Raw genomic sequence first — 57671 nt, 5'->3', positions numbered from 1 at the left:
CTCAAGTGGCTTGAGTGCAAAAGCAGATGCCAGTAATGAGATATAAAAAGTGAATAAGATACCAGCCGCTGCTGCAACGTAAAAAAGAACGCCAGAAAGCTGACTGAAAATAAAATCATTGAGATAGAAGGTGATCACGGTGCCAAAAAATGAGGTCGCCGTAAATAAAACAGGGAATGGTAATTGTGCCACAATCGGAGGCAGCAATAATTTTCCTGACCAGGAAATATCCGAATCCACGTCGACATCGACGTCAGCATCCGTAGAAAAGCTGTCTGAAAAACTAAAAATCAGATCCAATAACATCAGTCCAAAAAAGACGATGAATGGCACTGAAAATACAGCCACAGGAAAGGAAAAAATTGCATTGATAAAACTGTCCATCGTCGCTACATACTCCCCATTCTTTGCAAAACAACTTGATCTAAGATTAGAGATCTCAAACCAATCTAACCAGTTTCCAGAATAATTCAGGAATCAGGATACTAGCATAGCAATATGTGTAGATCGAGTAAAAACAACTTAAAAACACTACGTTTTTAGTGTGAGTGAATGCTTACTATGTATTGCAGGGAAAGGAATGAAAGGGCTGGAAAATGTCATACTATGACATGTTTCAACCCTTTTTTAGATATAAAACGGGTATATTTTGGGCTTTAAATCGGTACTTTTATGACGTCGATTAATGCAGCTTTATTTTTGGTCGGCTCAATTTTCCGATCCGATCAGCCAGAATATAAACCCAGCCACGTTTAGCACCATGAATAGCCATTAAATGAGCACGGTAGAGCAGGCGATACATCGCAAGCGCCATTTGTCCTTCAATAAACCAGCTTTTCTTTGACAGGCCGCCCATCAAGCTACCTATAGCTGAGTATTTCGCCAGAGAAACCAAAGAGCCATGATCCTTATATTCAAATGCGACCAGCGCCTTGCCTTCTAATATTGCCTGGATGTTTTTGAAAGCCGTATCTGCCATCTGATGGGCACTTTGGGCACGAGGAGGAACCCACTGATTTTCTCCAAGCTCTAGGCCAGCGCAATCCCCAATGGCAAAGATATTTTCGTCTTCTGTGGTCATGAGCGTATCTGTAATGAGGAGCTGGTTTCTCCCATTGCTTTGCAGACCATCCAGTGTCGTGAGGAAGTCCGGCGCTTTTACGCCCGCAGCCCAGACGACTAAATCACTCTCTAATAACTCGCCTGCACTGGTTTGGATGCCTTGCTCGGTGACTTCAGTCACCCGGGTATTGGTGAGGATCTCCACACCGAGCCTTTCTAGCTCGGACGCTGCTTTCTTGGCGACTTTTTCAGGCACAGCAGGCAAGATTTGGGGGCCTGCTTCGACAACGCGCGTTTTGAGTTTTTCTGCACACACATGCTTGAAGCCATATTCTGACAGGGTATCCGCAACATGATGTAACTCTGCAGCAAGCTCCACACCCGTTGCACCCGCACCAATCATGGTGATCCGGAGTGGAGAGTCGGCTTCATTGAGTTTGATGAACTGTTCGAGGAGTTTTTTCTGGAATTTTTCAGCAGATTGAATATTGTCGAGGAAGAAACAGTGCGCTTTTGCGCCTGGGGTATTGAAGTCGTGGGTCAGACTACCAATTGCAAGGACGAGAATATCGTATTGAAATTGCCGCTGATCAAGAAGGACTTCGCCGTCATCATTGGCGACTGGGTCGAGGGTGATGGTCTTTTCTTGACGATTGAGGCCACTTAACTCACCCCGTTCATAATGGTAGCCGTTTTTACGGGCGTGTTCTCGATATAAAATACCATCAATATCTGAGTTGAGGACGCCAACAGCCAACTCATGGAGCCGAGGTTTCCAGATATGAATCGGGCTTTTATCAATGAGCGTGACGTTTGCCTTTCCTGTTTTACCGTATTTTCTTCCTAATCGGGCAACCAGCTCCAATCCACCTGCACCACCACCAATCACGAGGATATTCGGTTTCGCTGTGTTCATATTTCCTCCAAATTTTTGAATTTAATACCGAACTAGACAGCAACATGAGCACAGTTTGGTATTAATATCTTTTCGGAAATATGGTCTCTCATAAAGAATGGGGATATTGTTCTTCATTTCAATACAAATAGGTGAAGAAATTTCTCCCATAACTTGCATATCCGGCCCCTTCATGTGAGAGTACTAGTATATCGATTCACAGGCTTAAAGACATGAAGAAAAGTCAGCTTATTTTTATTCTCAGTGCAATGGCGCTTGCAGCACTGAGCAGACTGCTCCCACACCCCCCAAACTTTACGGCCGTTGGTGCGATGGCACTTTTTGCAGGTGCTGTTTTAGAACGAAAAAGCCTAGCCCTTCTGGTCCCACTATTGGCCTATTGGTTCAGCGATCTTATCCTCAATAATGCTGTTTATGGTGCTTATTATGATGGATTCGTTTGGTTCTCCAGCAACCTGCTTTGGGTCACGATGGCGTTGGTTGGGAGTATTTTCTTAGGCCGCTTGCTCAAAAAACAAGTGAACTTCATCAATATCAGCGCCGTGTCGCTCTCAAGTGCAACTGTGTTTTATCTTGTCACTAATTTTGGTGTATGGACAAGTGGACAGATGTACCCGATGACATTTGAAGGGCTGCTGAGCTGTTACATTGCAGGTATCCCATTCTATGGGAATCAACTGGCAAGCACTTTATTATATACGGGTGTCGTATTTACTCTCTATCACTACGTTCGCCAAAAGCAGCCAATTCAGTCGGTCTGATGCATCATCTATTTGGCACAGGTAGTCCCCCACAAATTTGAAGCTGGCCAAAAATCAAAAGCATCTGAAGTAAAAGAAAAACAATGGGATGATGCAAGCTGGGACGATATGGTCTGGCAATAAGCATTGAACATCTCCCAGCTTACTTGAGTCGATCAAGTAAGCTGGACTTCTCTCGTTTACTTCCCTTGCTTAGAGATTTATCCATCTTCGTTTGATCTACCTGGACGCTTGTCTTAGGCTCTTTGAGCTTTTCTTCCGATAAGGCACGATGAAGGTTTGACAGATCGTCTGCGATTTGTGTCAGTAATGTGCTTAGATTTTGTTTTTTAAGCTCTTTTGGTGGTATTCCTGAATGTTGCGATTGCTTCTTTAGCTGTGCGGTAAGTCGAACTATAGATGATTGAATATTATCGACTTGATTGTGAAATAGGGAGGTGTCCCAAGTTTGTGTTGTATTCATTGAGACAGACTTTTCTTCTTGTTTGAGCTGGCCGATTGTTTTTTGAAATCGTTCTAAGAGCTGATTAATATCTTGTGTACTTTGTTGTGCACGTTTGGCGAGTTCTCTCACCTCATCAGCGACGACAGCAAATCCTCGTCCTTCATCACCGGCTCTTGCAGCTTCAATCGCTGCGTTTAACGCAAGTAGATTAGTCTGGTCAGAGATAGAATCAATGACGCCTAGTGCACTGGTGATCTCCTTCACAATTTCTTTTAATGCCATGAAGTTTTCTTTTGAATCGTCGGTTGTTGCTTTTTCGTTTTGCGAAGGTGATTCGGATTGCTTTGTAAAATTAGTCTGCTGATGGTCTGAGAGCTGCATGGCAAGCGATTCTACATCCTGCAATATAGCTTCCCAGTTATTTTGCTGGTTTGAGATTTGATTGGTGGTGTTTTGTTGTTGTGTATAGGCGTTTTGTGTTGTTGCCATTTTATTTAAGTTGGAGACACAGCGCTGTAGCGTGGATAAATGTTGCGGCTGCACTTTTGTTTGTTTGATAACTGGTGGAGACGCTATTTTTGTTGGTGTGATCACTGTGGATTTTGGTTGTTCAATGGGGGGATTCACAAAGTGTTTTGTTTCTTTTTGAAGCAAGCGCTGAGGTAGAAAGAAGATGCACGTGAAGAACAAAAGACACCAAGCCCCCAGAGCGAATAATACAGGTTGCAAAAGTGTCTGGAGCAGCTCTTTTATTTTAAACTCAGGTTGATCAAAAGCGAGATAGAGATTGTCTCCTTCAACTGGAAAAACAGGCGTGCTGATCTGATTGGTGTTTGGCTGATTCGAAATAAATAAATGAGCACCTTTTGACGCTGTAAGCTCTGCTAACCAGGACTCTGATAGTTGAAAAACAAGAAAACCAATCAATTTTCCTCGTGATTGGATAGTGCTTGTGAGGTAAAAAATGGGGGACTGGTTTGCAGTAAGCTTACTTTTTTCGCTGAACCAAATCGGGTGTGTTTCTGTTTGTATTTTTGACCAATGATCGTTTGAGAACAAATACGAAGGAAGGGATGCTGCGAGTTGAATATCTAAATTTGCTTTATAAACGAGGCGTTTATCCTGAGCCTCTATCAATAAAATATCATCCACTTTGAACTGCTGCTTCATCAATAAAATGAGGGATGCAAAACTCTGATGAAGATACTCGAATCGAGTCCCTTGAGGCTTCTTGGACGGTTGGACGACATAATCGAACTGGAGTAATTGTTGTGACTCTGTGAGCTGCTCAATTGTGTTGATCGATATGTTGTGCTGCTGATAAAACTGCTTGAGTTGCTGCTTCTCTTCTGGTGTGATGTTTCCTCGTTCATACAAGTAAGAAGCACTCGCATTACCAAAAGCTTGCAGCATACGTTTCGTGGAAGGTTGCTGTGCAATCACTTGGATTGCCGATTCAAGTGTCAGGCGCTTTGTTTCTAGTAGGGAATGGAGCTGTGTTTTATTATGTGCGTATCGCGCTTCATTAAAATTGGCATATTGTTGCGCTTGCATGTGATAAACAACCCATCCACAAGCTACAAGAAGCAAGGCACAAAAGCATAGCGTGAGCGCAAATATTCTTATTTTTATCATTTAGTTATTGATGTATTGAGTCGTCAACTCATTGAGTATAGTTGGTATTTTTGAGAGTATGGTTTTGTGAATTGGGGCAAAACAGCCTATTGACCTTTAAAATGCAGCAGCACTCATCAGAGACTTTCGTTCGTCTCGTTTTTTCTTAGCTTCATAAAAGACGATACTACCGACAGAAGCAATAAATAAACCGATGGCATATTTTTCTTGATATGCTGCAAAACTACCAATCGTTAAAAAAGAAAAAGAAATCATTTGCTGCATAGGCGCTCCTGTTGTTCAATAATTAAACGGTTGGTGCATTTTAACAAATCATGATAGAAAATCTCGGTACAAAAGGGAATTTTTTCAAGATATTTTATAATTCTCAAAAAAACAATGGATTATGACTTATTGCTTCATTTACAGATGATAACTTTCAATTAAAAATATGAAGGATGTCGCAGTGAATAAATTGGAACTGGATCAGCTCGAACTGAGATTGATCCAGGAAGTGATCTATCATGGAGAAAGGGAGCATCCATTGGAGCGTGCTCTCACAGCTTTTGAATCTAGCCATTTAGGCTATACAAGTCTTGATATTGAGGTAAATCTGTATTTTAAAGATCAGGATGACGTGATATATGCAGGTGTGCAATTCATGAAGCAGTGGCAGGTTGCAAAGCTTCAGTCTCTTTGGGTGACAGAAGTTTTACGAAAAAAAGGGATTGGAACAATCCTTCTCAAACACGCGGAGGATATTGCCAAGGAGCTGGGCTGTGACAGAGTGATGCTTGAAATGACCAGTATGACCAATGTGTCGTTTTACCTGAGTCAGGGTTACGCTGTATTATCCCACCTACAAGAGTACCTGCCTGGGTATGATTATTATCAGTTGACCAAAAAAATACCAGGGAAAATTGATGAACAATGATCCCACAAGACACTTCAACTAGAATAAATGAAGTGTTACCGAATTCGGTCTAAACCTCCAGGATGACTTGGCAGAATGTGAGCATTTCACGAATAAACGCACGACCTATGTCTTTCAGTGCGCGGGTATATTGTGCCTTGTTGATCTGTTTTGCAGTGCCTTGTTATAGCCATAATATCAATATGACAACTTATTATCTGCATTACCAAAAAGGAAGTTGGCACTTTGAATTAAACCTTTCCCAAAAAGCAATTTTGAAAAAATTCAATCAAGCAGGGCAATTAGCTGAGGGAGAAAATGGGTCACCTGAACTAGAAAAATCACTCATTTCCTATTTACTCAATTCAATGCATATTCAAATGGATGGAGAGAAGACAAAGCTGGAACTTTCGAGTTTGCGCTTTGGCAATCATCAAACAACAGTCTCATTTATTTTACCTGATTACTCGAAACCTTACCCTCATGAAGTAAATGTGCATTTACTCTCTTTTGCAGAAAATAAATACCAGGCGAACATTTTGTATGTGCGAGATAAGAAGAAACGGCATCGATTTGTATTAACAAGAAAAGCAAAATTTAAAGTGCATCTCACTTACAATTCATTAGGTCAGATTAAAAAAGCTAGATAAAAGCTAGTGAAAGAAAAGAGCTTGTTTATTGAAAGATAAGAGGAAAGCAAAGGCCGAAGCCTTTGCTTGAAAAGAAGATATTACTGCATGCGCTTCATCTTGAGCTGACGATTGCAGACATAGACCTTGTTGAGGTGTGTCAAAACGTCAGATGGCATGCCTTCAGGTAATTCAACAGTACTATGGTTGTCGAATAACTTGATTTGACCGATAAACTTACTAGAGATATCAGCTTCGTTCGCGATTGCACCAACGATGTTCTTTGCTTGAACGCCATGCTCCAAGCCAACTTCGATACGGAAACATTCCATCTTTTCGTTGCTTGAACGACGCGGTTTACGATCTCGGCGATCACCTCTGTCACCACGCTCGCCTCTTTCACCGCGGTCACGACCATTTCTGTCATTACGGTCACGACGTCGACGATCTCCACGTTCACCACGATCGTTGTACTCACCACGTTTTGGTTTCGGGAAGTCCTTGATGAATAGTGGCTCTTCAGCTTGTGCGAGTGCTAAAAGTGCTGTTAATAGATCAGCATCTTGAACATTTTCAAGCTCAGACTGGATCTCACGCACAATATTTGCAAATCGCTCCATGTTTGGCTTCGCGATTTCTGCAAGTACTTTTTCTTTAAGCTGTTCTTTACGTAGTTTCAATACGTCATCAACGCTCGGAAGGCCCATTGGCTCAAGACGAGTGGATGTGTCGCGCTCGATTTGACGAAGCAAACGTTTTTGGTTTTGCTTCACAAAAGTGATTGCTTTACCGCTACGTCCTGCACGACCTGTACGCCCAATACGGTGAACATAAGCTTCACTGTCGAAAGGCAGGTCGTAGTTGACGACCAATGCAATACGCTCAACGTCAATACCACGTGCTGCAACGTCAGTTGCAACAACAACATCGGTTTTACCTGATTTTAACTGCTGGATCGTCTGCTCACGATGTGCTTGGTTCATATCACCGTTCAGCGGTAACGCAGCAACTTTGTTGTCTTGTAACCATGTCGCGATATCAATCGTGTCTTGCTTTGTTCTTGCAAAAACAATCGCAGCATCTTCTAAATCAGCTTGAAGTAAACGAAGAAGTGCGTCTTTCTTGTGTACGTGGTTACAGAACCAAACAGATTGCGCGATGCTACCCTTGGTGCTATTTCTTGGAGACACCTGAACTGTTTGCGGGTCATTCAAATAACGCTTTGTAATGCGCTGAATTTCTTTAGGCATTGTTGCAGAGAACAACGCCATCTGCTTTGTCTCAGGGGTGTGTTGCAGGATCGTTTCAACATCATCAATAAAGCCCATACGCAGCATTTCGTCAGCTTCATCAAGAACAAGAGCCTTTAGTCCGTCGAGTTTTAATGTACCGCGGTTCAAATGGTCAATAACACGACCAGGTGTTCCAACAACAACCTTCGGGTGACGCTTTAAGCCGTCTAATTGGACTTTAAAACTTTGACCACCGTAGACAGGAAGAACGCTTAAACCAGAGATATGCTTTGAGAAGTCATTAAATGCGTCGGTGACCTGTAGTGCAAGCTCACGCGTAGGCGCAAGAACGATGACCTGAGTACATCTTTGTGAGAGGTCGATTTTATCTAATAGAGGAAGAGCAAAGGCAGCTGTTTTACCAGTACCTGTTTGCGCAAGTCCAAGTACATCGCGTCCCTCGAGCAACATTGGAATGCAAGCTTCCTGAATTTCGGTAGGCGAAACATACCCCAATTCTTCAATCGCTTGGAGTAAGGGAGCTGACAAATTTAGCTCTGAGAAAACGGTACTACTTGACATAGAAAAACGACCTCTGATTAATAAAAAGCGGTGAATTATACACCGTTCTTATTCAAATCACCTAAGGAATTTGAAAAAAAATCACTCAGAGGTTGAATCTTGAGGTTAAAAACAACTGTAAAATCTAATTTATTCTCATTTAACCTTATGAATATTCAGCGTTTTTCTATTTCCTTTTGGTGTAAAAATAAAATGGCATCAGTGATGGAGTAACGTCAGCTTTTATTCCAATGGTGTATTAAAATCTGCTGGTTTTTCAAAATCACCTTTAAAATCTTTGAGTTGATCGTTCTCAAAATAGACAGTCAGATTTTTCTCAACCAACTTATCATCCCCACGAGAAAGATGGTAAGTGTAGTACCAGACGTCTTCACGAAAAGCGTTTTCTGCAACAGGACTGCCAAGAACAAATTTTACCTGTTCTTTACTCATAGAAATACGAAGTTTATCAACCTGCTTTTGTTCAATGAAGTTACCTTGAGGGACAGAAATGCGATAAATAGAGCAGCCTGATAAAACAAGGGCGAGTAAACAAATAATGCTATAGGTGAACTTTGTTCTCATTTGAATGTGATTCTCCAATTAACGTCGCCTTTATGTTTTAGACCACAGTTGTGTTTTGGATTGCAATGGTTGGAAATAATAACTTAGCCATTGCGAATAAAAAAGACTTATTTTGAGTGCCAAATAAATGACATGATTTTCAAGGTTTTTCTATAGACCATATCCATCAAAGGAAGTTGCAATGCGCATTTTCCAAATGAAGGAAGAGCCGTATAAATTCAAGATCAACGCCTTAGATGGTCAGAAGCTCTTTTGCATTTTCGATCGCCTTGAGTGAAGTTTGGCTGCCACTCAACAGGCGTGCTAACTCTGCAATGCGCCCAGCTTTATCCAGATACAGCATGGTTGATGTTGTTGCATCTCCATCCGTTGTCTTTTTTACAAGATATTGTGCATGCCCTTGGCACGCGACTTGTGGCAAGTGGGTGACACAAATCACCTGAGTTGAACCACCAAGTTGCTGGAGTTTTTGACCGACAGCACTTGCCGTTGGGCCACTGATCCCCACATCGACTTCATCAAAGATAATGGTTGGGCAAGCAATTCTTCCTGCAAGGATCACTTGGATTGCAAGGCTGATACGTGATAGCTCACCTCCAGAAGCAACTTTGCCCATTGGCTGCGCAGGTTGTCCCGGGTTGGTTGAGACCCAAAACTCAATTTGGTCCAGACCATTTGGGCTAGGAGACTGGAACTCATCACAAACGACTCTGATTTCGAACTGACAATCTGGCATACAGAGTTCAGCAAGGCTTTGTTGTATTCGGGCACTGAGGAGGCCAGCAGCTTCCTGCCTCGCTTGGCTGAGTGTTTGAGCGGCATGTAGATAATCTTGCTGAGTGTTTTGGATCGCTTGCTCAAGTGATTGCATCTGTTCATCATCTTGATGAAGTGCGGTGAGTGTTTGATGTAATTGTTGCTGCCTGATTGACAGATCTTCGGGTTTGACTTGATGCTTTCGAGCCAGTGCAATCCCTTGCGATAGGCGCTGCTCAAGATGATAGAGTTTATCTGGATCGACCGGAATATCATTCATATAGTGACGTAAATCACCAGATGCTTCCTCGATATTCACCATGGCTTCATGGAGTAGCGTTGAAATCTTTTCTAATTGTTCATCCACCTCGCTCATTTCGGCGATTGCAGCACAGACATGTTGAATTTGACCAAAAATAGCATGTTGATCCGCATCGTAGAGTCGATTAAGAAGTTGGTGTGTTTGCGTCCGTAATTCCTGTCCATGACTTAAAATTTTGTGTTCTTGTTCAATCGACGCAAATTCGCCTTCTATAGGCGCATATTCATCCAGTTCTGAGACTTGGTACTGTGCAAGTTGGCGTTTATTTTCCCGTTGTTCCCTGGCTTGTTGCAGTGCATCATGTTTTTTATGCAGCGTTTGTAAGCAATGGTAAACATCATGGGTTTTTTGGCGAGGCAACTCACTCTCAAAGGAAGCATCGAGCAGATCGCGTTGGTATTCTGGCTTGAGTAATGCTTGATGCGCATGTTGTCCGTGGACACTTACTAGATACTGAGCCAGTTGCTTGAGTTGCTGAACCGGGACTTTTGTACCATTGATGTACGCTCTGGAAGTCCCTTGCTTTAGAATCACACGGCGCAGGGTACATTCATTTTCTATATCCAAATCATGTGCTTGCAACCAAGTTTTTGCAATGGGATGATGTTGAATGTCAAAACTTGCGGTGACTTCTGCGCGTGCATGTCCTGCGCGGATGGATTGGCTGTCTGCACGTTCTCCTAGACAGAGCAACAACGCATCAATGGCAATGGATTTTCCTGCACCAGTTTCACCGGTAATGGTGCTAAGCCCTTGATGCCAGGAGAGATCGAGATGCTCAACAATTGCAAAATTTGAAATTTGTAAATGGGTTAACATAACCGCTTGCACCGTCATTCACTAGTTTACTGTTAAAATATACAGTATTTTGTTCAGGTGCAAGCATTTCGTGTCAATATAGTTGACTTCCCCAGCCTAATTTATTCCTCAGTACCTCAAAATAATCGTAGCTGTTCGGGTGAACTAGCTTGAGTGGGTGTTTGTCTTTATTAATGATGATCTCATCACCAGGCATAACAGAAAGAATGACGTGACTATCGCAACTGACTTGTAGGTTTTCCAAATTGTCCGGAGAAAGTTTTAAACGAATTTGAGAATTTGCATTCACAACGATTGGACGATTACTCAGTGTATGTGGATACATTGGGACGAGTGTAAATGCATCGAGTTTCGGTGTGACAATTGGCCCGCCACCTGAAAGGGAGTAAGCCGTTGACCCAGTCGGTGTGGAAATAATCAAGCCATCAGAGCGCTGATTAAATACAAAATGATCATCAATAAAGCATTCGAAGCCAATCATGTGTGCGACTTTGTCAGCATGGAGTACGGCTTCATTCACGGCGGTATTACTGCTTTTCATTACTTCATGGCGATGGACTTCAACGTTGAGTAAAAAGCGTTTTTCCTCAATATATTTGCCATCGAGTACTTCTTTCAAGAGTTCTTGAAAGTTATCAGGATCGAGGTCCGTCAGGAATCCGAGATTACCACGATTGACACCAATCACTGCAACGTTAAAGCGTGAAAGAACACGTGCAGCCCCGAGCATATTACCATCACCACCAACGACAATTGCTAAATCACACTTTTTGCCGAGTGGAACGAGATCAAGTTCCTGGACATGATTATTGACCAATTGATCGGCAACACGGGACTCAACGATGACATCAGCCCCAATTTCGCACAAAAAGTCATACAATGCATTGAGGGTCTTCGCCGCGCCTTCATGTTTTGGCTTGCCAATGAGCCCAATCGTCTTAAACTTCATGGTCAACTTTACTCAAAATTCAGTTGCACGCAGTATACGATTGATCATAGATACTGGGCCAGTAAATTCAATATCTTACTGGTTTGTGTGATTTTCCCACTTGAATCGTGAATTTCCATCCCCATAATAACCGCAGCGAATTTTTTAAGGAGTCATTGTGCATGAATTCAGAACAGCAAGACGTTCAGGTTGAAGAATCTGAAGTAGCAACTGAAGAGAAAATGACGGCTGAAACTGAGCAGCCGCAAGAAAACCAAGAGCAAACAACAGTATCTGACGACCTACTTGATGCAAAAGTAGCTGAGCTTGAAATTGAATTATCGAAAGCATATGCCCAGATTGCAGATCAAAAAGACTCAGTTGTGCGTGCAGCTGCTGAGGTCGACAATATTCGTCGCCGTGCGGCCATTGATGTCGATAAAGCCAAGAAGTTTGCCTTGGAGAAGTTCGTTTCCGAGTTGCTACCTGTTTTGGATAACATGGAGCGCGCTTTGGAGTTTGCGGATAAAGAGAACGAATCTTTAAAGCCAGTTCTTGAAGGGATTGAACTCACACAAAAAACGTTGCTTTCTGTCATGGAAAAGTTTGATGTGAAAATGATCGACCCACAAGGTGAAACATTTAATCCTGAGTTTCATCAGGCAATGTCCATGCAGCCAAGTGCAGATGTTGCACCAAACACAGTCATGGCTGTAATGCAAAAAGGTTATGAACTCAATGGCCGTCTCGTTCGTCCAGCAATGGTGATGGTTTCTAAAGCAGCAGAATAGCTTAACTCGTTGGAAAACCAGGGGTGTACTGGTTTTCTAACGCATCTCAACTTGACGGTGGGGTGCAAAAAATTCAAAAAAATTTGAACTTTTCGCTTGAATTCCAAAAGTAAAAACCCCACTAAAAAGTCAACTTAAGAATATTGAATTGTATAGAAAGAATTTTGGAGTGCATCCATGGGCAAAATTATCGGTATTGATTTAGGTACTACCAATTCCTGTGTTGCCATTTTAGACGGTGAAAACACGAAAGTTATCGAAAACGCAGAAGGTGAGCGTACAACACCTTCTATCATCGCTTATACAGATGACGGCGAAACGCTTGTTGGTCAGCCAGCAAAACGCCAGGCGGTCACAAACCCGAAAAACACACTTTTTGCAATCAAGCGTTTAATTGGTCGTCGTTTCGAAGATAAAGAAGTGCAGCGTGATATCGATATCATGCCTTTCAACATCGTTCGTGCAGACAATGGTGATGCATGGGTTGAAGTGAAAGATAAGAAAATGGCAGCGCCTCAGGTTTCTGCAGAAGTCTTGAAGAAAATGAAAAAGACAGCTGAAGATTACTTAGGTGAAGCCGTCACAGAAGCCGTGATCACTGTTCCTGCATACTTCAATGACGCACAGCGTCAAGCGACGAAAGACGCTGGCCGTATCGCTGGTCTAGATGTCAAACGTATCATCAACGAGCCAACTGCTGCGGCACTTGCTTATGGTGTTGATAAGGCGACAGGCGACCGTGTTGTTGCTGTCTATGACTTAGGTGGTGGTACATTCGATATCTCAATTATTGAAATCGACGATGTGGAAGGCGAGCAAACATTCGAAGTATTGGCAACCAATGGTGATACACACCTCGGTGGTGAAGATTTCGATAACCGCGTTATCAACTACCTTGTTGAAGAGTTCAAGAAAGAGCAAGGCTTTGACCTTCGCAACGATCCGCTTGCAATGCAGCGCTTAAAAGAAGCCGCAGAAAAAGCGAAAATCGAGCTTTCTTCTGCACAGCAAACAGAAGTGAACTTGCCGTACATCACTGCGGATGCATCAGGTCCGAAACACTTAACCATCAAGATCACGCGTGCGAAGCTTGAGTCTTTGGTTGAAGATATGGTGAAGCAATCTCTTGAGCCAGTGAAGCAAGCACTTGCAGATGCAGACCTCAGCGTGAGCGATGTTCAAGATATCATCCTTGTTGGTGGTCAGACGCGTATGCCAATGGTTCAGTCTGCGGTTGCTGAATTCTTCGGTAAAGAGCCACGTAAAGATGTGAATCCTGATGAAGCGGTTGCACTTGGTGCTGCGATTCAGGCAGGTGTTCTTGCAGGTGACGTGACGGACGTTCTCCTTCTTGACGTGACACCACTATCTCTTGGTATCGAAACCATGGGTGGTGTGATGACAGCGCTGATTGAGAAAAACACGACGATCCCAACGAAGAAGTCACAGACGTTCTCAACAGCGGAAGACAACCAGTCTGCAGTAACGATTCACGTCCTTCAAGGTGAGCGTAAGCAAGCGACGGGTAACAAATCGCTTGGTCAATTCAACCTTGAAGGTATTCGTCCAGCGCAACGTGGTCTCCCGCAAATCGAAGTCACATTTGATATTGATGCGGATGGTATCTTACACGTTTCTGCAAAAGACAAAGATACAGGTAAAGAGCAGAAGATCACAATCCAGGCTTCTTCTGGTCTGAGTGATGATGAAGTCGAGCAAATGGTACGTGACGCAGAAGCAAATGCTGCGGAAGATCAGAAGTTCGAAGAGCTTGTTCAAACACGTAACCAAGCCGATGGCCTTGTTCACGCAACGCGGAAGCAGATAGAAGAAGCTGGCGCTGATCTACCTGCAGATGAGAAAGAAAAAATCGAATCTGTCATCAGTGCAGTTGAAGAAGCAATCAAAGGCGACGACAAAGAAGCGATTGATACGAAAACACAAGAGCTGATCCAAGCATCTCAAAAACTTGTTGAAATTGCACAAGCAAAAGCGCAAACACAACAAGCACAACCAGGTGCACAAGAGCAAACAGCTGAGTCAGCAGCAGATGATGTTGTGGATGCTGAGTTCGAAGAAGTGAAAGACAACAAGTAACTTCATTTTATCTTAATGAGCAGGTGTATTCGCACCTGCTCATTTCTTATTAGGAATCAGTTGTAAATTATGTCAAAACGCGATTATTACGAGGTGCTTGGAGTCGCCAAAGATGCCTCTGAGCGAGAAATCAAAAAGGCGTATAAGCGCTTAGCAATGAAATATCATCCAGACCGTACGGATGGTGATGAAGCGTTGGCTGAAAAATTCAAGGAAATCTCTGAAGCGTACGAGATCCTAACGGATTCACAAAAACGTGCTGCTTACGATCAGTATGGTCATGCAGGTGTTGATCCAAATCAGGGTGGTGCAGGTTTTGGTGGCGGTGCAGACTTCGGCGATATTTTTGGTGACATGTTCGGGGATATTTTCGGTGGTGGTGGCCGTCGTCAATCCAGAGCACAGCGTGGTGCCGACCTTCGATATAATTTAGAACTGACGCTTGAAGAGGCCGTTCGCGGTAAAAATGTTGAAATTAAAGTCCCGACTTGGGTCAGCTGTGAGCCGTGTGGCGGCAGTGGCGCAAAGAAAGGCACTTCTCCAAAATCTTGTCCAACCTGTCATGGGTCTGGTCAAGTGCAAATGCGCCAAGGTTTCTTTGCCGTTCAACAAACCTGTCCGACCTGTTCAGGCCGTGGCCAAGTGATATCTGATCCATGTAATAGCTGTCATGGTCAAGGACGTGTTGAAAAATCGAAGACCTTATCCGTGAAGGTTCCAGCTGGTGTTGATACGGGTGACCGTATTCGTTTAGCTGGTGAAGGCGAAGCAGGCCAGTTTGGTGCACCAGCAGGTGACTTGTATGTACAAGTCAATGTCCGTGAACATCCGATTTTTGTTCGTGATGGCAACAATCTTTATTGTGAAGTGCCCATTGGCTTCACGAGTGCAGCACTTGGTGGTGAAATCGAAGTACCAACACTGGATGGGCGTGCAAAACTAAAAATTCCGAATGAAACGCAAACAGGCAAAATGTTCCGGATGCGTGGAAAAGGAGTTCAGTCTGTACGAAGCGGCTCAGTCGGAGACCTCATTTGTAAAGTGATTGTGGAAACACCAGTCAAACTGACAGAACATCAAAAAGAGCTATTAAGAGAGCTTGAAGAATCGATGGGAGATTCAAATGCCAAGCATAAGCCGAAAGAAAAAGGTTTTTTTGATGGTGTGAAGAATTTCTTCGATGACCTGAGAGGCTAATCGATTTTTACTTGAAAAAAGTCACCAAAAGGTGACTTTTTTTATGGTATTCTTTTTTTCATCAGTCCATATTCTTAGCAAAGTGATATCGATGCAAGTATTCAAAAAGCCACTTATCACAATTTCAATCGTGATCTCCCTCTGTCTCCTGGCAGCTTGCCAACGTTCCCCAACGGGGCGAAGCCAACTTCTGCTTTTTTCCAAAGAAAAAATGGCAAAGATGGGTGAGCAATCTTTTACACAGCTGAAAGATGCTGAAAAAAAAGAAGGGAAAATTTCAACCGATAAGAAATTGAATGCACGTGTTCAATGTATTTCATCAAATATCATTCGCCAATTAGAGACTGACAATAATCCAAAAGATTGGGAAGTCGTTGTATTTGATAGCGATCAACTCAATGCTTTTGCGCTGCCAGGCGGCAAAATTGGTGTTTACACCGGGATATTAAAGGCAGCGAAAAATAATGATCAACTTGCTGCGGTGATTGGCCACGAGGTTGGACACGTTTTGGCTCAGCACGGGAACGCACGCGTTTCCAATAATGTTGCAATCCAGCTTGGTTTGAGTGCTGCAGATGTGCTGATTAGCAGTAGTGAAGCATCAAGTTATCGTGGCGAGTTGATGGCTGCATTGGGATTAGGCGCCCAATATGGCGTGGCATTACCCTACAGTCGCAGTCACGAATCAGAAGCGGATATTATCGGTTTAGAGTTGATGCACAAAGCGGGCTTTAATGTGGAAGATGCGCCAAAACTTTGGCAAAACATGGCAGCTTTATCCAAAGGCTCACCACCTGAGTTTTTATCTACACATCCAAATCCCAAAACTCGCCAGCGCGACTTGGCGAAGCATGGTGAATATATTCAAGATACGGTCGTCAAAGGCCGCCGTCCAAACTGCTAGATTTTTTTACAAATTACACTGACATAATGACCTTGAGGGGATGGCTTATCCCCTCCCACAGATTAGAAACCTTATGAACAAACAACTTCGAGTCGGAATTTTTGGTGCGAATGGCCGTATGGGTCGTTCTTTGATTTCAATGATTGCAGAAGCCGATCAACTTCAGCTTGCAGGCGCTTATGTGCGACCAGGGAATAACTTTATTGGGATGGATGCAGGCGAGATGGCTGGTGTTGGCGCACTCAATTGTGGTGTCACCGACCAGCTGGATCCTGAGGCTGTCGATATCGTGATTGATTTCACGCTACCCGAAGGGATGGTGAAACACTTAGCTTGGTGTCGCCAGTATAAAATCCCAATGGTTGTTGGCACAACAGGTGTTAATGTAGAAACACTCGCAGCACTTGAGCAAGCAGGGGAGGATATCCCGTTGTTGTTCTCAGCCAATATGTCTAAGGGCGTCAACTTGCTCTTTAAACTGGTCGACATTGCTGCTAAGGCAATTGGTCAGCAATCTGATATCGAAGTCATTGAAGCTCATCACCGCTTTAAGAAAGATTCGCCATCTGGAACAGCTGTGAAAATAGGTGAAGTCATTGCAAAAGCCCTTGACCGGGACTTAAATAAACATGCGATTTATGGTCGAGAAGGGATCACCGAAGAGCGTGATAGAGAAACCATCGGCTTTGCGACGGTGAGAGCCGGAGATATCACGGGCGATCATACGGTGATGTTTGGTGATATCGGTGAGCGATTGGAACTGACACACCGTGCACACAGCCGCGATACCTTTGCACGAGGAGCGCTGGATGCAGCATTATGGCTGGTGCAGCAGCCAAAGGGATTTTACAAAATGGAAGATATCTTCGAATTATAGCTACTTTGCTTAGAATCTGGTTAAAATGGGTGTTTTTATTTAAAAAAGAGCAATTTGCATAAAAAATAAAGAAAAAAGTAGCCACAATGTTCGATCTTAGGTAGAATCCTTGCAATTTGCCAAATGGTAATGCGCATGTTTTTAGTATTGTAAGCGGGAGTAAAACTTCGAGTTTTTCCCGTTTTTTTCTGTCTAGGAGGAGAACTTGAGTAAATCGGCTATTTTAGTCCTTGAAGACGGAACAGTGTTCCGGGGTACTTCAATTGGCGCAACGGGCGTCACTGTCGGGGAAGTCGTCTTTAACACCTCGATGACGGGGTATCAGGAAATTTTAACCGATCCCTCGTATGCAGAACAGATCGTGACCTTAACCTATCCTCATATTGGAAATACGGGAACGAATCCAGAAGATGAAGAGTCCGGAAAAATATGGTCCAAAGGCCTCATTATCCGTGATCTTCCCCTCATTTCTTCTAACTTCCGTAGTCAAGCATCTCTTTCAGAATACCTTCAACGAAATCAAATCATCGGCATTGCAGATATCGATACACGTAAATTGACTCGTTTGCTCCGTGAAAAAGGCGCCATGAATGGCTGCATTATTGCAAAAGAAAGCTCGATTGATGCATCTGCAAGTGAAGACTTTGAAGCAAAGGCACTTGAAAGCGCGAAAGGTTTCCCAGGACTTAAAGGGATGGATTTGGCGAAAGTGGTTTCAACACAAGAAACCTACGATTGGCTGGAAGGTTCTTGGCGTTTAGGTGAAGGATTTTCAATCCTTGCGAAAGAAGACGCACAGTTTCATGTTGTCGCATATGACTTCGGCGTAAAACGCAACATCTTAAGAATGCTGGTTGATCGCGGTTGTCGATTGACAGTTGTTCCTGCGCAAACATCTGCTGAAGAAGTCTTAAAAATGAATCCAGATGGTGTGTTCCTATCCAATGGTCCTGGTGATCCTGAGCCGTGTGACTATGCCATCAATGCAATTCGCAAATTCTTAGAAGTGGGGCTCCCAACCTTTGGTATCTGCCTTGGCCACCAGTTATTGGCTTTGGCAAGTGGTGCGACGACGATGAAAATGAAATTCGGTCACCATGGTGCGAACCATCCAGTGAAAGACTTGGAAAACAACTGTGTCATGATCACCAGCCAAAACCATGGCTTTGCAGCGGACGAAACATCCCTGCCGTCACACTTAAAAGCGACCCATGTCTCATTATTTGATGGTTCACTCCAAGGGATCCACCATACTGAGAAGCCAGCATTTAGCTTCCAGGGACACCCTGAGGCAAGCCCAGGCCCACATGATGCGGCACCACTTTTCGATCACTTTATTGAACTGATGCAACAAAAGCGATAAGCCAGAGGATTAAATCACACCATGCCAAAGCGTCAAGATATACAAAGCATTCTCATCTTAGGTGCAGGTCCAATCGTGATTGGACAAGCCTGTGAATTTGATTACTCCGGTGCGCAAGCTTGTAAAGCACTTCGTGAAGAAGGTTACAGAGTGATCCTGGTCAACTCGAACCCAGCAACAATCATGACTGATCCGGAAATGGCTGATGCAACTTATATCGAGCCGATTCACTGGGAAGTAGTCTCGAAAATCATCGAAAAAGAACAGCCTGATGCCGTCCTACCAACAATGGGTGGCCAGACCGCCTTGAACTGCGCACTTGATCTGGAAAAACACGGCGTGCTTGAAAAGTTCGGCGTCGAAATGATTGGTGCAACAGCAGACGCAATCGATAAAGCAGAAGATCGTGAGCGCTTCGATAAGGCAATGAAATCCATTGGCCTTGAAACGCCACGCGCAGAAACCGCGCACTCCATGGATGAAGCCTTGGACGTGCTCACGCGCATCGGTTTCCCATGTATTATCCGCCCTTCATTTACCATGGGTGGATCCGGCGGTGGTATTGCTTACAACAAAGAAGAATTTGAAGAAATCTGTCTGCGAGGTCTTGATTTATCACCAACAAACGAGCTGTTGATTGATGAATCCCTGATCGGCTGGAAAGAATATGAAATGGAAGTCGTTCGTGATAAGAGCGACAACTGTATCATTGTTTGTGCGATTGAAAACATTGATCCAATGGGTGTTCATACGGGTGACTCAATCACTGTTGCACCAGCACAAACACTCACAGATAAAGAATACCAATTGATGCGAAATGCATCGATGGCTGTCCTCCGTGAGATCGGGGTAGAAACCGGTGGCTCGAATGTTCAGTTTGGTGTTTGTCCTGAGACAGGTCGTATGGTCATCATCGAGATGAACCCTCGTGTTTCACGCTCATCGGCTCTTGCATCGAAAGCAACAGGTTTTCCAATTGCCAAGATAGCTGCAAAATTAGCGGTTGGTTATACGCTTGATGAACTTTCCAATGATATTACTGGTGGTCATACTCCGGCTTCTTTCGAGCCAAGTATCGACTACGTAGTGACTAAGATCCCAAGGTTTAATTTTGAAAAGTTCTCAGGATGTAATGATCGCCTAACGACACAGATGAAGTCAGTTGGTGAAGTCATGGCGATTGGCCGCAACCAGCAAGAGTCTCTGCAAAAAGCATTGCGTGGCTTGGAAGTTGGTGCAACAGGTTTTGATCCACTCCTTGATTTGGAAGATGCAGAAGCAAAAGAAAAACTGATCCATGAGTTAAAAGAGCCTGGTTCACAACGGATTTGGTATGTTGCAGATGCCTTTCGCCTGGGTATGACGGTTGAGGAAGTTTTCGAGTTTACAAAGATCGATCCTTGGTTCCTTGTACAAATTGAAGATTTAGTACTCACTGAAAAGCAAATCGTGCAGTCTGGAATGGCTGGGTTGACAGATGAACTGTTACGTCAATTGAAACGAAAAGGATTTTCGGACGCGCGACTGGCGACTGTTCTTGGTGTAAGCGAATCCGAAGTACGCCGCAAACGTCACCAGATGGAAATTTTCCCAGTCTACAAACGGGTTGATACGTGTGCGGCTGAGTTCTCTTCTGACACAGCGTATATGTACTCCACATATGATGAAGAGTGTGAAGCCCAACCTTCTGATAAAAAGAAAATCATTGTTTTAGGTGGTGGACCAAACCGTATCGGTCAAGGGATTGAGTTCGATTATTGCTGTGTTCATGCGGCATTAGCATTGCGTGATGACGGTTACGAAACCATTATGGTGAATTGTAACCCAGAGACTGTTTCTACGGATTATGATACGTCAGATCGTCTCTATTTCGAACCGATCACATTAGAAGACGTTCTAGAGATAGTTCGACTAGAAAACCCAGAAGGTGTCATCGTTCAATATGGTGGTCAAACACCATTGAAGCTTGCAAGAGCGCTGGAGGCAAATGGAGTGCCAATTATTGGTACTTCTCCGGATGCGATTGACCGTGCAGAAGACCGTGAGCGTTTCCAGCAGTTAGTGAAACTGCTTGGTATCAAACAGCCACCCAATGCAACAGTGACTTCCGTTGAAGAGGCGGTGATCAAAGCGAAAGAGATCACCTACCCAATGGTCGTTCGTCCATCTTATGTTCTCGGTGGTCGAGCAATGGAAATTGTCTATGATGAGAACGATTTACGTCGTTACATGAACGAAGCAGTTTCTGTATCGAACGAAGCACCAGTGCTTCTGGACAAGTTCCTCGATAACGCGATTGAAGTTGATATTGATGCGATTTGTGATGGTACGAATGTCGTGATTGGCGGCATTATGGAACATATTGAGCAAGCGGGTATTCACTCAGGTGATTCAGCATGTTCATTACCACCATATACGCTTGGCCAGGAAGTTCAGGATAGGATGAGAGAACAAGTTCGCAAAATGGCACTGGAACTCGGAGTTGTTGGTTTGATGAACACGCAATTCGCGGTCAAAGAAGGTCAGATCTATATCATTGAGGTCAACCCGCGTGCTGCACGTACAGTACCTTTCGTCTCCAAGGTCACAAGCGTGCCACTTGCAAAAGTTGCAGCGCGTGTGATGGCTGGCCAATCTCTGGAAGAGCAGGGCATCACGCGCGAGGTGATTCCAAGTTATTACTCCATTAAAGAAGTTGTCATGCCGTTTAATAAATTTATCGGTGTTGACCCAATTCTTGGCCCAGAAATGCGCTCAACAGGCGAGGTTATGGGTGTTGGTGAAACCTTCCCTGAAGCTTATGCCAAAGGACAGCTAGGGGCGAATAATGTTTTACCACGTGGTGGGCGTGCGTTGATTTCCGTGAGAAATATCGATAAACAACGTGTAGTCGAGTTGGCCCGTCAAATGGTAGACTTAGGATATGAGATTGATGCAACCCGTGGTACAGCAGAAGCATTAACCTCAGCAGGCATTGATTGTCGTACAGTCAATAAGGTCTATGAAGGACGCCCTCATATCCTTGATCGGATCAAAAACGGTGAATATAGCTATATCGTCAATACAACGGAAGGCCGCCAAGCGATTGAAGATTCCAAAGTATTAAGACGGGGTGCCTTGCAGTATAAGACAAATTATACGACGACATTGAATGCCGCTTTCGCGACCTGTCGAGCACATGAAGCAGATGACAGAAGTCGTGTGAGTTCAGTGCAAGAATTACATAAGAGAATTATTCAATGAATCAGATACCGATGACAGTCCGCGGAGCAGAAATGCTCCGTCAGGAACTGAACCATCTGAAAACAGTCCGTCGTCCAGAAATCATTGAGGCGATAGCAGAAGCGAGAGAGCATGGAGATCTGAAAGAAAACGCAGAATACCATGCTGCCCGAGAGCAACAAGGATTTTGTGAAGGGCGTATTCAGGAGATCGAAGCAAAGCTGTCGCTAGCGCAAATCATTGATATCACGAAGATGCAAAATAATGGCCGAGTGATTTTTGGAGCAACAGTGACAGTACTCAACGTTGAAGAAGATAAGGAAGTGCAATACAAGATTGTGGGAGATGATGAAGCAGATATTAAAGAAAATCTTGTTTCAGTGAACTCACCTGTTGCACGTGGTCTTATTGGAAAGGAGCTTGATGATGTCGTTTATATTGATACACCTTCTGGAACGATTGAATACGAGATCACAGAAGTTGAATATATCTAAGGTCAGTTTATCTTCCATACATGTTGCTACAGGTGGCTGCTTTCGAAAGGGTGGTTGGCTCTAGGGCAAGATCAAAAAAAGCTGCGTTTGCAGCTTTTTTTATTGATTTGTAAAGTCTCTCAGGTGAGTGTCTGAGTGATTACTTTTTCGGTAATTGAATTTTCTTATCATCGGTAGGGCGATAAAGCACAATGATATGGCCAATTGTTTGGACTTTCGTTGCGTTCGTTTCGCGAACGATTGCTTCAAATACTTGCTGTTTCAGTTCACGATCTTCAGAAGGAGCTTTGACTTTAATCAACTCGTGATGATCAAGTGCCAATTCAATTTCAGATAAAACGCCTTCAGTTAAGCCATGCTGACCAAGAAGAACAACAGGCTTGAGATCATGCGCTAACTGTTTTAAATACTGCTTTTGTTTATTCGATAGGTTCATTTCGTAAAAATTCTTGATAAAAAAACTTGAATTAGGCGTATTCTAACGCCATTTAGAAAGTATTACTAATCGTAACGCAGCGACTCTTTGCTTTGTCTGGGAGGCGTTGATATTGATTGAAGCAATCGCTATTGAAAAAAACGACCTGCTTTACATCAAGATAGACAGAATAAAGAATGATAAATTATGGCAAAAAAAAGCCGCTCGGCCAGTAGTAAACGGTGGTTAAAAGAACATTTCGACGATAAATACGTACAAGCAGCGCAACGAAAAGGACTTCGATCGCGTGCTGTGTTTAAATTGGAAGAGATCCAAAACAAAGACAAAATAATGCGTCCAGGGATGACAGTCGTTGATTTAGGGGCCGCTCCTGGGGGATGGTCTCAATTTGCCGTTGAACAGGTTGGTCAAAAAGGACAGGTGATTGGTTGTGATATCCTTCCAATGGACCCAATCGCAGGTGTTGACTTTCTTCAAGGTGATTTCCGTGAGGAAGCTGTTCTCAACGCCCTCTTAGAGCGTGTTGGTGAAAAAAGTGTTGATATTGTATTGTCTGATATGGCACCAAACATGAGTGGGAATGATAATGTTGATCAACCCCGCTCAATGTATTTGGTCGAGCTTGCATTAGACATGTGTCATCAGGTTTTAAAACCAGGTGGCACTTTTGTGGTGAAGGTATTTCAAGGGGAAGGATTTGATCAATTCTTTAAAGATGTGAAATCTGCCTTTAAAACGATCCGTACAAGAAAGCCGGATTCATCACGAGCACGGTCAAGAGAAGTATATTTAGTAGCGACAGGCTACAAACTATAGTAAATTTACCCTTTAGCATGGATTAATAGACGAGCGAGGTTATTAGCTTGAGCGACATGGCAAAGAATCTGGTAATTTGGTTGGTGGTTGCAGTGGCAATCATGGCCTTTTTCCAAAGTCTCAACACGAGTGATCCTTCGCGGGATAACATGAATTACACGCAGTTTAACACTGAAGTGAGAAACGGCGAGATCAAACAGGTCAGAATTGAACGCGATGGTGTGATCCGCGGTGAGAAAAAGAATGGTGATTCATTCAAAACAGTCATCCCGGGCATCCATGATCAAAACTTGATCGACTTCCTGTTAAAAAATGAAGTTGAAATGGTGGGTGAGCCACCAGAAGAGCAAAGTATTCTGACATCGATTTTTATTTCCTGGTTCCCGATGCTTCTCTTAATTGGCGTCTGGATTTTCTTCATGCGACAGATGCAAGGTGGCGGTGGTAAGGGTGCCATGTCCTTTGGCAAAAGTCGTGCACGTTTACTCAACGAAGACCAGGTTAAAACAACATTCTCTGATGTTGCTGGTTGTGATGAAGCAAAAGAAGAAGTTTCTGAGCTTGTCGATTATCTTCGTGATCCTTCCAAGTTCCAAAGATTGGGCGGAAAGATCCCGAAAGGTGTCTTAATGGTTGGTCCACCGGGTACAGGTAAAACTCTATTGGCAAAAGCCATTGCTGGTGAGGCGAAAGTACCATTCTTTACCATTTCTGGTTCAGACTTTGTTGAAATGTTTGTGGGTGTTGGTGCATCGCGTGTTCGTGATATGTTCGAACAAGCGAAGAAAGCTGCACCTTGTATCATCTTCATCGATGAAATTGACGCAGTGGGTCGCCAGCGTGGTGCTGGACTAGGCGGCGGTCATGATGAACGTGAACAAACGCTCAACCAAATGCTTGTAGAAATGGATGGTTTTGAAGGTAACGAAGGCATCATTGTCATTGCTGCAACAAACCGACCAGATGTACTTGACCCTGCATTACTTCGCCCAGGACGTTTTGACCGCCAGGTTGTTGTCGGATTACCAGATGTTCGTGGTCGAGAGCAAATCTTGAAAGTACATATGCGCAAAGTTCCACTTGGCGAAAATGTTGAAGCTTCGCTTATCGCACGTGGAACGCCAGGTTTCTCTGGTGCAGACTTGGCAAACTTAGTCAATGAAGCTGCATTATTTGCTGCACGTGCAAACAGCCGTGTGGTGAGCATGGAACAATTTGATAAAGCCAAAGATAAAATCTTGATGGGCTCTGAGCGTAAATCAATGGTCATGAGTGAAAGCGAGAAAGAAATGACTGCTTATCACGAAGCGGGCCATGCGATTGTTGGTCGATTAGTTCCTGAGCATGATCCAGTCTACAAGGTATCGATCATTCCTCGAGGCCGTGCACTTGGTGTCACCATGTATCTGCCAGAGCAAGATCGTGTCAGTCACAGTAAACAGCATCTTGAAAGTATGATTTCAAGCCTATTTGGTGGTCGTCTCGCTGAAGAAATCATTTATGGAGAGGAAAAGGTGACCACTGGTGCATCGAATGATATCGAAAGAGCGACTGATATTGCGAAGAAAATGGTGACTCAGTGGGGACTTTCAGAAAAGATGGGGCCACTACTTTATGCTGAAGAGGAAGGAGAAGTCTTCCTTGGACGCAGTTCAGCGAAATCATCACATATGTCAGACGAAACGGCACGTGATATTGACGCTGAGGTGAGGTTACTCATTGACCGTAATTACGATCGTGCGAAAGATCTCTTACTTGAAAATATGGATATCCTTCATTCCATGAAAGATGCGCTGATGAAGTACGAGACTATTGATCGCTTCCAGATTGATGATCTGATGGAAAGAAAAGAAGTACGCCCACCTTCGGACTGGGAAAGAAAGGATGATGCTTCCGATGATAACAAGCCGGGTTCTGGTGAAGGTGAGGCAACGTCTCAGCCATACATCAAACCGGATAATTCAGCAGCACATTAATATGCCCAAATCGGGCTAGGCATCTCTGTTCTTTTAAAAGATATGCCTGTGAATAAAATGAAGCCCCGCTTATCAGCGGGGTTTTTTTACAGAGAAAAATAATATGAAATTTAGATCCCACGATTTGGATCTTTCAGAACCCAAGATTATGGGGATTTTAAATGTCACACCAGACTCTTTTTCAGATGGTGGTCAATTTCACTCAATCGGTCATGCTTTAAGACAAGCAGAAACAATGCTCCAATCAGGCGCTGATATGATTGATATTGGTGGAGAGTCCACAAGGCCTGGTGCCGATTTTGTGTCTGCTGACGAGGAATTATCCCGGGTTATTCCAATCATTGAAGCTGTTCATCGAGAATTTCAGTGCTTGATTTCAATTGATACCAGTAAACCACAAGTCATGCACGAATCTATCGCGGCAGGGGCTTGTTTGATTAATGATGTTCGAGCTCTGCAAGAAGAAGGCGCATTAGAAGCTGCTGCGAAATTAAACGTACCAGTGTGTCTGATGCATATGCAAGGTCAACCAAAAACGATGCAAGATGCACCAACTTATCAAGATATTCAATCTGAGGTTATCGCATTTTTTGAAGAACGAATTTCAGCATGCTTTAAAGCAGGCATTCCAAATTCGAATTTGATTCTCGATCCAGGGTTTGGGTTTGGTAAAACCTTATCTCACAATTATGAACTACTCAGAAAACTATCCAATTTTTCACGTTTGAAGTGCCCAATTCTTGTCGGACTCTCCAGAAAGAGTATGATAGGAAGTCTATTGCAAGTGGATGTAAATGAACGATTGATTGGTAGTGTGGCTGGTGCGTTGCTTGCTGCTCAGCAAGGCGCTCAGATTCTCAGAGTTCATGATGTTAAAGAAACAAAACAAGCGTTAGCAGTATGGCGCGCCACAAAATATGGGGTGGATCAGTGACTGTACGAAAATATTTTGGAACTGATGGCGTTCGAGGACTGGTAGGGCAATATCCAATTACTCCTGAGTTCGCCCTGAGGTTAGGCTGGGCTGCTGGACGTGTTCTCTCTACAAAGGGAACCAGAAAGGTTCTAATTGGAAAAGATACACGTATTTCTGGATATATGTTAGAGACCGCTCTCGAGTCAGGCTTAATTGCGGCTGGCCTTGATGTTGGGCTAATGGGACCAATGCCGACGCCAGGTGTTGCTTATTTAACACAAACATTCCGTGCAGAAGCAGGGATTGTCATTAGTGCTTCCCATAATCCTTATCATGATAATGGCATCAAGTTCTTTTCTAGCGACGGGACGAAACTCGCTGATGAAGTCGAACTTGCGATTGAAGCTGAACTCGATAAAGAGATGACTTGTGTTGATTCTGCAAATCTTGGAAAAGCGTACCGGATTGCTGATGCTGCGGGTCGATATATTGAATTCTGCAAAAGGCAATTACCCTACGACCTATCCCTCAGCGGATTAAAAATTGTTGTCGATTGTGCAAATGGCGCAACTTACCATATTGCACCGAATGTGTTTCAGGAATTAGGGGCTGATGTCATCTCTATCGCTTGTGAACCTGATGGATTAAATATCAATCGAGAATGCGGTGCGACTCACCTTGATGCATTGCAGAACGCAGTTATCAAGTATGAAGCTGATGTTGGTATTGCGCTGGATGGTGATGGTGATCGTTTGATGATGGTTGATCGAAATGGTCAAGCAGTCGATGGAGACCAGTTGTTGTATATCCTGGCCTGTCACAATGCAGCGCAGCCTGGTTTTGCAGGTGGTGTCGTTGGTACGCAAATGAGTAACATGGGCCTCGAAGTCGCTTTAAAACAGCGTGGTATCGATTTTCTTCGCAGTAAAGTCGGAGATCGATATGTACTTGAGCTACTGAGACAACAGGGCTGGCATATTGGTGGAGAAAGCTCAGGTCATTTAATTAACTTACTCCATACAACGACAGGTGATGGTGTGATTTCTGCGGTCCAGATCCTGGAAATCATGGTTCGCCATCAACAAGGGCTTGAAACATTGCTCAGTGATATGAATATGTTTCCCCAAACGATGATCAATGTTCGGGTTTCTCAAAATAAGAACGAATTATTGGAAAATGAGGCTTTGCAATCACTGGTGAAACAAGTCGAGGATAAACTTGCAGGAGCGGGGCGTGTCTTATTACGTCCTTCTGGTACAGAGCCAGTTATTCGTGTCATGGTTGAAGCTGAAGATAAAATGAAAACAACACACTTTGCGCAAGAAATTGCCGATTTCGTCGAGAAATTAGCCGGTTGATTAAAAAAGTAAAAAAGTCCCTTGTATATTTGGGTGAGTTAATATAGTATCTCGCCCGCCTTGAACAGGAGAAGTCAATGTCTGTTAGAACGCGATACGTTATCGCTAACTGGAAAATGAATGGTCATCGAGATTTAGTCTCTGCCTTCAATCAGACCTTTGCAAACTATCAGGGTGATACAAAAGTTATAGTTTGTCCTCCTTTTACGCTGCTTGGTAGCAATTGGGATGAGCAAATTAAGCTAGGTGCACAGAATATGTCAGAGCATGCTCAAGGTGCATATACTGGCGAAGTATCATCAGATATGTTGAAAGAGCTTCAAGTTTCTTATGTGATCATTGGCCATTCAGAGCGAAGAGCACTGTACGGTGAGTCCGATCAGCTTGTTGCTGACAAAGTTCAGAGCGCAATTAACAACAATCTTATGCCGGTTCTTTGTGTTGGTGAAACTGACGAGCAAAGAGAAGCTGGCGAAACATTTCATGTTGTTAAGAAACAGATTTCAACAGTTATCGAAAAAATCGGTACTGACGCGTTAACAAAAGTTATCATTGCTTACGAACCTATTTGGGCAATTGGTACAGGAAAGACGGCTACACCTGCACAAGCGCAGGATGTCCATCAAGCAATAAGAGCATATATTGCTGAGTCAAATTCTAATGCTGCAAGCCAAATCTCATTATTATACGGCGGTAGTGTTAACGCAGATAATTGCTCAGAACTTTTTGAGCAGAAGGATATTGACGGTGGTCTTGTTGGTGGCGCAAGCTTAAAACCAGAAGATTTCCATAAAATTTGTATCAGCGTCTAGGAGAAACAAAATGGGTATTTTACAGGAAATACTATTGATCGCCTTTGTCTTAGTCGCTATTGCTTTGATCGCATTGATTCTCATTCAGCAAGGTAAAGGGTCTGATATGGGGGCATCATTCGGCGCAGGTGCATCGGCTACTTTGTTTGGCTCATCTGGTTCCGGAAATGCAATGACAAAGATCACTGCGATACTGGCTACGATATTTTTTGTCTTATGTCTTGTTTTAGGGTCTATGACTGCAAACTCGACAAAGCAGACAAATGAGTGGGAAAATTTAGCAACGGATTCAGCTCCAGCAACAGTACCTGCTGAGGAGAAGAAACCAGTTGAGAATTTACCACCAGAAAACTAAAAGATTTGCCGAGATGGTGGAATTGGTAGACACGCTATCTTGAGGGGGTAGTGCCTAAACAGGCGTGCGGGTTCAAGTCCCGCTCTCGGCACCAAATTAGAGTGCCAAATTTGGTGCTTTTTCTCTGAAAGTAAAAATAAAAATTATATTTTGGCTGACAGAGTCATTTGGGTTTGTAGAATCCAGATGAATGCTTTATGATATGCAACCCATTTGGAATTTGGATATCTCTCTGAGTGTTTTATTTTTCCTCCAGTTGAAGGAAATAAAACAATAGAGAAATGAACGGGGTATGTCGTCCATAAAGACAAATTTCGTTATTGATTGTTTTTTTTGGTCGCATTATAATCTGCGGCAGCAAGCGCGGGGTGGAGCAGCCTGGTAGCTCGTCGGGCTCATAACCCGAAGGTCGTCGGTTCAAATCCGGCCCCCGCAACCAGTATTATTTATCTCTTCAAGGCAAGTCCTGATAAGATAAAATGGTTGTTCGAAGTAAGCCCCGCTTGTCGGGGCTTTTTGCTATCTGAAATCCGCTCTGGAGATCAAATGGGCTATTGTGCCCTTTTTTTGTTTTGGAGACTTTGTCTTGGCTAAGTTAGAAGATCAATTAACTGAAATGTTAACCCCTGCGGTTGAAGCGGAAGGCTTTGAGCTGCTTGGTATTGAATTTATTCGTGCGAAACAATCAACGTTGCGCCTGTATATCGATCATGAGAATGGCATCAATGTTGATGATTGTGCAGTGGTTAGCCATCAAGTCAGTGCGGTTTTGGATGTTGAAGATCCAATTAGTACAGAGTATACATTGGAAGTTTCATCTCCAGGAATGGACAGACCGTTATTCAAGCAAACTCATTATGAAGCGGTCGTTGGAGAAGAAATTTCACTTCGATTAAATATGCCTCAGGATGGACGTCGTAAATTCAAAGGTGAATTAAAGCGTGTCGAGAATGACATGCTGGTCATCGACGTTGACGGAACCGAATTCATGCTGATGTTAGGCAACGTTGAAAAAGCAAATCTAGTTCCAAATTTCAAAAAATAGGCCACCCAAGAGGGCAGAATAGCGAGGCATCACGGTATGGCAAAAGAAGTACTCCTAGTCGTTGAGGCGGTATCAAATGAAAAATCAGTACCGCGCGAAAAAATTTTTGAAGCATTAGAAATTGCGTTAGCAACTGCGACCAAGAAAAAATATGAAGGCGATATTGATGTCCGCATTTCTATCGACCATAAAACGGGTGATTTTGACACTTTCCGCCGCTGGGTGATTGTGGAAGATGACCTGATTGAAAATCCATTTCGTGAAATTACAATCTCTGCTGCGCAGTATGATGACCCTGAGCTACAGCTTGGTGATTATGTTGAAGAGCAGATTGAATCCATCACATTTGACCGTATCACGACTCAAACGGCAAAACAGGTGATTGTCCAAAAGGTCCGCGAAGCAGAGCGCGCTCAGGTTGTTGAGCAGTTTATGGATCAAGTTGGCGAGCTCATCACAGGTGTTGTGAAGAAGATGAACCGGGATAGTGTTGTACTCGATCTTGGTAACAATGCTGAAGCAATTATGTATCGTGACGATATGCTACCTCGTGAAAACTTCCGCCCGGGCGACCGCGTCAGAGGTTTGTTACATGCAGTCAAGCCAGAAGCACGTGGTAGTCAGCTATTTATCAGTCGCTCCCATCCGCAAATGTTGATTGAACTTTTTAAAGTTGAAGTGCCAGAAATCGGTGAAGAACTGATAGAAGTCAAAGGTGCTGCACGAGATCCTGGCTCAAGAGCCAAGATTGCTGTAAAGACAAACGATAAAAGAATTGACCCTGTTGGCGCTTGTGTTGGTATGCGTGGCGCACGGGTTCAGGCTGTTTCTGGCGAGCTTGGTGGTGAGCGAATTGATATTGTTTTGTTTGACGATAATCCTGCGCAATTTGTCATTAACGCAATGGCTCCAGCTGAAGTTGCATCGATTGTCATGGATGAAGATGTGAAGACGATGGATATTGCGGTTGATTCGAGCAACTTGGCCCAGGCAATTGGACGGAGTGGACAGAATGTCCGACTTGCAAGCCAATTGACGGGGTGGGAGCTCAATGTCATGACGGTTGAAGACATGACTGCGAAGCATCAGGAAGAATCAAGCAAAATTGTGAACCTATTTACCAGCAATCTCGATATTGACGAAGATTTTGCAATGGTATTAATTGATGAAGGCTTCTCAAGCCTTGAAGAAATTGCTTACGTTCCAATGAGCGATCTCCTCTCAATTGATGGTTTAGAAGAAGATATGGTTGAAGAGCTTCGTTCACGTGCTAAAGCGGCATTGACCACGAAAGCACTGGCTTCTGAAGAATCTTTAGAAGGCGTACAACCAAGCGAAGAACTTCTTGCTCTTAAAGGTATGGACAAGCACATTGCTTATCAGCTTGCGAGCAAGGGAATTAGTTCTCTGGAAGATCTGGCAGAGCAGGGCGTTGATGATTTGTCGAGTATTGAAGATTTGACAGAGGAACAGGCAGGTGAGCTGATTATGGCTGCACGAAACATCTGCTGGTTTAATGAAGACAACGATGAATAACAGGATCAACGGGGGTAACGAGTCACCATGGCTGAAGTACATATCGAAAAACTAGCCAACGACGTTGGTACGAGTGTAGAACGTCTGGTTCAGCAATTTGCTGAAGCTGGGATTACGAAAAATTCCGATGATCTTGTAACAGAGGATGAAAAATCCACGTTGCTTGATTATTTAAACCGTTCTCATGGCGGAACTGGCACATCAGAGCCAAGCCGCATGACACTGAAGCGCAAGACGAAAAGTACACTGAGCATTACAGGCTCAGGAGGAAAGGAAAAGTCTGTTCAGGTCGAAGTTCGTAAAAAGAAGACTTACGTCAAGAAAACTGCTGTGGATGAAGCAAAACGCGAGGAAGAAGAGCGTTTAGCGCAAGAAGAAGCAGAACGTCAAGCGAAAGAGGAAGCAGAGCGTATCGTGAAGGAAGAAGCTGCGCGTAAGGCTAAGGAAGAAGCTGACCGTAAAGCCAAGGAAGAAGCTGAGCGTAAAGCAAAAGAAGAAGCAGATCGCAAAGCGAATGAAGAAGCACAGCGCCAAGCGACAGACGCAAAGCGCGATGATGCATCCCAGGTATCTGACGAGAATACGCCAGATGCGAAGTCTGAAGAAGAGCGTTTATTAGAGCAAGAGTTGTTGAAAAAGCAACAGGAAGCTGAAGCTGAGCGCAAAGCAGAAGAAGAGAAAAGAATGTTAGAAGAAGCACGTCGTCTAGCTTCTGAAAATGAGGCTCGTTGGGCGGAAGAAGAAAACCGCCGTCGTTCCTCAGAAGAGGAAGAAGTTCATATCCATTCATCAAAATATGCACAAGATGCAGAAGATGAGCAGGATTTGAAAGAAGAACGTCGCGCACGTCGTAGTGGTGGTGCAGCGAAGAAAGGCAAGAAAGCCAAGAAGAAAGGCAAGAAAGAAACAGAAGCAGAAGATTTGTCGCGCAATAAGCGTTCCAAATTAAAAGCGCCGACGAGTTTACAGCATGGCTTCAACAAGCCTGCAACACCTGTTGAGCGTACTGTTCGTTTGGGCGAAACAGTCACGGTTGCTGAGCTTGCAAATAAAATGGCAGTCAAGTCAGGCCAACTCATCAAAACCCTGATGAAAATGGGCGAGATGGTCACGATTAATCAAGTCCTAGACTCAGAAACAGCATCACTTGTCTGTGAAGAGATGGGCTTTAAATTTAACATCGTGAAAGAAAATGCACTCGAAGAAAGTGTATTGGCAGATCGTAGTGATGCAGACCAAGAAGCGAAACCGCGTGCACCAGTAGTCACGGTTATGGGTCATGTTGACCATGGTAAGACATCTCTTCTCGACAGCATTCGTAAAGCGAAGGTTGCTTCTGGTGAAGCAGGTGGCATTACGCAGCATATCGGTGCATATCACGTTGAAACAGACCGTGGCATGATCACATTCCTTGATACACCAGGTCACGCAGCGTTCACATCCATGCGTGCACGTGGTGCAAAAGTGACGGATATCGTTGTTCTTGTTGTTGCGGCAGATGATGGTGTCATGCCACAGACAATCGAAGCAATCCAGCACGCTAAAGTTGCTGAAGTGCCAATCGTCGTTGCAGTCAACAAAATCGATAAGCCGGAAGCTGATCCGGATCGTGTGAAAAACGAATTGTCCCAGCACGACGTCATCTCAGAAGAGTGGGGTGGTGATACGCAGTTTGTTCATGTTTCTGCGAAAAGCGGTGAAAACATTGATGGCCTTCTTGATGCGCTCCTTCTACAAGCTGAACTTCTTGAACTTGAAGCGGTGGAAGAAGGCATGGCAAGCGGTGTTGTGATTGAGTCACGTCTTGACAAAGGTCGTGGGCCGGTTGCAAGTATCCTTGTTCAAGAAGGGACTATTCAACAAGGTGATATTGTCTTATGTGGCTTAGAATACGGACGTATTCGTGCCATGAAAGACGAGCTTGGCCGTGAAATCAAAGAAGCGGGCCCATCAATACCAGTTGAGATTTTAGGTCTATCTGGTGTACCAAACTCTGGCGAAGAAGCAACGGTTGTCAAAGATGAGCGCAAAGCGCGTGAGGTTGCTCTGTACCGTCAGGGTAAGTTCCGTGATATCAAGCTTGCGAGACAGCAAAAAGCGAAACTTGAGAACATGTTTGCCAATATGGCAGAAGGCGATGTTTCTGAACTGAATATTGTCTTAAAAGCAGACGTTCAAGGCTCTCTAGAAGCTATTTCTGACTCATTAACGAAGCTATCGACAGAAGAAGTGAAAGTCAAAATTATTGGTACTGGTGTTGGTGGTATCACTGAGACGGACGCAATGCTTGCTGCAGCTTCAAATGCAATTGTTGTTGGCTTTAACGTCCGTGCAGACGCAACAGCACGCCGCGTGATTGAATCCGAAAGCATTGACTTGCGCTACTACAGTGTTATCTATGATTTGATTGACGAAGTCAAACAAGCAATGTCTGGTATGCTTGCACCTGAATACAAGCAGGAAATCATCGGTCTTGCAGAAGTACGTGATGTCTTCCGTTCACCGAAATTCGGTAACATTGCAGGTTGTATGGTAACCGAAGGTATTGTGAAGCGTAATAGCCCAATCCGTGTCCTTCGTGACAACATCGTGATTTATGAAGGTGAGCTAGAGTCACTCCGCCGCTTCAAAGATGATGCGATGGAAGTTCGTAACGGTATGGAATGTGGTATCGGTGTGAAGAACTACAACGACGTCAAAGTTGGCGATATGATTGAAGTCTTCGAAACGATTGAAATCCAACGTACTATTTAATCCAACGTACTATTGAATTCAAACGTTTGCGAATGTGAACGTTTGGATGAGTAAATACAAAAGGGGCCAAGTGCCCCTTTTATGCTGTTACTATTGGGCATTTGACCGGACCATGCTGAATAGTTTCTTGAAGAATTGAGGAATCGAATGGCTAGAGAATTTTCTCGTACAGACCGTGTTGCACAGCAGATCCAAAGAGAAATTGCTGTGATTTTGCAACGCGAAATCAAAGACCCAAGATTGGGCATGGTAACGGTTTCAGGTGTTGATGTAACACGAGATCTATCCGTCGCAAAAGTTCACGTGACTATTTTTGAAAACAACGACGAAAAAGTCGATGCATCCATCAAAATATTGCAAGATGCGGCACCTTATGTCAGAACGCTTTTAGCTGGACGTATTAAAGCTCGCATCATGCCGGAAATCAGATTTTTCTTGGATAAATCTTTGGTTGAAGGGATGCGCATCAGCGGTCTTGTGGATGAAGCAATCCGTGAAGACAAAAAGAAGCGCAATGATGAGTCAGAGGACTAAGTAAGATGGCGCGTCGTCCCAAAGGTCGTAATATTTCAGGTATTGTTTTAATTGATAAGCCGCTGGGGATTTCTTCCAATCATGCGTTGCAACGCGTGAAACGTCTTTATCAAGCTGCAAAAGCTGGCCATACAGGTGCGTTGGATCCATTGGCTACAGGTATGCTGCCGATTTGTTTTGGTGAAGCGACCAAGTTTTCTCAATTTTTGTTGGATACCGATAAAAAGTATTTCGTCACGGGTAAGTTGGGGGAACGGACCACAACCAGTGATGCAGATGGTGAAGTCATTCAGGAACGTCCGGTTGAAGTCTCTCAGACACAGCTGAATACTGCGGTTGAACAATTCCGAGGCAAACAACAACAAATGCCATCAATGTACTCTGCGCTAAAATATCAGGGACAACCTTTATATAAATATGCGCGTGAGGGCATTGAAGTTCCACGTAAGATCCGTGATATCGAAGTATTTAGCATTGAGCTATTACGCTTTGAAGCAGATGAAGTGGATTTACTGGTACATTGCAGTAAAGGAACCTATATTCGAACAATCATTGATGATCTTGGAGAAGTCCTTGGATGTGGAGCACATGTCAAAGTCCTTCGTCGAACAGAAGTCGGTGCTTTTCGCAAAGAGCAGATGCTGACAATTGAGCAACTCGAAGAGCTTCTCCCTGACAATGAAACTGATGAAGTGAATTTTGACGCTTTGGATAACCATATGCTGCCAATCGATACGGCGTTGCAAGATCTTCCAGTTGTTTTTCTCTCGGAGGAAGACAGTCAGCGAGTGAGTCATGGCAACCCCGTTGCGACGGAACTAGACGATGTTGATGTCATTCGCATCCAGAATGATTCAAGTCAACAATTCTTAGGGATTGGACGTATTGAGTCTGGACAGGTCAAGCCCAAACGGCTTGTTCAGATTGAACAATAACGGGCAGTCCAGCGTTCATCTATAGCGGATTGACGAAAAAGATTGTAAACAATATGCGGCATGTTAGAATATGCCGCTTCGCGCTACTGCTGAATTAGTGATCGGCAATAGCATACACTGAAAATGATAGAGGTAATCTCATGTCACTAAGCACGCAAAAGAAAGCAGAAATTCTTAAAGAATATGCAATCAAAGAAGGCGATACTGGTTCTCCAGAAGTACAGGTTGCGCTTTTAACAGCTCAAATCAACCACCTTCAAGGCCACTTCGCTCAGCACAAGAAAGATCATCACTCACGTCGTGGTCTTCTACGCATGGTTAGCCAGCGTCGTAAACTTCTTGACTACCTAAAAGGTAAAGATGTTTCTCGCTACGCTTCTTTGATTCAGCGTTTAGGTCTACGTCGTTAATTTCGACCCAGACTTTAGAGGGGCCTTTGGCCCCTTTTTCAATTTGTATAAGCACTTGATATCATTTCATACTGCCTCTTCCACCCTTTTTCAGCTTTGCGCTTTTCGCATCGAATTGATGCGTTTCCCCAGAACCAGATTTTGGCTGAGTCAGCATTAAAGAAGATATTCATTTATGTGTATGGATTGGAAAAAATAGCATTGGCTGCACAATGGATCTGGATTGCTTTCTTTAATCCAGCAATTCGTTATACTAGGCAGTCGTAAGTAAAAGATAAAGAAAATGCGTGCAATCAGGCACGTCGTGAATAGTAAGGAAAATCTAGTGGATCCTATTATTAAATCATTCCAGTACGGTCAACACACCGTCACGCTAGAGACGGGCGTTATTGCGCGTCAAGCTGATGCAGCCGTACTTGCAAGTATGGGCGATACTTCTGTACTGGTCACTGTTGTCGGTCAGAAAGAAGCAAAACCTGGTATCGACTTCTTTCCGTTAACAGTGAACTATCAGGAAAGAACCTACGCAGCTGGACGTATTCCAGGTGGATTCTTCAAACGTGAAGGCCGTCCATCAGAAGGTGAAACGTTGACCGCGCGTCTGATTGACCGCCCGATCCGTCCACTTTTCCCTGATCAATTTAAGAACGAAGTCCAAGTTATCGCGACGGTTGTTTCCGTCAACCCAGAGATCCAACCTGATGTCATCACAATGATCGGTACATCTGCTGCGTTGGCAATTTCTGGCATTCCTTTCAATGGGCCGCTTGGTGCTGCTCGTGTTGGTGTGATTGACGACCAGTATGTATTGAACCCTTCAACAACTGAAGTGAAGCAAAGTAAGCTAGACCTTGTTGTTGCAGGCACGCAAAATGCGGTATTGATGGTTGAGTCAGAAGCTGAAGTCCTTTCAGAAGAAATGATGCTTGGTGCGGTTGTTTATGGTCACGAGCAAATGCAGACAGTCATTGACAGCATCCATGATTTTGCGCGTCAAGCAGCAAAACCTGCTTGGGACTGGCAGCCAGAAGAAGTCAACACTGAGCTTGAAAGCAAAATCAAAGAACTTTCTGCTGCGAAAATCGGTGATGCATACCGTATTACTGAAAAAACAGAACGCCGTGAAGCAATCAGTGCAATCAAGACAGAAGTTGTGGATACACTCACAGCTGAGCTTGCAGAAGATGAAGCGCTGAATGATCAAGAAGTTCAAGGCTTCCTAAGCAAAGTTGAAAAGAACACAGTCCGTGCACGTATCATCAATGGTGAGCCACGTATCGACGGCCGTGATCCAGAGATGGTTCGTGCGTTGAATGTATTAACTGGCGTTCTACCACGTACTCATGGTTCTTCATTGTTTACACGTGGAGAGACACAGGCGCTTGTGACTGCAACACTTGGTACAGAGCGTGACGCACAAATCATTGACGAGCTTACGGGTGAGTCAACGAGCCGTTTCCTACTTCATTACAACTTCCCTCCATACTGTGTTGGTGAGACTGGTATGGTTGGTTCTCCGAAGCGTCGTGAAATCGGTCACGGCCGTTTGGCGAAGCGTGGTGTGCAAGCAGTGATGCCAGATATTTCAGAGTTCCCGTACACCGTGCGTGTTGTTTCTGAAATCACAGAGTCAAATGGTTCAAGCTCTATGGCTTCTGTTTGCGGTACATCGCTTGCATTGATGGATGCAGGGGTACCAATTAAAGCATCTGTTGCTGGTATTGCGATGGGTCTTGTGAAAGAAGACGAGAAATTTGTCGTTCTTTCTGACATCTTAGGTGATGAAGATCACTTGGGTGACATGGACTTTAAAGTTGCTGGTACAACAGAAGGTGTGACAGCACTTCAGATGGATATCAAGATCGAAGGCATCACGAAAGAGATCATGCAGATCGCGCTTGAACAAGCAAAGTCAGCACGTCTTCATATCCTGAATGTGATGGACGATGCAATTGAAGGCCACCGTGAAGAGCTTTCTGAATTTGCACCGCGTATTCATAAGATGAAGATCCACCCGGATAAGATCCGTGATGTCATCGGTAAAGGCGGCGCGACAATCCGTCAGATCACAGAAGAAACAGAAACAAGCATCGAAATTGAAGACGACGGTACAGTCAAGATCGCAGCAACAGATAACTTCAAAGCAAAAGAAGCAATGAAGCGTATCGAACTGATCACCGCTGAAATCGAAGTAGGTAAGATCTACGAAGGTAAAGTTGCGCGTTTAGCTGACTTCGGTGCGTTCGTCACCGTTCTTCCTGGTAAAGATGGCCTTGTTCACATTTCTCAAATTGCAAATGAGCGTGTCAACAACGTTTCTGATCACCTTGAAGTTGGTCAAATGGTGAAGGTGAAAGTTCTTGAAATTGATCGTCAAGGCCGTGTTCGCTTAAGCATGAAAGAAGCGCTTGAAAAAGCAGAAGCACCAGCTGAAGGCGAAAAAGCCGAGTAAAATTACCACGCAAGATGAAAATTTCATCTAAGGTTAGAGAAGGGGGCTATCTAAAGCCCCCTTTTTTATGATTAAATGACGGATTCAAAAACGTATACGCAAAAAATCGCAGATTCTAGAACAAGATATTAAAACACTGATTTTAAAACACTGACTCTAAAACACTGACTCTAAAATGTAGTATGACGGCATAATGACTATGAAATATACCTTAGGACTTGGTCTTTCTTTACTTATCCTTACTTTATCCGGCTGTCAGAGCTTACAACCAAGCTTGTCGAACAGAAATATTCCTTTGGCAAAACCAATAGACATTAGTTACAAAGATGAGCTGCTTGTTTCTCGCCTCACAGATATCCTTTATCAGGCAGAGCTTACGAAAGAGCAAAAGGCACAGGTTTATTATGAGCGTGGTGTTCGATACGACGCGTTAGGTTTAAGAACGCTCGCAAAATTAGACTTTGGTAAGGCGCTATCCCTCTATCCACAATTGGTGGAAGCCTATAACTTCATGGGGATGTATTACACGCTAGAAGAGAGTTTTATTCGCGCTTATGACGCATTCGATGCGGTGATTGATTTAAACAAAGAACACGAATTCGCATACTTAAATCGTGGTGTTGCCTTGTATTATGATGGACGTGCATCCCTTGCTGTTGACGACTTTAAAACTTTCTGGTCCCATCAGCCCACGGACCCATACCGTGCAATATGGCTTTATTTAGGTGAACATAAAAAAGACCCTCAGAAAGCTTTAAACCACCTTCGAACGAACTATCAGGAAGTCGCCAAAGAGCAGTGGGGGCACTACATTATTCTTGCGCTAATGGGTGATATTTCTGAGCAGGCATTGTTGGAAAGCGCATCTGTTAATGCAAAAGATAATACGGAATATGCTATGCGCCTTTGTGAGGCTTATTTTTATTTAGCGAAGAAGTATCAGTTTGAAGGGAAGGGTTTTCAAGCGGAGCATTTCTTCAAAATGACTATCGCGATGAATGTGCATGAATTTGTAGAATACAAATATGCAAAACTGGAGCTGAAGCGAATGAATCGTGCATTGGCTCAGTAAAACTCTTCTTTGTATATTTGCATGTGGGTTGTATCTTTTGGGTTTACAACCCGCCCATCCATCCAAACCACCTTCACTGAGTCAAAATAGCGCTCATCCTTTAATCAACTCTCAACCTTCAATCGATTCTGCTTCACCCGCGATGACGCATTCTGAGCCAGTGACGCACAGTCGTGTATTTGCGGATCACTGCCAGTTAAAGTTACAGCCAATTGTAATGAATCAATCGGCATCACAACAATGGTTGGACTGGCAACAGAAGTGGCAAGAACATCCAATGTTATCCACGCTGCCTGCATGCTTTGGTTTGCCATTGTGGCACCCAGAATTTGCACAGTCTTGTCAGATGGAAGCGGGGAAGGTGAGTTGTCCTGTCAAAGCTTTCGACTATTTTGAAGGAATTGCTGATACATTGGTTTTTGTCATTACACCAGAAGGAACTGCATATACATCACTTGGACTAACATTTTTGGATCATTCCGATACGTTCGAAGTGTTTCTTCATGAACTAGCACATTCGTTTGGTTTTATCGATGAATATAAACTCAAGCCAACCCAGCAGCGTATCCATTGTTCTTTAGATTACCCAAGTTTTATCAGCCAGAATGTATATACAATTCCAAAGTATTGGGCAAGAAATTCATTTAGCCTCAAGCAGGGGCGTTACCAACAAGGCCCTATTGTACCAACCAAAGGTAGACTGGTGGAAACTTGTCAGGGAACGCAAGTCAATGCTTATTCTATTTATCCAAAAGGCTTAATGCGTCATCATGAACTGGGACCAGATAATTCATTAATCCAGCGCTGGCGAAGCATTTGGGATGATGAGCAACAATATATACCAAGGTTCCGGGTGTGGTATTGGCAGCAGTCCTATGATTTGCTGCAGCCAGTTGACATGAATAAAGCGCTTGAAGTTGCACGTCAATACCTGCCAGTTTTCCAACTGCTTCTCAGTCACCCTTATTTGACGCAATCAGAGCGTCAAATCGTTTTAACAGTCGCAACAAACCAACATTTTTTACCTGCTTATTCACTATTTGGTCATTGGTTTTTGGATCATATGAATGATCCGCAGCAAGCGAAACGCTGGTATCACCGAGGTGCAATGCAAGGTGATGGTTTTTCAGCTTATTTTTTATTCAGGCAATATCCTGAAGCAGGGCTGCAAATTCAAAATCAGTTAAAAGTACTGATTGAAAATCAAGGTGTTTTTGAATATTTCCAACGCGGCAGAACACAATAAACTCCGCTCCATCCCGAAATTACTTTGTTTCGTTACCATTGTATGAGGAAAAACTTGGTAATTTTCTGTACCGAAAATGAAAAATTAGATCATACTTTCGAGTAGAATTGATTGAATAAAAAGCGATTTAGGAGTGGGTGCTCTTAAATCACATTTGTTGGATATCTTCTCCCTCACATGCTTTGTACAACTTTGAGCGCAATTTTGGAGAAAGCAACTCACCGTGCAAGAACCTGAAACGGTAAAATGATTATGTTGAATAAAATGACCTTTTTAATCCTGCTCGTTATCAGCTTGGCAATCAGTAACTTTTGTTCCACATTCGCAATTGCACAAACCCCAGAGGTTGGTGAGCCATTTGTGACCGAGTTATCGTTCAAAACACTTCCAACTGTCACGATACCACCTGGTGGGCATTCAGGATCGGTAAATACGACAGCACTATGGGAAAATATAGGTTCCTTGAATGGTGTCGATTTGGATATGGTTGTCACAATTCTTTCAAATACAAAGGATGGAGTAGTTGATAGTGTCAAATTTAGTACAAATACATCACAGCCTGACAATACGGCTGATGAAGCAAGAATCCAGTTAGTTAACGGTGTAAGTGCAAGTGATACACAAAAAGTAACCGTGAAGTTCAACATATATAAAGCGGGCACTTTTCAAGCAGGTTCTGGAGAGAGTGTTGATATTATTCCAAGCAGCTTATTTCAAGACCTTGATAGTGTTGAAACAATTTTTGTACAGGAAAGTGATGTAGCAAGAACGAGAAGGAATGGCAAGCTTAATGTCCAAAATCAGGTTGAGAATGATACCGATGTTGCCGTTGTAAATGAGAACCCAGGGCTATTAAAGATATCCTCGAGTGCAGATGGTAATCCCGGCGATAAAAATATTGCAATAGAGGTTTTCTTTAAACCAGCATCGGAGTTTGAAATTACATTTGAAACTACTTCTGATACAAGAAACTTTGAGTTTGATGGAAATGCGGAAGCATTTTTTGCAAATCCATTTGAAGTGAAAGTGGATAATGATCCACCTGCTCCTCCAACGTTTAATAATGTTGTTGCTGGTGGAAATCAGTCTCCTGTCTTTCAAGGCACTGCAGAGGCGTTTGCAACGGTTCAGCTAGAAGTGAATAATAAGACATTTATTCGTGTCGCAGACAAAAGTGGTGACTGGATCATTGATACTGCGACAACGCCACCGGATAATGGCACCTTAACATTCGTCAATGGAACTGATACGACATATCCTGTTCAAGTGACAACATTTGATGCAGCTGGAAACTCGAGTTCACTCACCAAACCTGATGGATTAACTTTCGACAAAAAATCCCCAGTCGTCACCATTATTGACTCTCTAGATCCTGCCAATATTGAAAACGAAGACTCTTATCCTGTATCTGGGAATTGTGAGGCTGGAGATGGCAATGTTTTGGTAAGTATTTCAGGTATCTCCGATCCACCACAAAGTGTTCCATGTAGTTCAGGAAGCTGGGATGCGACATTTGATGTCTCAGGTGCGCCAGAAGGTCCGGTTGGGATTCGTGTCAATATTTCACAAACTGACAACTTTGATAACTTAGGTACCGACTCAGCTACGGCGTTAAAAGGTACAGCAGTGCCGAGTATATCAATTAATAATAACGGTACTGAGGGGGATAGCGTTTATAACGCGACTGAAATTACCACGAACACAATCTCTGGAACGACAGCGAATATTGAAGATAACCAAGTGGTATCGATTCAGATTTCTGACTCGAAGACAACAATCAATGAAACAGCGACGGTTACAGGAAATGCATGGACAATCAGCAACGTCAACCTAAGTGGGCTGGGAGAAGAAGCTGTGACGCTCAGTGTTTCTGTTTCAAGCCTTTCTGGGAATAAAGCAACGGATTCAGATAACTTATCGAAAGATTCTGGAAACCCTGTTTTAACAGTACTGAGTCCAAGTGGGGAGTCCAATGAGAATCTACCCAATTTCTCGGGGATAACTGACCAACCTGTTGGCGAAGAGGTGTTCATCAAAGATGGGAGTGGGGCAGCAGTATGTACAGCAACTGTCTCAGCGGGAAGTCCTAATAATACATGGTCATGCAAAGCACCAACGGCTATCGCACAAGGGACTTATAACTTTACAGCGGACACTACTGATACTTCAGGGAATCAAACAACAACCCCTATTTCCTTTGAGGTAGATTTTGATCAGGATGATGATGGGATCCCAGATGTGTTTGAAGGAAGTGGTGATTCAGATAATGATGGCATTCCTAACAACTTAGATGATGATTCGGATAATGATGGCATTAAGGACAGTGTTGAGTTTGGCACACCTCTTGATAACAATGACTCGGACAATGATGGCATTGATGATGCGATTGATGTGACAAATACGGGTGGAACAGATTCGAATAACAATGGCATTGATGATACAAAAGAGGCAACAGATTCGGATAATGATGGCAAGCCTGACTATCTAGATATGGACTCGGATAACGATGGCATCATCGATAAACTTGAAATCGGTCCAAATCCTGGCAATCCACGAGACACTGATGGAGATAAAACGCCAGATTATCGAGACATTGACAGCGACAACGACGGTTTACCGGATTCTGTTGAAGTGACAACAATACCTGCATTCTCTGATACAGATGAAGATAGTGACGGAATTGATGATGCCATTGACCATGATGTGAAGGGTACAACACAAGGGAATGATGACAATGGCAATGGTGTTGCTGATGCGTTCGAACCCAATGACTCGGATAATGATGGAAAACCTGATTATATCGATGCGGATAGTGATAACGATCTGATCCCAGATAAATTGGAAAATGGCCTGTCAGGGACCGATGCAGACGGTGATGGGATTGATGACAGCATTGATGTGACACAAACCAATGGCAAGGATGAGAATAAAGATGGTGTGGATGATGCTTTCAAACCAAAGGATACAGATAGTGACAAAACACCGGATTACTTGGATACAGATACGGATAATGATGGGATCCCTGATAAAACAGAACTCAACGAAGCCAGCACAGCAGATGATGACGACGATGGACTCATTGCCGCTTTCGATAATGATGATAATGATGCCGCTGATATCACAATTAAAGCAGGGGCTACCGCACATGATGAAGACGGCGATGGGGCCCCGAACTTTCAAGATTTGGATAGTGATAATGACAGTATCTTAGACGTGATTGAAGCAGGTCTTACCGATATCGAAGAAGACGGTTTTGCTGATGACGGGAATGTTCAAACCAACCCGCCAGATAAGGATAATGATGGGAAAGCTGACTTCATCGATGTACGCAATGATGAGAATAACACGAACGATATTGATGGAACTGATGCGAAGGCATTGGATGAGAATGGCGATGGACGTATTGATGTCACTCAGGATACAGATAAGGATGGTGTGCCTGATGTAAATGATCCTGAAAAACAGATTTTTGGGACCAACCTCGACTTTGATGGCGATAAGGTCAGTAACAGTGTCGATAAAGATGATGATAATGATGGGATCCCGGATAAAATAGAAGCACCAAATGGCCAAGATATTGATACGGATGGCGATGGTATCCCGGATCGACTGGACTTAGATAGTGATAATGATGGGATTCCAGATACGATTGAAGGAACTGGGAGTGATTTACTCGACCCAAATCAGGACGGGCGTATTGATAACTTTGTCGACACGGATAAGGATGGTTTAGTTGATACTATTTCAGATGATATGACCCCTGTGAATACCGACAACACTGACAACCCAGATTTTCAGGATGGTGACAGTGATAATGATGGGATCAGCGATACGAATGAATCAACACTCACAGGAACAGATATTAAAGATGAAAATAATGACGGGAAGATAGATTCAACAACAGACTCTGATAACGATGGGCTTGTGGATGTTGTGGACACAGATAATGGTGGGAAAATCCCTGGCATACCAGACACAGACAATGATGGAAGTTTTGATTACCTTGATGAAGACAGTGATGGAGATGGTATTTCAGATAACATCGAGTCGAGTAATGGCGAAGACTTCAATGCAGATAAAGATGGGAATGGTGTGCCAGACCGATTGCAAAATGACGGGGCATTAGAAACTGCAGTCAATGGTTTTGGCAGTATTGGGTACAGCATCTTCTGGTTACTTGGGCTATTGTTCATAAGTCAACGTCAACTCTATAGGAACAATAATATGGCGAAACTTGGATTAAGCTGTCTTCTTCTGATAATGCTTCCAATGGCTCAAGCGGCATCGATGAAAGGGCAAGAACATTTTTATATTGGGGGAGGGATTGGCTGGACCCATATTGAGCCTGAAGGAGAATCCAATGGATGGAGAACGGTTGATGATACAGACTTCGGTTGGAACGTGAAAGTTGGCTATGATCTTCACCCTCACTGGTTCGCAGAGCTTTCCTATACGGATGCCGGAGATGCCATGTTAGGGAACAAGAACCCACAAGTGAAAGGTAATCCGGATATTAGTTATGAAATTCCTGCGCTATTTGGCGGCTATTGGTTCTTTGAGCCAGAGAATGAATGGAACCTGTATTTCAAACTTGGCCTTTCTTCAATTCAAAATGAAGTAAATGACAGTCGCGTGCGGTTTAATAAGGAGTCTAAAGTTCAATTGGCCGGAGGAATTGGCGGACACTGGCAGTTTTCAGAACGCTTCTTTCTTCGTTTAGAAATCGACTCGTTTGATAAAGACGCAAATTATGCTGGTGTTCTGATTGGTGGTTATTTTGGTGAATAGCCTATTTTGGTGGTTTGGTTGTATTTCAATCAGGTTGAGTATGCTTTTTATACTCAACCATGTCCTCTTTGATTACATCAACTTATTCATTATTTGTTAACTTTTGTTCAGATAAAATACTGATTTTCAGGTTTAATGCACTGGACTGATTTCATTTTGCTCTAAATTTGGATAAAATCCGAAACTTTAGTTGTATTTTTGCCACATAACTAACGAGTTCCAAAGGCTCTCATCATTTTATAAGGACATTCCAATCAATACGTTGGAGTGCTTTTGGTCTTATTTGGCGAACGAAATACTTCAACTTTCGTATCGTTCCCCCGGTTAGCAATAATTGATAGAAGTCGACTCGCAAAGTCATTTGTGATTGACGTAGATAATGACATGACGCTCGCAAGCGTCAGAATGACTGAGAATAGTATGAGTAATAATAAATTTATTTCTCCCACAACAGCACTTGGAATCGCTTGTTTATGTGGGCCCCTAAGCCAAAATATCGCCTTTGCACAAAATAGTGCAATCACAATTTCATCTCAGGAAACAAAAATATTTACCACAGAGCTTTCGTTTACTTCAGAGCCAGAAGCAGTCACTTCCCCACAGGGTAATCGAGTTGCTATTTGGAGAAATGTAGGGCAACTCAATAACATCACCCTTGATATGGTGATTGAGGTCATTGGTGGTTCGCCGCTTCCGACAACAGAAAATTTGGAGTTTGCTACTGAATTTGATCCAGATAAAGCAAATGTAGATGAATCCCGTGTGTGGTTACATCCAAATTCAAGTTCTGTATTTCAAGAGGTGAACTTACGATACAGTTTTTATGAGTCAGGGACTTATGGCACAGGGAATGAAAAAGCAATCACAATCATACCGACAAGTTTATTCCAGGATATCGATGGAAATAAAGACAACAAATATGAAAAAGTGACTGTGAGAAAGAGTGCAGTTGCAAAAACAATACTTGATAAGATTTCGAATATTAAGGTAGATGATGATGGTGAATATCTCACCTTTTCTTCAGAATCGAGTGGTAATACAGGTGATCAAGAAATCGCTGTTCAGATTTTCTTTCAACCAGCATCTTCTTTTGATATCAGTTACCTTGCAAAATCAAAGAAACGAAGAAAGTTTGACTTTGATGGTAATGCGAAGATTTTTTTCGAAAACCCAATTGATACCTCCTACGATGACGTTGCACCAGACGCACCAGTTTTAAATGAAATGAACCAGTTCAAAGGGGGGGAAGATTATCCGATTTTTACAGGTAAAGCTGAACCTCTGACAACAGTCGAATTAAAAATTTCTGAGAATAATGGCCAACAAATGTTCTATTCCCTTGTTGACCGTGAAGGGAACTGGAAAATAGATACGAAGAATGTATCGCCAGACTCGATTCCTTTTCAGTCTATTGATGACTCCCATGATGACTATTCAGTAGAAGTTGTGAGCATCGATATTTCTGGAAATCGATCGGCGCCCGCGACTGGAAATCTTAACTTCGACAACAAAGCCCCCGATGTGTCGATCACTGCGATTGACATGAATCAGGATAATCAGCGTTCTTATAGTGTGAAGGGAAAGTGTGAGAATGGCTTCCCACTCCAGTTATTCATTAATAATGTGGCTTCGCAATCATCGATCCAGTGTTCAAGTGGAGAGTGGGAATACACACCCGCAATGAGTCACTTGCCAGAAGGTCAAGTCAACTTCCGAGTCACGCAAGCAGACACGTTCAATAATACTGGCAGTGCTGAAATATCTATCAAAAAAGATACAGAATCGCCAACGTTAACGGTTGTTCAAAATATTTCAGGTGATGATGAATTTATCAATCAATCAGAATATGGCGCAGTTTCTCTATCTGGTCGAGTTGATGGTGTTGCTGATGGAACAAAAGTCACAGTCGAATTTATTGACAGTCAAGGCAAACATGAAAAAGTAGAAGTCCCGCTTTTCGATGGAAAGTGGCAAACACCGTCAATGGATCTCGCTGCGCTTGAAGATGGAGATATCACTTTACGTGTTACTGTCAGTGATGACATGAATAATGAAACGGTAATTGAGCACCACTTCAAGCTGGATAAAAAACTGCCTCAGTTGGCTATCGATTCAATCGATGTCACGCGTGACCAAAGGCCTGCTATTTCAGGAACAACAGATCTACCCGCAGGCTCTGTTGTCATTGTGAAAAACACGACTGATCATTCAGAAATCTGCCGTGCTGATGTCCAGAAAAACCCACCACTGAACCAATGGTCATGCGTGCCAGGCTCAAAGCTTCCTGAAGGGGATTACCATTTCTCCGCTGAAGGGACTGATGAAGCGAAAAACACTCAAAAAGCAACGTTCTCATTCAGAATTGATATTGATGAAGATGATGACGGTATCCCTGATGTGATTGAAGGACTAACGACGGATAGTGACCACGATGGAATACCTGATTATCAGGAAATTGATTCTGATAATGACGGCATTCCTGACGCGGTTGAAGCTGGAGAAAAGCCAACTGAACCTGTTGATACAGATGGTGATTTGATTCCAGATTACCAAGATAGTGATTCTGATGGTGATGGTATCCCTGACTCGGTTGAAGCAGGAAAAGAGCCGACCACGCCTGTTGATACAGATGGTGATTTGACTCCAGATTACCAAGATAAAGATTCTGATGGTGATCGCATCCCTGATTCGGTTGAAGCCGGAAATGAGCCGACCACGCCTATGGATACAGATGGTGATTTGACCCCAGATTATCAAGATAAAGATTCTGATGGCGATGGGATCCATGACAAAGATGAGTTGGATGATAAAGGCCAGCCTATCGATACGGATGATGATGGGAAACCAGACCATCGTGATACAGATTCTGACGGGGATGGCATCGACGATGAAGATGAACTTGGTAAAGATGGAAAACCAGTTGATACGGATAATGACTCAACGCCAGACCATCGTGATATAGATTCTGACGGGGATGGTATCGACGATGAAGACGAACTTGGTCAGGATGGTCAGCCAATCAATACAGATGGAGATGAGCGACCTAATCACCTTGACACTGACAGCGATAATGATGGATTCCCGGATAGTGAAGAAGGAACAGGTGATATTGATGGTGACAATATTCCAAACTATCTCGATGATGACTCTGATAATGATGGGTTGGATGATCGTTATGAAATTGGCGATGGTTCGGAACCAAAGGATACTGACCAAGATGGACAACCAGATTACTTAGATAAAGATTCTGATAATGATGGCTTAGATGATCGTACCGAGAGTGAAAATGCTCATTCTCCATTCGATACGGATGGCGATAATATTCCTGATCATCTAGATAAAGACTCTGATAATGACCGGATCCCAGATGCTATCGAAATTAAAGAAGGTTCAGCTATTGACACGGATGATGATGGAAAACCAGATCACCTCGATATCGATAGTGATGGTGATTTGATTCCGGATCTTATTGAATCAGGGTTGCATGGGCAAGACGATGACCATGATGGCATTGTGAATGCGTTGGATGTGGATTTCACAAAGGGTGAAGATACAAACAAAGATGGCATTGATGATCATTATTCTGCGCTTGATACAGAAAGAGATAACACACCGGACTATCTCGATCGAGATAGTGATAATGATGGGATCTTGGATAAAGATGAAGTCCTAGCTGAGTTAAATATTGATCATGATCTCGATGGAATAGGAGCGGCTTATGACACCGACGATCGCGATGAGCAAAATACCACGATTAAGGTTGGTGATGTAGCCAATGACTCCGATGGTGACGGCGTGATGAATTTCCGCGATCTGGATAGTGATAATGATAGTATTCCAGATGTGATTGAGGCTGGTCTTGACGATAAGGATGAAGATGGCTTCTCAGATGGTGAAACAGCGACCTTGCCTTTGAAAGATGAAGACAATGATGATTTACCTGACTTCCTCGATGTAAAAGATGATGAAGTACTTGATATTCTTGAGACTGATTATGCAGATAAAGACAAGAATAACGATGGACGCATTGACGATATCAAGGACAGTGATGGTGACGGTATACCGGATGTGAGTGATACGGATAAATCAGTGTATGGCCTTAATGCAGACAATGATGGTGACTCAATCCCGAATAGTCTGGATAAAGATGATGACAATGATGGGATCCCAGACACTATTGAAGCACCAAATGGCAAGGATATTGATACGGATAACGATGGTATTCCAGATAGAATCGACTTAGATAGCGATAATGATGGCATTCCAGATAGCATTGAAGGGATTGGGAATGATTCATTCGATACCGATGGTGATGGTCGAATCGATACACCAGCAGACTCGGATAAGGATGGTTTAGTTGATACGGTACCAGAAGATATGACACCTGTTGACTCTGATGAAGATGGCCAGCCAGATTTTAGAGATGATGATAGTGACAATGATGGGATCTCTGATTTGGAAGAAACTCGTCCGAATAACGGTGGTGAAAAGGATGATGGTCGTACAATTGATTCAGATAACGATGGTCTCAATGACTCCTTCGACCCTGATAACGGGGGCAAACCGCCAGTATTAAATGACTCGGACAACGATGGGACATTTAACTATCAGGATAAAGATAGTGATGGTGATGGTATTTCTGATGATATCGAAAATGGCGACTTCAATGGTGATGGCGTGCCAGACTATCAACAGAATGATAAGGGATTAGAAACCGCAGTCTCTGGTTCTGGAACTTTTGGTTCAATTCTTCTCGGTATCCTTGCTACACTAGGCCTTCGTCGCCGTCAGACTAAGAAGTAGAGGCATTTGTTTGATGAAAAAAATTATTTTATGTGCCGCCTTATTGGCGGCCCCTGCTGTGCAGGCTGAGTCGGTCCAAGAAAATGGACAGTTTTATATTGGCGCTGGCCTTGGTTTTACGAAAGTGAATCCCGAGGGCGAATCAAATGGTTGGCATACTGTTGATAAAAAGGATACTGGTTGGAATATCAAGTTGGGCTATGATATTGCACCGCAATGGTTTGCTGAACTTTCCTATACGGATGCGGGAGCAGCGACATTGGATAATCACAACCCAAAGATTGAGGGTTCACCTGAGCTGAGCTATCAGATCCCTGCGGTTATGGGTGGATATTGGTTGTTCGAAAACTGGCGTGACTGGAATGTCTACCTGAAATTAGGTCTTTCTTCGATTCAGAATGATATCAGTGAAAGTCGGGTTCAATTTAACAAGGATTCATCAATTCAACTTGCTGGTGGGATTGGTGCACAGTGGTATTTTTCTGAGAAATATTTTCTTCGTTTGGAAATTGATACCTATGATAAAGATGCCAATTATGCAGGACTAATGATCGGCGGATACTTCGGCGATTAATCCAAAAGAAAAACCGAATGGCTGCTAGGTCATTCGGTTTTTCGGTGGTTTAAGCCTGTTGCAGTTGACCAGATTCCAACTCGCTTGAATGCTCGACCGAATTCGGTTTCATCCACACAAGTGTGGCGAGTGGCAAAACAAACAAAGTCAGAATGGTCGAAGATATCAGACCGCCAATTAAGACAATTGCCATTGGCTTTTGTATTTCTGATCCCACACCTTGACTATATAACAGAGGTAATAAGCCCAAAGCTGTTGTCATCGCTGTCATCAGGACTGGACGAAGTCGATGTTCACACCCACGAATGACAGCATCACGAAATGATAGGGCTCTTTGTGCGAATTCGTAATTGAGGCTATCTGTCAGCACAACGCCGTTCAACACAGCTAAACCAATCAGTGCGATAAATCCGATGCTGCTTGGTACGGATAGGTATGCACCACTCAAGTATAATGACCAGATACCCCCCATGAGGGCAAAAGGAATGCAAATAAGTAAGATGGCGACTTGTCGTAGATTTCCAAATGCAAAGTAAAGCAAAATAGCAATCCCAGCCAAGATGACAGGTAAGAGCCATGAAAGGGTCTTTTGTGCGCGTTGTTGGTTCTCATATTGGCCACCAATCTGGAAGTAGTAGCCAGCTGGCCACTTGATTTGATTCAGTTGGGTTTGAATATCATTCACGACACTTCCCATATCGCGATTGGCAACATTCGCTTGGATCACAACTCGACGTTGCACATTTTCACGGCGAACCTGACTTACTCCTTTCTGATAACCGACCTCAGCGACATCAGATAGCTGTAACCAGGTTCCTTCAGCACCCTGAATGGGGATTTGGCGGATTTGATGCAAGTTATTTCTATCCTCATTCTGATAACGAACATAGATATCATAACGGGCATTCCCTTCAAAGACTTGGCCAGCCGCCGTTCCACCAATGCCTGCATTGACGACTTGCATGACATCAGCAACAGTGAGCCCATACTGAGCAGCAACATCTCGCTTCACATTAATTTCCAATTGTGCTTCACCTTGAAACTGCTCCATCGCAACATCGATTGCCCCATTCACTTGTTGAACCTTTTGTGTCGCTTCTGCTGCTAATTGACCCAATTGGTTAAGGTCTGGACCGAAGATTTTAATGGCGAGCTGAGATTTTACTCCTGATAGAAGTTCATCTACCCGTGTTGCAATTGGTTGTGAAAACGTCAGTAATAGTCCAGGGAATTTCTTTAAACGTGTCGCCATCTTCGACTGTAGAGCATACCGATCTTTTGCTGACTTCCATTCAGAAACAGGTTTGAGGCCAATATAGATCTCGATATTACTGATCGGCTCTGGATCGCCGCCAATTTCTGCTCGACCAATCCGAGAAAGTGCGTAGGTGACCTCTGGAAATTGCATCAGTTCATCTTCCAACTTTGGTGCAAGCGCAAGTGCCACATTTAGGTTTGCTGTTGGTGCCAAAGTCACGCGGAGATTAATCGTACCTTCTTCTAATTCAGGAACGAACTCGGTACCAATCTGTGTTGCAAACCATGAGGAAAGCCCGATCATGATCAGCATGCATAAGCCAAGTTTTTTCGGGTGCTGGCTGAGTTTGACAAGTAATTGACGATAACGCGCAGAAATATTAGAAAATTGGCTCGATGATGTTTCCTCACTGTTGGATAACAGGTGCTTTGCCAACAATGGCAGCAAAAACAATGCAATGAGCAATGCAAAACATAGCGCAAGCATAATACTGATGATCATTGGAATGAATAGCTTTCCCTCTACGCCAGTGAGTAATGTCAGCGGAGCAAGAACCATCATGATAATCGCGAATGAAAATACCATCGGCTTCGCAAGGCGGGTCGCTTGTGCCTCAACTGTTTCTTTTTCAGCTCGCTGCATGATCCCCTCAACCATGACAACGGCACTATCAACGAGCATACCAATGGCAATGACCATGCCACCGAGAGACATTAAGTTGGCTGAAATGTCAAAATAAGCCAGCATCGCTAATGCCATGAGCAGCGAGAGTGGCACAGTCACCAATACCAATAGCGTAGCTCGAAGGTTGAATAGAAAGAGGAAAAGAACCACAAGAACCAAAACAGCAGCTTGTACTAGAGAAATGGTGAGCGTACTCACCGCTTTTTCAACCAAGTCTGAGTTGTCGTAGTAGGGCTGAATACTGACACCATCTGGTAGAGCGGTTTGGATCTTTGGTAGAAGCGCTTTCACGTCATCAATAGTTTGTTTGGTATTTGCCCCAAATCGCTTGAGTACAATCCCGGAAATCACTTCTCCCCTTGCAAGTAACTGGCCATTAGCTTGGCGCTCAGTCATCGTTACTGCACCTTGACGAATTTCACCACCGATCGACACGGAAGCAATATCGCGGACGCTGATTAATCGTCCCTCATGCTGAAGAAGCGGTACATCTTCAATTTGTCGAAGGCCGATTCGGTTAGAAGAAAAACGACCGACACCTCGGATGACAAACTGTTCATCCCCTCGATTCAGATACCAGCCACCGGCATTTTGGTTACTGTTGAGTAAAGCTTGCTGAACATCTTCAATAGACAACCCTAATTGAAAAAGCTTCTGCGGATCCAAATTGACTTGGTACTGCTTTACTTCACCGCCAAATGAAAGAATGTCGGTTACACCATCAACAGGCATGAGTATCAATTTGACCAGATAGTCGTTGAGGCTACGAAGTTTGACCGGATCATGATAGGCAGACTCTGGATCTGCAACGAGTAGATATTGAAAAACTTGACCAAGACCTGAGGAATTCGGTCCCATCGCTGGGGCATCAATCGATTCTGGCAATAAACCTTCTGCTTGTCTCAGCCTTTGAAAGACTTGTTCTCGGGCAAAGTAAGGATCTGTTGACTCTTCGAAAACAATCGTGACAATGGAGAGTCCTGTTTTGGATATTGAACGGACGGCCTTGACAGAGGGAATACTATACATCAAGGATTCAACAGGATAAGTCACGAGCTGTTCGACTTCCTTTGCGGCCATTCCAGGGGCTTCTGTATTGACACTAACCTGAATGTCGGTGACATCTGGAAAGACATCCAGCTTGAGTTGCATCAGCTGAAATCCACTCAACATGATCCCAACTAGGAAAACAGACAGCACAATGCGCTGCTGTGCAAAGCAAAACTCTATAATACGCTTCATAAATTCACCATTAGCTTTTAAAAACGTGTGGTTTAGAAATTAGTGGTTATGAATGTCAAAGCCAGACTTTGCCAGCTCTGCAAACAGGGTGAATGCACCTTGTGTCACAATGGTGTCTTCGGGGGATAACCCTCGAACCATTGCAATCTGGGACTCTTCACCTAGCCACTCGATTTCCTGTTGCTTGAAGGTATTTTGACTCGTTTTGACAAACACAAACCAGTCACCATCTTTATCCTGAAGGACGGAAGAAATTGGAACTTTCCAGGCATTATTTGGTGTCTTTAATTGGATGACAGCCTTGGCCAACATGCCTTTATGCCAACGGTGATCTTGGTTTGGTAAGGAGAAGCGAATACTCTGTGTTCGTGTTTTTTCATCCACCTGGTGTAACACGGATACGGGAGAAAGGCTGACTGTCTGACTTTGCTCGATAAGATATGCAGCTGTGATATCTTCAAAGCTCAGATAAGTTTTTAGAGGAAGCTGGGCATCGAACCAGAGTGAAGATTCATCAACCGTTTGGAAGATAGCAACTCCAGGCTCTATCCAATCGCCGATAATTAATTGATCATCAATAATGGTTCCCGAAGAAGGGGCGGTGAGTTGCCATTGTCCCAATTGGGTATTTCCAGCTTGAAAATCCAGACGAAGTTTCTTCGGCAGGACACCGATTGCACTTAACTTCGCTTCCTGCAATGCGACTTCTACAGTGAGGGTTTGAATCGATTGGCGACTGACGTTTTGCTTGAGTTTTTTCAAGCGCTGTAAGTCGGTATATTTAATCATATAATCGGAAGAAAGATTCGCTAGATCAGGACTATATAGTGTTGCAACTACTTGGCCTTGTTGTACATGATCACCTAAACGCACATGACGTTTCTGGATTTGTCCTTCGAGCTTTGAAGTGATGGATGCAGACAGGTATTGATTAAAACGGATCTCTCCGGTCAACGTGAGTGCAGCGCCTCGATCCAGTGCACGAATCGGTTGCGCTTGTATGTCCATACTACGGATTTGCTGATCACTTAATGTTAGCTCAGCCGCTTCTTCATGCCCATGACTGTCATCTTCCTCTTCTGAGGTGTGTGACTTTTCTTCATCATGCCCATGCTCATCATATTTATTTTCTTTGTGTTCATGATCTGCATGAGAAGTCGATGCTTCTGACTGAAAACGCTGTGTTGCAAATGTATTTGCATGAAATAGTACGAAAGGGATAGACGCAAGCAGCGCCAACCACCATTTTGATTGAACCATAATAATTTAACTCCAAAAAAATTGAACAAGAATGAATGTCAGGTGGAGTTAAGCGTTTGGTGGTGGTGTTTCTAAGAAAAGATCAACTGTACGTGGCCTAAAAGAAATACGTGCATAGTTTTCTACGGGCTGTTCTTCAGGGGTACCAACTTTAGTTGGTTGAATAAATGAGAAGTGACCACTGTGACATGGGCAACTTTGACAAAATTCACGATCATCTTGAAGCAATTGTTCAGTAACAGACCCTTGCGTATCAATGGATGATATGTTTGTCGAAAAATTGAGGTGCTGGTGATCAACAGCTTGTTGTTGATGGTGTGATGGTGACTCTTCATGCACAACATGACCCAGTGTCGATGCAGACACCGTTTGTACCATGAGAAAAAATGTAAGCAATATAAATCGTATCATCACGCCACTATTATAAGGATCCAAAGTAAAGTGTAAAGATTCATAAACTTTCACAAGTATTTCTTAAGGAACGGCCATATTGAAAATGTTACATATTATTTTTCATAAAAGAACGTAATGTACCTTTTTCATCACAAGCATACTGAATGTCATCGATCTTATTCTTCTTCAATATATAAGTATCAATACATTCGATCTTGGGACGGCGAATATGAAAGCGGACTTTTATTTTATGAAAAGGAAAGTCAGATTGAATACTTAATACTTTGTATGAGAATGGTGTTTCATAAATACTCGTGAATAAGTGGGAGTCTAAAAGAATTTGTTCTACTTCTGGATTACGGATCCGTTTTGTTTCAACTTGGGTTCTGACCTTATTCATAAAAACAAGTAGTGAAGGCGAGAAAAACTTATCTAGTTTTCCTTGTGCAGGAATACCAACTGAACGAGAGCCTCGATTTAAAAAATCTTCAATCACATTACGGGCAAGCTTTTCCCGCATCGAGTTTTCTTTCTCGTAATCTTTGAATAGAGACTCAAGCTCCACCGCACGTTGACGCATCATGCCAAGAATGGACTCTTGTGCCTTTTCTTCCCATTGGTTGCCTTTAAAACTCGTTTTATTATAGATATGGGTAATAGCTGTTTTACTTTTCTCATGAAAGTCGAGCCAAGCCGATTGACTGTCAGATAACTCTTTTGCTCGTGCTGGTGGCAATATCTTTTGTAATTCAGAAAATGTGGTATTGATATAATCTGTCCATTCTTTGACTGCTTGATGTAAGCATTGCGTCTGAGCAATATTCGTCGCTGCACTTCCTTTACAGTCTTGAAACTGATCATCGAGCTGATAGACGGATAATGCAAAGCTCATATGTGGCATGAATACCCCAAATAGAAGAGCAATGAGGATTCGGTACATTCTCTGGCCCCTTGTTATTTTTTCTTATTATAGATTCTAAATGAATTCTGAAAAATGAAGTTATTTCGGATCTGACCAAGAGATGGGGAAAAAGTTCCGTGATGAGTCGTTACATGTATATAAAGCATGATTTTAGTTCTACTGTAATAAAGATTAGGTTGAATTTTAATCAAAATGCAATGTTTTGTATGACTTTTGTTCGATTTGTTGTCTTTTTGAATTTTTTTCAAAAAAAACACTTGCGCCCTTCGATGAAATCTCTATAATGCGCTCCCACACCAACAGGGGGCAGGGCAAACAAGCCGACGACTGAAGGTGAGGTTGTTGAGAAGAGGTTCTTCGAAATTAACTTTCAAAATAAAGGTTGACTTCGAAAGAAAACATCGTAAAATGGCCGCCTCGCTTAGGAAAACGATTCAAAGCGAGATTTTAGAAGGTTAAGGTTCAAATTAAATGTTGATAAGAAACGTTAAATTTAATCCTTGACTTTGAATCACAGAGGCGTAAGATACGCATCCTGATTTAAAACGCTCTTTAACAATAAGTAACTCATTATCTGTGTGGGCACTCGCAGAGAGAAGATTCTAC

General features: G+C 43.3%; 42 protein-coding genes and 2 tRNA genes (1 of these 44 running past the window's edge). 31 read left to right on the top strand and 13 right to left on the bottom strand.

Features of this window, described 5'->3' with window-relative positions; genetic code table 11:
• Both C505_RS0112510 and C505_RS0112505 read right to left on the bottom strand, forming a co-directional pair.
• Positions 1–384, bottom strand: partial view of a hypothetical protein gene (locus C505_RS0112510; protein ID WP_018692955.1) — the 5' portion only. 231 nt of this gene lie to the left of the window's left edge; 384 of the gene's 615 nt are visible here — the first part of the coding sequence; the start codon lies at positions 382–384; its stop codon lies beyond the left edge, outside the window.
• 298 nt (positions 385–682) lie between these two features.
• Positions 683–1978: an NAD(P)/FAD-dependent oxidoreductase gene (locus C505_RS0112505; RefSeq protein WP_018692954.1), complete on the bottom strand. Its 1296-nt coding sequence runs from the start codon at positions 1976–1978 to the stop codon at positions 683–685.
• Between the two features lie 212 nt (positions 1979–2190).
• On the opposite strand from C505_RS0112505, the gene C505_RS0112500 reads away from it, so the two are divergent.
• Complete coding sequence (locus C505_RS0112500) at positions 2191–2739, top strand: DUF6580 family putative transport protein (RefSeq protein ID WP_018692953.1); 549 nt, start codon at positions 2191–2193, stop codon at positions 2737–2739.
• Between the two features lie 142 nt (positions 2740–2881).
• Here C505_RS0112500 and C505_RS24845 read toward each other — a convergent pair whose 3' ends face one another.
• Both C505_RS24845 and C505_RS24360 read right to left on the bottom strand, forming a co-directional pair.
• Positions 2882–4738, bottom strand: a complete 1857-nt coding sequence (locus tag C505_RS24845) for a methyl-accepting chemotaxis protein (RefSeq protein ID WP_018692951.1) — start codon at positions 4736–4738, stop codon at positions 2882–2884.
• A 177-nt stretch (positions 4739–4915) separates the two neighbouring features.
• The gene (locus C505_RS24360) at positions 4916–5083 is read right to left on the bottom strand and encodes a hypothetical protein (protein WP_018692950.1); all 168 of its coding nucleotides are present in this window, start codon (positions 5081–5083) and stop codon (positions 4916–4918) included.
• A 181-nt stretch (positions 5084–5264) separates the two neighbouring features.
• Here C505_RS24360 and C505_RS0112480 point away from each other — a divergent pair, with 181 nt between their 5' ends.
• Both C505_RS0112480 and C505_RS0112475 read left to right on the top strand, forming a co-directional pair.
• A complete protein-coding gene (locus C505_RS0112480) occupies positions 5265–5732 on the top strand; it encodes a GNAT family N-acetyltransferase (RefSeq protein WP_169337041.1) in 468 nt (155 codons plus the stop codon).
• 182 nt (positions 5733–5914) lie between these two features.
• Positions 5915–6361 (top strand): DUF6702 family protein, encoded by a 447-nt coding sequence (locus C505_RS0112475; RefSeq protein ID WP_157369016.1) that lies wholly within the window; start codon positions 5915–5917, stop codon positions 6359–6361.
• Between the two features lie 80 nt (positions 6362–6441).
• On the opposite strand, the gene C505_RS22295 is transcribed toward C505_RS0112475, so the two are convergent.
• The 4 genes from C505_RS22295 to nadK form a co-directional block, all read right to left on the bottom strand.
• Positions 6442–8154 (bottom strand): DEAD/DEAH box helicase, encoded by a 1713-nt coding sequence (locus tag C505_RS22295; RefSeq protein WP_018692947.1) that lies wholly within the window; start codon positions 8152–8154, stop codon positions 6442–6444.
• A gap of 222 nt (positions 8155–8376) precedes the next feature.
• Positions 8377–8718 carry an outer membrane protein assembly factor BamE gene (locus tag C505_RS0112465; RefSeq protein WP_018692946.1) on the bottom strand — a complete coding sequence of 114 codons (342 nt, stop codon included), beginning with the start codon at positions 8716–8718 and terminating at the stop codon, positions 8377–8379.
• Positions 8719–8950: 232 nt separating this feature from the next.
• On the bottom strand, positions 8951–10615 hold the full coding sequence (gene recN, locus C505_RS0112460) for a DNA repair protein RecN (protein ID WP_026317933.1): 1665 nt from the start codon (positions 10613–10615) through the stop codon (positions 8951–8953).
• 73 nt (positions 10616–10688) lie between these two features.
• Entirely contained in the window at positions 10689–11570 is an 882-nt protein-coding gene (gene nadK / locus C505_RS0112455) for an NAD(+) kinase (RefSeq protein ID WP_026317932.1), read from the bottom strand.
• Positions 11571–11725: 155 nt separating this feature from the next.
• Here nadK and grpE point away from each other — a divergent pair, with 155 nt between their 5' ends.
• The 8 genes from grpE to greA all read left to right on the top strand — a co-directional run bounded on the left by grpE (position 11726) and on the right by greA (position 22488).
• A complete protein-coding gene (gene grpE, locus C505_RS0112450; protein ID WP_018692943.1) occupies positions 11726–12334 on the top strand; it encodes a nucleotide exchange factor GrpE in 609 nt (202 codons plus the stop codon).
• A 177-nt stretch (positions 12335–12511) separates the two neighbouring features.
• On the top strand, positions 12512–14431 hold the full coding sequence (gene dnaK / locus C505_RS0112445) for a molecular chaperone DnaK (RefSeq protein WP_018692942.1): 1920 nt from the start codon (positions 12512–12514) through the stop codon (positions 14429–14431).
• Between the two features lie 69 nt (positions 14432–14500).
• Complete coding sequence (gene dnaJ / locus C505_RS0112440) at positions 14501–15628, top strand: molecular chaperone DnaJ (protein WP_018692941.1); 1128 nt, start codon at positions 14501–14503, stop codon at positions 15626–15628.
• Between the two features lie 91 nt (positions 15629–15719).
• A complete protein-coding gene (locus C505_RS0112435; RefSeq protein ID WP_018692940.1) occupies positions 15720–16532 on the top strand; it encodes a M48 family metallopeptidase in 813 nt (270 codons plus the stop codon).
• A gap of 73 nt (positions 16533–16605) precedes the next feature.
• Positions 16606–17409 (top strand): 4-hydroxy-tetrahydrodipicolinate reductase, encoded by an 804-nt coding sequence (dapB, locus tag C505_RS0112430; RefSeq protein ID WP_026317931.1) that lies wholly within the window; start codon positions 16606–16608, stop codon positions 17407–17409.
• A 205-nt stretch (positions 17410–17614) separates the two neighbouring features.
• Positions 17615–18772: a glutamine-hydrolyzing carbamoyl-phosphate synthase small subunit gene (carA, locus tag C505_RS0112425; protein WP_026317930.1), complete on the top strand. Its 1158-nt coding sequence runs from the start codon at positions 17615–17617 to the stop codon at positions 18770–18772.
• A gap of 21 nt (positions 18773–18793) precedes the next feature.
• On the top strand, positions 18794–22015 hold the full coding sequence (carB, locus tag C505_RS0112420) for a carbamoyl-phosphate synthase large subunit (RefSeq protein ID WP_018692937.1): 3222 nt from the start codon (positions 18794–18796) through the stop codon (positions 22013–22015).
• Positions 22012–22488, top strand: a complete 477-nt coding sequence (greA, locus tag C505_RS0112415) for a transcription elongation factor GreA (protein WP_018692936.1) — start codon at positions 22012–22014, stop codon at positions 22486–22488. The genes carB and greA overlap by 4 nt, the downstream gene beginning before the upstream one ends.
• Positions 22489–22627: 139 nt before the next feature.
• Here the strand turns inward: greA and yhbY are convergent, their stop codons facing one another.
• Positions 22628–22924: a ribosome assembly RNA-binding protein YhbY gene (yhbY, locus tag C505_RS0112410; protein WP_018692935.1), complete on the bottom strand. Its 297-nt coding sequence runs from the start codon at positions 22922–22924 to the stop codon at positions 22628–22630.
• A gap of 186 nt (positions 22925–23110) precedes the next feature.
• Here yhbY and rlmE point away from each other — a divergent pair, with 186 nt between their 5' ends.
• The 20 genes from rlmE (at position 23111) to C505_RS23710 (ending at position 51306) form a co-directional block, all read left to right on the top strand.
• On the top strand, positions 23111–23740 hold the full coding sequence (gene rlmE / locus C505_RS0112405) for a 23S rRNA (uridine(2552)-2'-O)-methyltransferase RlmE (RefSeq protein WP_018692934.1): 630 nt from the start codon (positions 23111–23113) through the stop codon (positions 23738–23740).
• 47 nt (positions 23741–23787) lie between these two features.
• Complete coding sequence (gene ftsH / locus C505_RS0112400; protein ID WP_040439892.1) at positions 23788–25716, top strand: ATP-dependent zinc metalloprotease FtsH; 1929 nt, start codon at positions 23788–23790, stop codon at positions 25714–25716.
• Between the two features lie 103 nt (positions 25717–25819).
• Positions 25820–26650 (top strand): dihydropteroate synthase, encoded by an 831-nt coding sequence (gene folP, locus C505_RS0112395; RefSeq protein ID WP_026317929.1) that lies wholly within the window; start codon positions 25820–25822, stop codon positions 26648–26650.
• A complete protein-coding gene (gene glmM, locus C505_RS0112390; RefSeq protein WP_018692931.1) occupies positions 26647–27990 on the top strand; it encodes a phosphoglucosamine mutase in 1344 nt (447 codons plus the stop codon). Before folP ends, glmM begins: the two co-directional genes overlap by 4 nt.
• A 77-nt stretch (positions 27991–28067) precedes the next feature.
• Positions 28068–28802: a triose-phosphate isomerase gene (gene tpiA, locus C505_RS0112385; RefSeq protein WP_018692930.1), complete on the top strand. Its 735-nt coding sequence runs from the start codon at positions 28068–28070 to the stop codon at positions 28800–28802.
• A gap of 10 nt (positions 28803–28812) precedes the next feature.
• Complete coding sequence (gene secG, locus C505_RS0112380; protein WP_018692929.1) at positions 28813–29157, top strand: preprotein translocase subunit SecG; 345 nt, start codon at positions 28813–28815, stop codon at positions 29155–29157.
• Positions 29158–29164: 7 nt separating this feature from the next.
• Positions 29165–29251, top strand: a tRNA-Leu gene (locus C505_RS0112375).
• A 268-nt stretch (positions 29252–29519) separates the two neighbouring features.
• Positions 29520–29596: transfer RNA gene (locus C505_RS0112370), tRNA-Met, on the top strand.
• 147 nt (positions 29597–29743) lie between these two features.
• Positions 29744–30202: a ribosome maturation factor RimP gene (gene rimP / locus C505_RS0112365; protein ID WP_026317928.1), complete on the top strand. Its 459-nt coding sequence runs from the start codon at positions 29744–29746 to the stop codon at positions 30200–30202.
• A gap of 36 nt (positions 30203–30238) precedes the next feature.
• Entirely contained in the window at positions 30239–31738 is a 1500-nt protein-coding gene (gene nusA / locus C505_RS0112360) for a transcription termination factor NusA (protein ID WP_018692927.1), read from the top strand.
• Positions 31739–31765: 27 nt separating this feature from the next.
• A complete protein-coding gene (gene infB / locus C505_RS0112355) occupies positions 31766–34492 on the top strand; it encodes a translation initiation factor IF-2 (protein ID WP_018692926.1) in 2727 nt (908 codons plus the stop codon).
• Positions 34493–34639: 147 nt separating this feature from the next.
• Positions 34640–35026 carry a 30S ribosome-binding factor RbfA gene (gene rbfA, locus C505_RS0112350; RefSeq protein ID WP_018692925.1) on the top strand — a complete coding sequence of 129 codons (387 nt, stop codon included), beginning with the start codon at positions 34640–34642 and terminating at the stop codon, positions 35024–35026.
• Positions 35027–35031: 5 nt separating this feature from the next.
• Positions 35032–35961, top strand: a complete 930-nt coding sequence (gene truB / locus C505_RS0112345; RefSeq protein WP_018692924.1) for a tRNA pseudouridine(55) synthase TruB — start codon at positions 35032–35034, stop codon at positions 35959–35961.
• Between the two features lie 140 nt (positions 35962–36101).
• The gene (gene rpsO / locus C505_RS0112340; RefSeq protein ID WP_018692923.1) at positions 36102–36371 is read left to right on the top strand and encodes a 30S ribosomal protein S15; all 270 of its coding nucleotides are present in this window, start codon (positions 36102–36104) and stop codon (positions 36369–36371) included.
• Between the two features lie 325 nt (positions 36372–36696).
• The gene (gene pnp, locus C505_RS0112330; RefSeq protein WP_026317927.1) at positions 36697–38823 is read left to right on the top strand and encodes a polyribonucleotide nucleotidyltransferase; all 2127 of its coding nucleotides are present in this window, start codon (positions 36697–36699) and stop codon (positions 38821–38823) included.
• Between the two features lie 193 nt (positions 38824–39016).
• Positions 39017–39895: a lipoprotein NlpI gene (gene nlpI / locus C505_RS0112325; RefSeq protein ID WP_026317926.1), complete on the top strand. Its 879-nt coding sequence runs from the start codon at positions 39017–39019 to the stop codon at positions 39893–39895.
• A gap of 37 nt (positions 39896–39932) precedes the next feature.
• Entirely contained in the window at positions 39933–41141 is a 1209-nt protein-coding gene (locus C505_RS0112320; protein WP_157369014.1) for a hypothetical protein, read from the top strand.
• A 264-nt stretch (positions 41142–41405) separates the two neighbouring features.
• Entirely contained in the window at positions 41406–45929 is a 4524-nt protein-coding gene (locus C505_RS23720; protein WP_211215077.1) for an outer membrane beta-barrel protein, read from the top strand.
• Positions 45930–46349: 420 nt separating this feature from the next.
• Positions 46350–50732 carry an Ig-like domain-containing protein gene (locus C505_RS23715; protein ID WP_018692917.1) on the top strand — a complete coding sequence of 1461 codons (4383 nt, stop codon included), beginning with the start codon at positions 46350–46352 and terminating at the stop codon, positions 50730–50732.
• Between the two features lie 13 nt (positions 50733–50745).
• Entirely contained in the window at positions 50746–51306 is a 561-nt protein-coding gene (locus C505_RS23710) for an outer membrane beta-barrel protein (protein WP_018692916.1), read from the top strand.
• 49 nt (positions 51307–51355) lie between these two features.
• On the opposite strand, the gene C505_RS0112300 is transcribed toward C505_RS23710, so the two are convergent.
• From C505_RS0112300 to C505_RS0112285, 4 genes are read right to left on the bottom strand one after another with little or no spacing between them, the layout of a single operon-like run.
• Positions 51356–54490 carry an efflux RND transporter permease subunit gene (locus C505_RS0112300; RefSeq protein WP_018692915.1) on the bottom strand — a complete coding sequence of 1045 codons (3135 nt, stop codon included), beginning with the start codon at positions 54488–54490 and terminating at the stop codon, positions 51356–51358.
• A 39-nt stretch (positions 54491–54529) separates the two neighbouring features.
• A complete protein-coding gene (locus C505_RS0112295; protein ID WP_018692914.1) occupies positions 54530–55750 on the bottom strand; it encodes an efflux RND transporter periplasmic adaptor subunit in 1221 nt (406 codons plus the stop codon).
• 48 nt (positions 55751–55798) lie between these two features.
• The gene (locus tag C505_RS0112290) at positions 55799–56215 is read right to left on the bottom strand and encodes a hypothetical protein (RefSeq protein ID WP_018692913.1); all 417 of its coding nucleotides are present in this window, start codon (positions 56213–56215) and stop codon (positions 55799–55801) included.
• A gap of 34 nt (positions 56216–56249) precedes the next feature.
• The gene (locus C505_RS0112285; protein ID WP_018692912.1) at positions 56250–57083 is read right to left on the bottom strand and encodes a lysozyme inhibitor LprI family protein; all 834 of its coding nucleotides are present in this window, start codon (positions 57081–57083) and stop codon (positions 56250–56252) included.
• Positions 57084–57671: the final 588 nt, after the last annotated feature.

Origin of the sequence: Algicola sagamiensis DSM 14643, from assembly GCF_000374485.1 — a bacterium.
In the GTDB taxonomy this organism is placed as follows: Bacteria; Pseudomonadota; Gammaproteobacteria; order Enterobacterales; family Alteromonadaceae; genus Algicola; species Algicola sagamiensis.
This window is presented reverse-complemented; position numbering and strand designations above follow the sequence as displayed.

Coding starts and splice junctions, on each gene's coding strand:
- folP (WP_026317929.1), top strand. CDS start 25,820: ATGAAATTTAGATCCCACGATTTGGATCTTTCAGAACCCAAGATTATG.
- C505_RS0112285 (WP_018692912.1), bottom strand. CDS start 57,083: ATGTACCGAATCCTCATTGCTCTTCTATTTGGGGTATTCATGCCACAT.
- dapB (WP_026317931.1), top strand. CDS start 16,606: ATGAACAAACAACTTCGAGTCGGAATTTTTGGTGCGAATGGCCGTATG.
- dnaK (WP_018692942.1), top strand. CDS start 12,512: ATGGGCAAAATTATCGGTATTGATTTAGGTACTACCAATTCCTGTGTT.
- C505_RS24845 (WP_018692951.1), bottom strand. CDS start 4,738: ATGCAAGCGCAACAATATGCCAATTTTAATGAAGCGCGATACGCACAT.
- C505_RS0112300 (WP_018692915.1), bottom strand. CDS start 54,490: ATGAAGCGTATTATAGAGTTTTGCTTTGCACAGCAGCGCATTGTGCTG.
- C505_RS23720 (WP_211215077.1), top strand. CDS start 41,406: ATGACCTTTTTAATCCTGCTCGTTATCAGCTTGGCAATCAGTAACTTT.
- tpiA (WP_018692930.1), top strand. CDS start 28,068: ATGTCTGTTAGAACGCGATACGTTATCGCTAACTGGAAAATGAATGGT.
- yhbY (WP_018692935.1), bottom strand. CDS start 22,924: ATGAACCTATCGAATAAACAAAAGCAGTATTTAAAACAGTTAGCGCAT.
- infB (WP_018692926.1), top strand. CDS start 31,766: ATGGCTGAAGTACATATCGAAAAACTAGCCAACGACGTTGGTACGAGT.
- nlpI (WP_026317926.1), top strand. CDS start 39,017: ATGACTATGAAATATACCTTAGGACTTGGTCTTTCTTTACTTATCCTT.
- C505_RS0112465 (WP_018692946.1), bottom strand. CDS start 8,718: ATGAGAACAAAGTTCACCTATAGCATTATTTGTTTACTCGCCCTTGTT.
- C505_RS23710 (WP_018692916.1), top strand. CDS start 50,746: ATGAAAAAAATTATTTTATGTGCCGCCTTATTGGCGGCCCCTGCTGTG.
- greA (WP_018692936.1), top strand. CDS start 22,012: ATGAATCAGATACCGATGACAGTCCGCGGAGCAGAAATGCTCCGTCAG.
- truB (WP_018692924.1), top strand. CDS start 35,032: ATGGCGCGTCGTCCCAAAGGTCGTAATATTTCAGGTATTGTTTTAATT.
- grpE (WP_018692943.1), top strand. CDS start 11,726: ATGAATTCAGAACAGCAAGACGTTCAGGTTGAAGAATCTGAAGTAGCA.
- dnaJ (WP_018692941.1), top strand. CDS start 14,501: ATGTCAAAACGCGATTATTACGAGGTGCTTGGAGTCGCCAAAGATGCC.
- C505_RS0112475 (WP_157369016.1), top strand. CDS start 5,915: ATGACAACTTATTATCTGCATTACCAAAAAGGAAGTTGGCACTTTGAA.
- C505_RS24360 (WP_018692950.1), bottom strand. CDS start 5,083: ATGCAGCAAATGATTTCTTTTTCTTTTTTAACGATTGGTAGTTTTGCA.
- rpsO (WP_018692923.1), top strand. CDS start 36,102: ATGTCACTAAGCACGCAAAAGAAAGCAGAAATTCTTAAAGAATATGCA.
- C505_RS0112500 (WP_018692953.1), top strand. CDS start 2,191: ATGAAGAAAAGTCAGCTTATTTTTATTCTCAGTGCAATGGCGCTTGCA.
- rbfA (WP_018692925.1), top strand. CDS start 34,640: ATGGCTAGAGAATTTTCTCGTACAGACCGTGTTGCACAGCAGATCCAA.
- rlmE (WP_018692934.1), top strand. CDS start 23,111: ATGGCAAAAAAAAGCCGCTCGGCCAGTAGTAAACGGTGGTTAAAAGAA.
- C505_RS0112435 (WP_018692940.1), top strand. CDS start 15,720: ATGCAAGTATTCAAAAAGCCACTTATCACAATTTCAATCGTGATCTCC.
- C505_RS23715 (WP_018692917.1), top strand. CDS start 46,350: ATGAGTAATAATAAATTTATTTCTCCCACAACAGCACTTGGAATCGCT.
- recN (WP_026317933.1), bottom strand. CDS start 10,615: ATGTTAACCCATTTACAAATTTCAAATTTTGCAATTGTTGAGCATCTC.
- secG (WP_018692929.1), top strand. CDS start 28,813: ATGGGTATTTTACAGGAAATACTATTGATCGCCTTTGTCTTAGTCGCT.
- C505_RS0112295 (WP_018692914.1), bottom strand. CDS start 55,750: ATGGTTCAATCAAAATGGTGGTTGGCGCTGCTTGCGTCTATCCCTTTC.
- C505_RS0112505 (WP_018692954.1), bottom strand. CDS start 1,978: ATGAACACAGCGAAACCGAATATCCTCGTGATTGGTGGTGGTGCAGGT.
- C505_RS22295 (WP_018692947.1), bottom strand. CDS start 8,154: ATGTCAAGTAGTACCGTTTTCTCAGAGCTAAATTTGTCAGCTCCCTTA.
- carB (WP_018692937.1), top strand. CDS start 18,794: ATGCCAAAGCGTCAAGATATACAAAGCATTCTCATCTTAGGTGCAGGT.
- nusA (WP_018692927.1), top strand. CDS start 30,239: ATGGCAAAAGAAGTACTCCTAGTCGTTGAGGCGGTATCAAATGAAAAA.